Annotated in this window: 40 protein-coding genes and 6 pseudogenes; 26 read left to right on the forward strand and 20 right to left on the reverse strand. The window is 62.6% G+C overall.

What is annotated here, in order from left to right; genetic code table 11:
* Positions 1-102 precede the first annotated feature (102 nt).
* Complete coding sequence (locus tag AC07T0_RS30355) at positions 103-753, reverse strand: LexA family protein (RefSeq protein WP_495004650.1); 651 nt, start codon at positions 751-753, stop codon at positions 103-105.
* A 129-nt stretch (positions 754-882) separates the two neighbouring features.
* Between AC07T0_RS30355 and AC07T0_RS30360 the strand changes: the two genes are divergently transcribed.
* Together AC07T0_RS30360 and AC07T0_RS30365 are read left to right on the forward strand one after the other, a co-directional pair.
* On the forward strand, positions 883-1,245 hold the full coding sequence (locus AC07T0_RS30360; RefSeq protein WP_495004651.1) for a DUF6124 family protein: 363 nt from the start codon (positions 883-885) through the stop codon (positions 1,243-1,245).
* Positions 1,246-1,619: 374 nt separating this feature from the next.
* Positions 1,620-2,771 carry a M14 family metallopeptidase gene (locus tag AC07T0_RS30365; RefSeq protein ID WP_495004652.1) on the forward strand — a complete coding sequence of 384 codons (1,152 nt, stop codon included), beginning with the start codon at positions 1,620-1,622 and terminating at the stop codon, positions 2,769-2,771.
* A gap of 25 nt (positions 2,772-2,796) precedes the next feature.
* Here AC07T0_RS30365 and AC07T0_RS30370 read toward each other — a convergent pair whose 3' ends face one another.
* Positions 2,797-3,714: a LysR family transcriptional regulator gene (locus AC07T0_RS30370; RefSeq protein WP_495004653.1), complete on the reverse strand. Its 918-nt coding sequence runs from the start codon at positions 3,712-3,714 to the stop codon at positions 2,797-2,799.
* A gap of 141 nt (positions 3,715-3,855) precedes the next feature.
* On the opposite strand from AC07T0_RS30370, the gene AC07T0_RS30375 reads away from it, so the two are divergent.
* Both AC07T0_RS30375 and AC07T0_RS30380 read left to right on the forward strand, forming a co-directional pair.
* Entirely contained in the window at positions 3,856-4,302 is a 447-nt protein-coding gene (locus AC07T0_RS30375; protein WP_495004654.1) for a DoxX family protein, read from the forward strand.
* Positions 4,303-4,404: 102 nt separating this feature from the next.
* Positions 4,405-5,556, forward strand: a complete 1,152-nt coding sequence (locus AC07T0_RS30380; RefSeq protein WP_495004655.1) for an MFS transporter — start codon at positions 4,405-4,407, stop codon at positions 5,554-5,556.
* A 117-nt stretch (positions 5,557-5,673) separates the two neighbouring features.
* On the opposite strand, the gene AC07T0_RS30385 is transcribed toward AC07T0_RS30380, so the two are convergent.
* The 3 genes from AC07T0_RS30385 to AC07T0_RS30395 all read right to left on the reverse strand — a co-directional run bounded on the left by AC07T0_RS30385 (position 5,674) and on the right by AC07T0_RS30395 (position 9,821).
* A complete protein-coding gene (locus AC07T0_RS30385; protein ID WP_495004684.1) occupies positions 5,674-8,088 on the reverse strand; it encodes a TonB-dependent siderophore receptor in 2,415 nt (804 codons plus the stop codon).
* Positions 8,089-8,218: 130 nt separating this feature from the next.
* Positions 8,219-9,190, reverse strand: a complete 972-nt coding sequence (locus tag AC07T0_RS30390) for a FecR family protein (RefSeq protein ID WP_495004656.1) — start codon at positions 9,188-9,190, stop codon at positions 8,219-8,221.
* A gap of 130 nt (positions 9,191-9,320) precedes the next feature.
* Positions 9,321-9,821: a sigma-70 family RNA polymerase sigma factor gene (locus AC07T0_RS30395; RefSeq protein ID WP_495004657.1), complete on the reverse strand. Its 501-nt coding sequence runs from the start codon at positions 9,819-9,821 to the stop codon at positions 9,321-9,323.
* Between the two features lie 233 nt (positions 9,822-10,054).
* On the opposite strand from AC07T0_RS30395, the gene AC07T0_RS30400 reads away from it, so the two are divergent.
* The 3 genes from AC07T0_RS30400 (at position 10,055) to AC07T0_RS30410 (ending at position 12,587) form a co-directional block, all read left to right on the forward strand.
* Positions 10,055-10,309 (forward strand): DUF2790 domain-containing protein, encoded by a 255-nt coding sequence (locus AC07T0_RS30400; RefSeq protein WP_495004658.1) that lies wholly within the window; start codon positions 10,055-10,057, stop codon positions 10,307-10,309.
* Between the two features lie 143 nt (positions 10,310-10,452).
* The gene (locus AC07T0_RS30405; protein WP_495004659.1) at positions 10,453-11,124 is read left to right on the forward strand and encodes a heavy metal response regulator transcription factor; all 672 of its coding nucleotides are present in this window, start codon (positions 10,453-10,455) and stop codon (positions 11,122-11,124) included.
* Positions 11,121-12,587: a heavy metal sensor histidine kinase gene (locus tag AC07T0_RS30410; RefSeq protein ID WP_495004660.1), complete on the forward strand. Its 1,467-nt coding sequence runs from the start codon at positions 11,121-11,123 to the stop codon at positions 12,585-12,587. The genes AC07T0_RS30405 and AC07T0_RS30410 overlap by 4 nt, the downstream gene beginning before the upstream one ends.
* A 256-nt stretch (positions 12,588-12,843) precedes the next feature.
* On the opposite strand, the gene AC07T0_RS30415 is transcribed toward AC07T0_RS30410, so the two are convergent.
* A complete protein-coding gene (locus tag AC07T0_RS30415; RefSeq protein ID WP_495004661.1) occupies positions 12,844-13,743 on the reverse strand; it encodes a LysR family transcriptional regulator in 900 nt (299 codons plus the stop codon).
* A gap of 246 nt (positions 13,744-13,989) precedes the next feature.
* Between AC07T0_RS30415 and hglS the strand changes: the two genes are divergently transcribed.
* Complete coding sequence (gene hglS, locus AC07T0_RS30420) at positions 13,990-15,390, forward strand: 2-oxoadipate dioxygenase/decarboxylase HglS (RefSeq protein ID WP_495004662.1); 1,401 nt, start codon at positions 13,990-13,992, stop codon at positions 15,388-15,390.
* 135 nt (positions 15,391-15,525) lie between these two features.
* Here hglS and AC07T0_RS30425 read toward each other — a convergent pair whose 3' ends face one another.
* Entirely contained in the window at positions 15,526-16,398 is an 873-nt protein-coding gene (locus tag AC07T0_RS30425) for a LysR family transcriptional regulator (protein ID WP_495004663.1), read from the reverse strand.
* Between the two features lie 94 nt (positions 16,399-16,492).
* On the opposite strand from AC07T0_RS30425, the gene AC07T0_RS30430 reads away from it, so the two are divergent.
* Positions 16,493-17,479: a threonine ammonia-lyase gene (locus AC07T0_RS30430; RefSeq protein WP_495004664.1), complete on the forward strand. Its 987-nt coding sequence runs from the start codon at positions 16,493-16,495 to the stop codon at positions 17,477-17,479.
* A gap of 57 nt (positions 17,480-17,536) precedes the next feature.
* Here the strand turns inward: AC07T0_RS30430 and AC07T0_RS30435 are convergent, their stop codons facing one another.
* Entirely contained in the window at positions 17,537-18,856 is a 1,320-nt protein-coding gene (locus AC07T0_RS30435; protein ID WP_495004665.1) for a sigma-54 interaction domain-containing protein, read from the reverse strand.
* A 354-nt stretch (positions 18,857-19,210) separates the two neighbouring features.
* On the opposite strand from AC07T0_RS30435, the gene AC07T0_RS30440 reads away from it, so the two are divergent.
* From AC07T0_RS30440 to AC07T0_RS30450, 3 genes are read left to right on the forward strand one after another with little or no spacing between them, the layout of a single operon-like run.
* Positions 19,211-20,095, forward strand: coding sequence for an MBL fold metallo-hydrolase (locus tag AC07T0_RS30440; RefSeq protein ID WP_495004666.1), 885 nt, complete (start codon positions 19,211-19,213; stop codon positions 20,093-20,095).
* A 16-nt stretch (positions 20,096-20,111) separates the two neighbouring features.
* The gene (locus AC07T0_RS30445; protein WP_495004667.1) at positions 20,112-21,371 is read left to right on the forward strand and encodes an NAD(P)/FAD-dependent oxidoreductase; all 1,260 of its coding nucleotides are present in this window, start codon (positions 20,112-20,114) and stop codon (positions 21,369-21,371) included.
* Positions 21,368-22,192 carry a sulfite exporter TauE/SafE family protein gene (locus AC07T0_RS30450; RefSeq protein ID WP_495004668.1) on the forward strand — a complete coding sequence of 275 codons (825 nt, stop codon included), beginning with the start codon at positions 21,368-21,370 and terminating at the stop codon, positions 22,190-22,192. The genes AC07T0_RS30445 and AC07T0_RS30450 overlap by 4 nt, the downstream gene beginning before the upstream one ends.
* A gap of 218 nt (positions 22,193-22,410) precedes the next feature.
* Here AC07T0_RS30450 and AC07T0_RS30455 read toward each other — a convergent pair whose 3' ends face one another.
* Positions 22,411-22,791: a carboxymuconolactone decarboxylase family protein gene (locus AC07T0_RS30455; protein WP_495004685.1), complete on the reverse strand. Its 381-nt coding sequence runs from the start codon at positions 22,789-22,791 to the stop codon at positions 22,411-22,413.
* A 120-nt stretch (positions 22,792-22,911) separates the two neighbouring features.
* On the opposite strand from AC07T0_RS30455, the pseudogene AC07T0_RS30460 reads away from it, so the two are divergent.
* Positions 22,912-23,097: pseudogene (locus tag AC07T0_RS30460) on the forward strand (aminotransferase class I/II-fold pyridoxal phosphate-dependent enzyme); the annotation flags it as partial.
* A 28-nt stretch (positions 23,098-23,125) separates the two neighbouring features.
* Here AC07T0_RS30460 and merR read toward each other — a convergent pair.
* The gene (merR, locus tag AC07T0_RS30465; protein WP_495004669.1) at positions 23,126-23,524 is read right to left on the reverse strand and encodes a mercury resistance transcriptional regulator MerR; all 399 of its coding nucleotides are present in this window, start codon (positions 23,522-23,524) and stop codon (positions 23,126-23,128) included.
* Positions 23,525-23,599: 75 nt separating this feature from the next.
* Here merR and AC07T0_RS30470 point away from each other — a divergent pair, with 75 nt between their 5' ends.
* The 3 genes from AC07T0_RS30470 (at position 23,600) to AC07T0_RS30480 (ending at position 24,245) form a co-directional block, all read left to right on the forward strand.
* Entirely contained in the window at positions 23,600-23,734 is a 135-nt protein-coding gene (locus AC07T0_RS30470) for a mercuric transporter MerT family protein (RefSeq protein ID WP_495004670.1), read from the forward strand.
* 12 nt (positions 23,735-23,746) lie between these two features.
* Positions 23,747-24,022: a mercury resistance system periplasmic binding protein MerP gene (merP, locus tag AC07T0_RS30475; RefSeq protein ID WP_495004671.1), complete on the forward strand. Its 276-nt coding sequence runs from the start codon at positions 23,747-23,749 to the stop codon at positions 24,020-24,022.
* Between the two features lie 73 nt (positions 24,023-24,095).
* Complete coding sequence (locus tag AC07T0_RS30480; protein ID WP_495004686.1) at positions 24,096-24,245, forward strand: GDCCVxC domain-containing (seleno)protein; 150 nt, start codon at positions 24,096-24,098, stop codon at positions 24,243-24,245.
* Between the two features lie 544 nt (positions 24,246-24,789).
* On the opposite strand, the pseudogene AC07T0_RS30485 reads toward AC07T0_RS30480, so the two are convergent.
* The 3 genes and pseudogenes from AC07T0_RS30485 to AC07T0_RS30495 form a co-directional block, all read right to left on the reverse strand.
* Positions 24,790-25,539 (reverse strand): annotated as a pseudogene (locus tag AC07T0_RS30485) (AAA family ATPase); the annotation flags it as partial.
* A 162-nt stretch (positions 25,540-25,701) separates the two neighbouring features.
* Complete coding sequence (locus AC07T0_RS30490; RefSeq protein ID WP_495004672.1) at positions 25,702-27,144, reverse strand: mechanosensitive ion channel domain-containing protein; 1,443 nt, start codon at positions 27,142-27,144, stop codon at positions 25,702-25,704.
* Between the two features lie 123 nt (positions 27,145-27,267).
* A complete protein-coding gene (locus tag AC07T0_RS30495; protein WP_495004673.1) occupies positions 27,268-28,134 on the reverse strand; it encodes a pirin family protein in 867 nt (288 codons plus the stop codon).
* 194 nt (positions 28,135-28,328) lie between these two features.
* Between AC07T0_RS30495 and AC07T0_RS30500 the strand changes: the two genes are divergently transcribed.
* Entirely contained in the window at positions 28,329-28,868 is a 540-nt protein-coding gene (locus AC07T0_RS30500; RefSeq protein WP_495004674.1) for a PaaI family thioesterase, read from the forward strand.
* A 154-nt stretch (positions 28,869-29,022) separates the two neighbouring features.
* Positions 29,023-30,159 carry a thiolase family protein gene (locus AC07T0_RS30505; protein ID WP_495004675.1) on the forward strand — a complete coding sequence of 379 codons (1,137 nt, stop codon included), beginning with the start codon at positions 29,023-29,025 and terminating at the stop codon, positions 30,157-30,159.
* 17 nt (positions 30,160-30,176) lie between these two features.
* On the opposite strand, the gene AC07T0_RS30510 is transcribed toward AC07T0_RS30505, so the two are convergent.
* The 3 genes and pseudogenes from AC07T0_RS30510 to AC07T0_RS30520 all read right to left on the reverse strand — a co-directional run.
* Positions 30,177-30,800, reverse strand: coding sequence for a response regulator (locus AC07T0_RS30510; RefSeq protein WP_495004676.1), 624 nt, complete (start codon positions 30,798-30,800; stop codon positions 30,177-30,179).
* Between the two features lie 312 nt (positions 30,801-31,112).
* Positions 31,113-31,358 (reverse strand): annotated as a pseudogene (locus AC07T0_RS30515) (MgtC/SapB family protein); the annotation flags it as partial.
* Positions 31,359-31,373: 15 nt separating this feature from the next.
* Positions 31,374-31,478, reverse strand: a pseudogene (locus AC07T0_RS30520) (RNA polymerase subunit sigma); the annotation flags it as partial.
* 110 nt (positions 31,479-31,588) lie between these two features.
* Here AC07T0_RS30520 and AC07T0_RS30525 point away from each other — a divergent pair.
* On the forward strand, positions 31,589-31,819 hold the full coding sequence (locus AC07T0_RS30525) for a hypothetical protein (RefSeq protein ID WP_495004677.1): 231 nt from the start codon (positions 31,589-31,591) through the stop codon (positions 31,817-31,819).
* A gap of 216 nt (positions 31,820-32,035) precedes the next feature.
* On the opposite strand, the gene AC07T0_RS30530 is transcribed toward AC07T0_RS30525, so the two are convergent.
* Together AC07T0_RS30530 and AC07T0_RS30535 are read right to left on the reverse strand one after the other, a co-directional pair.
* Positions 32,036-33,361: an ATP-binding protein gene (locus AC07T0_RS30530; RefSeq protein ID WP_495004678.1), complete on the reverse strand. Its 1,326-nt coding sequence runs from the start codon at positions 33,359-33,361 to the stop codon at positions 32,036-32,038.
* A complete protein-coding gene (locus tag AC07T0_RS30535) occupies positions 33,358-34,038 on the reverse strand; it encodes a response regulator (RefSeq protein ID WP_218224949.1) in 681 nt (226 codons plus the stop codon). Before AC07T0_RS30535 ends, AC07T0_RS30530 begins: the two co-directional genes overlap by 4 nt.
* A 316-nt stretch (positions 34,039-34,354) precedes the next feature.
* On the opposite strand from AC07T0_RS30535, the gene dsbD reads away from it, so the two are divergent.
* Genes dsbD through dsbG form a run of 3 tightly spaced genes read left to right on the forward strand, consistent with a single transcriptional unit; the run spans position 34,355 to position 37,727 of the window.
* Positions 34,355-36,103 carry a protein-disulfide reductase DsbD gene (gene dsbD, locus AC07T0_RS30540; RefSeq protein WP_495004679.1) on the forward strand — a complete coding sequence of 583 codons (1,749 nt, stop codon included), beginning with the start codon at positions 34,355-34,357 and terminating at the stop codon, positions 36,101-36,103.
* Positions 36,103-36,972, forward strand: coding sequence for a TlpA family protein disulfide reductase (locus AC07T0_RS30545; protein ID WP_495004680.1), 870 nt, complete (start codon positions 36,103-36,105; stop codon positions 36,970-36,972). Before dsbD ends, AC07T0_RS30545 begins: the two co-directional genes overlap by 1 nt.
* A complete protein-coding gene (dsbG, locus tag AC07T0_RS30550; RefSeq protein ID WP_495004681.1) occupies positions 36,948-37,727 on the forward strand; it encodes a thiol:disulfide interchange protein DsbG in 780 nt (259 codons plus the stop codon). The genes AC07T0_RS30545 and dsbG overlap by 25 nt, the downstream gene beginning before the upstream one ends.
* Positions 37,728-37,871: 144 nt before the next feature.
* Here dsbG and AC07T0_RS30555 read toward each other — a convergent pair whose 3' ends face one another.
* Both AC07T0_RS30555 and AC07T0_RS30560 read right to left on the reverse strand, forming a co-directional pair.
* Positions 37,872-38,681, reverse strand: coding sequence for a substrate-binding periplasmic protein (locus tag AC07T0_RS30555; RefSeq protein ID WP_495004682.1), 810 nt, complete (start codon positions 38,679-38,681; stop codon positions 37,872-37,874).
* Between the two features lie 98 nt (positions 38,682-38,779).
* Positions 38,780-39,403: a TetR/AcrR family transcriptional regulator gene (locus AC07T0_RS30560; RefSeq protein ID WP_495004687.1), complete on the reverse strand. Its 624-nt coding sequence runs from the start codon at positions 39,401-39,403 to the stop codon at positions 38,780-38,782.
* Between the two features lie 116 nt (positions 39,404-39,519).
* Between AC07T0_RS30560 and AC07T0_RS30565 the strand changes: the two are divergent.
* The 4 genes and pseudogenes from AC07T0_RS30565 to AC07T0_RS30580 form a co-directional block, all read left to right on the forward strand.
* Positions 39,520-39,672: pseudogene (locus tag AC07T0_RS30565) on the forward strand (acyl-CoA dehydrogenase); the annotation flags it as partial.
* Positions 39,667-39,786 (forward strand): annotated as a pseudogene (locus AC07T0_RS30570) (biotin/lipoyl-containing protein); the annotation flags it as partial. The pseudogenes AC07T0_RS30565 and AC07T0_RS30570, both read left to right, overlap by 6 nt.
* A 69-nt stretch (positions 39,787-39,855) precedes the next feature.
* The gene (locus AC07T0_RS30575) at positions 39,856-40,398 is read left to right on the forward strand and encodes a 3'-5' exonuclease (RefSeq protein ID WP_495004683.1); all 543 of its coding nucleotides are present in this window, start codon (positions 39,856-39,858) and stop codon (positions 40,396-40,398) included.
* Positions 40,399-40,423: 25 nt separating this feature from the next.
* On the forward strand, positions 40,424-40,534 hold a 111-nt coding region (locus tag AC07T0_RS30580), incomplete at its 3' end, for a glycine zipper domain-containing protein (RefSeq protein WP_495004688.1).

Here is a 40,534-nt window from a genome sequence, read left to right on the forward strand (position 1 = left end):
CCCGCGAAGAACGCACCGCGGTGTATCAGGCACACCGCGTCATCGTTCTTCGCGGGCAAGCTCCGCTCCCACAGGTGAATGCCCCACGAATGTGGGCAGCCTTCAGAATTTCGCGGTCGCCTGCACCACCACGCCGATCACGCAGCACGCCTGGCTAACCGCGATCTTTGGCCAGGTCGGGTTCAAAGGCTTGAGGTAGGGCTGCCCGCCCTCCTCCATCCACTGGCGGAAAATCGCCTCCTCGCCCTCGTGCAGGCGGGCAATCACCAGGCTGCCGACCTCGACCTCGCGGTCCGGGTCGACCAGCACCATCATGCCTTCGGGCACACTGGTACCGGAGGGCGCGGTCATCGCATCGCCCACCACCTGCAACCAGAACGCCGCGGGGGCGTAATGATCGGTCACCTCGTAGCGCCCGGCATGCTCACCCGTGACCAAACCCGCCACGGAGGCGGCCGCGCGCCAGTCACTCACCGGGTAGCGAAACGCCGAGGTGATGTCGTAGACCTGTTCGTCCCGGTCCTCGGGTGCCTGAGCCGCCACCGCGCGGTCGCGAATCACCAGGACCACCTCCAGGTGCCCGAGGCCGAGCGCCTGGAGAACCTTGTTCATCATCACAAGATCAGGCTTGCGCCTTTTGTTGAGCCAATGACCGACTCCGCCCTGGGTGATATCCAGACGTTCGCCAAGTTTTTCCTGTGAAAGGCCGAGCTCTTCGAGCTTGGCTTTCACCAACGCTATCCATTTATCCATGGACGAAACAATACGGGGAGTATTCCGCCGCTCAATACACAAAATGTATTGTTTGTGACAAGCATAGCAGTACCAATAGTACTAATCTTCAGAAGCTGACTTGAACTTCCTCTGAAAGGCAGGCCCTTCATGACTTCCATCACGACAGAAAGCCCTCGAACCGACTCGAAAAGCCCGCTCGCGTCCCTCAAGGATCGCGCCGCCGCCCAACGTGCACTCGACTATTATTTGAAACCAACTGTTTCAGCAGCCGCTTGCGCGGCGAACACCAGCGATGACCCCCTCTACCCGAAGCTCTTTGCCGTGCGCGATGACCTGGATATCGAGGACGCCATGATCCAGGCCTCAGACCTGCTGCGCTGCGCGTCGGCGGCCGCCTACGAAGCCGCGAACAGCGCGAACCGCGACCTGGGTTGTTCGGTGGTGTACATGATCGACATGGCCAAGGCCCTGGTGGACCGCGTCGTGCAAATACAAACCCGCACCGCGTGAACACACCACGCCCAAGCGCTTTGCCGCGCGAAGACCGGCTCTGGGGAGAGAATCGGGGAAATGATATCCGCGAAGAACGGGAAAAAACTTGACTTTCAAATGATAATGATTATTATTGCAGTCAGCTGATCGCGAGATCGGTCGATAACCCGGAGACCTTAGGTCGGACTCCTGGATTATCTCCTCATCAGGCTAATCACGGTTTTTGACCCGGCTTTTTGCCGGGTCTTTTTTTGCACCCGATTAACTGACGGGCTTGGCTTCAGGCTAATTGAAGACAGGTACGCTGCCACAGCCATGACCTCGCGCCTCGGCGCAGAGCTGCATCGAGGTGTACAGTAGCAGCCACAAAAAGCCTCTTCAGGTACTCGACGATGCCCGTGGTTCTACCTTCTCTGAAAATCAGCAGCGACTTCGACAGCGGTAATATCCAGGCACTGGACACCAGCAACCCACGCCACCTGCTCCTGGCCATGGAGCCGGATACCCGCAGCCAGCATTTCCAGTGGTTTCACTTCAAGGTCGAAGGCCTGCGACCGGGCGAAACCTATGCCTTCGAACTGAGCAATGCCAGCCAGTCTTCCTACAACAAAGCCTGGACCGGCTACCGCGCCGTCGCTTCCTACGATCACCAGAACTGGTTCCGTGTCGACACCCGCTTCGACGGTGAAAGCCTGCATATCAGCCTCGTGGCCGAGCAAGCGCAAGTCTGGTTCGCCTACTTCGAACCCTACAGCCGCGAGCGCCATGACTGGCTGATCGAACAGGCCGTGACCCACGCCGGCATCGAGTTGCTGGAGGTCGGCAAAAGTGCCGAAGGCCGGGAAATCCAGCTGTTGCGCAAAGGCAACGGTGCCGAAGGCCGGCGCAAGGTCTGGATCATCGCCCAGCAGCATCCGGGCGAGCACATGGCCGAATGGTTCATGGAGGGCGTGATCGAGCGCCTGCAACAGGAGGACGACGCCGAACTGCGTGACCTGCTGGCCCGCGCCGATCTGTACCTGGTGCCCAATATGAACCCGGACGGCGCCTTCCACGGGCATCTGCGCACCAACGCCATGGGCCAGGACCTCAACCGCGCCTGGCAGAACGCCAGTCAGGAAATCAGTCCGGAAGTCCTGTTTGTCCAGCGGCAGATGGCCAAGCATGGCGTCGATCTGTTCCTGGATATCCATGGCGACGAGGAGATTCCCTACGTGTTCACCGCCGGCTGCGAAGGCAACCCTGGCTACACACCCCGTATCGCCCAGCTGGAAAGTCGCTTTCGCAGCCATCTGAGCGCGCTCACCGTGGATTTCCAGACCACCCACGGCTACACCCGCGACCTGCCCGGCCAGGCCAATATGACCCTGGCCTGCAACAGTGTCGGCCAGCACTTCGACTGCCTGTCGCTGACCCTGGAAATGCCCTTCAAGGACAATGACGACGCCCCGGACCTGGCTACCGGCTGGTCCGGCCAGCGTTCGAAACAATTGGGCAAGGACGTGCTCAGCAGCGTCGCGGATATCGTCACGCAACTGCGCTGAGGCGCCGCCGGGTGCGCCCGGGGTCTCAGACCATCCCGGCTGGTAGCGCTTCGCCCTGCGCCACCAGCCGCGCAATCAGCCATGCCGCCGCCGGCCCCGGCGGTGTGTCGCTGCGGTAGATCGCATCGAAGCCATAAAAGCCGCCGCGCAGATCCGGCAGATCAAGCTGCACCAGCCGCCCACTTACCAGGTCCTCGGCCACCATCGGCGCCGGCATGTTGCCCCAGCCCACCCCTTCGCGCAGCAGCATCAACTTGGAACCCAGGTCCGCCAGGCGCCAGGTGCGGGTGCCGAGTACGCCAAATTCCTGGTTGCGGGTCAGGGTCGAACGATCCGACAGTACCAGTTGCACATGGTCGCGCCCGGCACCGGGCAGGTTTACGCCCTGGGCCAGGGCGTGATCGGCGGCCGCCACGGGAATCAGCTCGACGCTGCCCACCCCGACCCGATCCAGGCCTGCCAGGCCGCGGTTGAAAAAGCCGCTGACGCCGACGCTGGCACGTCCTTCCAGGACCAACTGCGCCACCGCGCCCAGCGCCTCCACATGCAGGTGCAGCAACACCGTGGGGAACTGCGCGCGAAAACCCTTGAGCACATCCACCAGGCGCGCCGCTGGAAACATCACGTCGACCACCAGGTGGACTTCCGCTTCCAACCCCTGCAACAGCCCGCGAACCTTGGCGCGCAAGCCGTCGACGCCGCTGTAGATACTGCGCGCCTCGGCCAGCACGGTACGTCCGGCATCGGTGAGCTGCGGCTTGCGGGTCAGCGTGCGATCGAACAACTGCACGCCAAGCTGCATCTCCAGGTTGGCAATGGTGTAGCTGATCACTGAGGTAGCGCGGCTGAGCTTGCGCGCGGCACCGGCAAAACTGCCGGTTTCCACCACGGTCAGGAGCACCCGCAATTGATCGAGGGTCGGTGTTCCGGGATTGGCGGGCATGGGCTTGGCTCCTGAAGATGTTCGATATTTTCGAACCTGATCCTCGAAATTATTCGGCTATTGCGTACGTTACCGCGATGGCAGACTACTCACCACTACGACGCACCATGGTGGTCGCGTCGCTTCTACAGGTATCTATCCATGTCAAACGCTAGCCCTGCCAACGCCAACTCCGCACTCCACAGCCCATCCGACAGCGCCAGCGCCGCCGGCGCCATTGCCCTCGCCGGACGCATCCTGCTGGCGGCGATCTTCCTGCTCTCGGGTTTCTCGAAGATCGCCAACCCCGCCGGCATGATCGGCTACATCGAATCGGTGGGCCTGCCCCTGCCACAGCTGGTCCTGATCGCGGCGATCGTCGTCGAAGTCGGCGGCAGTCTGTTGTTGATCCTCGGTTACCGTACCCGTGCGGTGGCCCTGGTCATGGCGCTGTTCAGCGTGGTCACCGCCCTGGCGTTCCACAATCACCTGGGCGACCAGAACCAGTTCATCCACTTCTTCAAGAACATTGCCATGGCCGGCGGTCTGTTGCAGGTTGTTGCCTTCGGTGGCGGTCGCCTGAGCCTGGATGCCCGTCGCAAAGCCTGACCGGGTGGTTATAAAACGAGACCTTGGCCTCGCCGCGCCGGACACGATGTGCAAGGATGCCCCCTTGCACAGCGTTGTCTGCCGGCCCGCCAAGGATTTTTCATGACTGCCCTCACCTCCCACGCCCTGGTCAAACCGGGGCGCCTGGAACAGATGTCGACCCGTATCGCCTTCTTTATCGCCGGTTTCGGCGTGGCCGCCTGGGCGCCACTGGTGCCCTACGCCAAGGCCCGTGCCGGGCTCGATGAAGGCACCCTGGGGCTATTGCTGTTGTGCCTTGGGGTCGGCTCGATCATCGCCATGCCGGTGGCTGGCGCCCTCGCCTCGCGTTTCGGTTGCCGGCGAGTGCTGAGCATCGGCACCTTGCTGATCTGCATCGCGCTGCCACTGCTGGCCACGGTCAGCTCGATTCCCTGGCTGGTGACCAGCCTGTTTCTGTTCGGCGCCGGGCTCGGCTCGGTGGACTCTACCGTCAACCTGCAAGCGGTGATCGTCGAGCGCGCCAGCGGCAAGACCATGATGTCGGGCTTTCACGGGCTGTTCAGCCTTGGCGGGATCTCCGGCGCCGCCGGGGTCAGCGCGCTGCTGGGCCTGGGACTGTCCCCCCTGGGGGCCATCGGCGTGGTGATCGTGTTCCTGCTGGCGGCGCTGTTCAAGGCCGCCCCGCATCTGTTGCCCTATGGCAGTGAAAGCACAGGTCCCGCGTTTGCCGTGCCCCATGGCGTGGTGCTGTTTATCGGCCTGTTGTGTTTCGTGGTGTTCCTTGCCGAAGGCGCGATGCTCGACTGGAGCGCGGTGTTTCTCAGCGCCGAACGCCAGGTCACGGACGCCTACGCAGGCCTGGGCTATGCGGCTTTTGCCCTGACCATGACACTCGGACGCCTGACCGGCGATGCCATCGTCCGACGCCTGGGAGCACAGCGAGTGATTGTCTACGGCGGGCTGACTGCCGCGACCGGCCTGGCCCTGGCCACGCTGGTGCCGGCCTGGGAGGCGGCGCTGATCGGTTATGCGCTGGTGGGCGCCGGCTGCTCGAATATCGTGCCGGTGCTGTACACCGCCGTGGGCAAACAGAAGGTCATGGCGGAAAGCATCGCCGTGCCGGCGATTACCACCCTGGGGTATGCGGGGATTCTGGCGGGACCGGCGGCGATCGGCTTTATCGCCCATGCCAGTTCATTGAACCTGGCCTTTATGGTGATCGCGGGGATGCTGGTAGGGGTGGCGGTCAGCGGGCGAATCCTGCGAACCTGAGAAACCTGTAGGAGCCAGCTTGCTGGCGATCCAGGCGACGCGGAGTGACAGGACACCGCGTCGATATCATCGCCAGCAAGCTGGCTCCTACAGGATGGGGTTACCGAAGGTCCGGTATCAGAACCCTACACTGGCCTGCACAAAGAAGGTCCGTGGCTCACCCACGTAGATCCCCGCATTGTTGTCGCTCGACCGGGTGAAGTACTGCTGGTCGAAGACGTTACGCACCCCCGCACCCAGTTTCAGGTTCGACAACTGCGCGCCGAAGTCATAGGCACCGCGCACGTCCCAGGTCATGTAGCCCGGAATGTTGCCGTACTGGCCGTCAGCGGTCGGCTGGGTGATGTAGTTGCCGTTGAAGCTGCCGTCAGCGTTGGTCCCGGTCCCCGGCGCCCGCTGGGAAGACTGGGCGAAACCGTCGAGGTTGTAGGTCCAGCGATTGACCGCATAACGCAGGCCGACATTCAACACTTCCCGCGAGTACAACGGCAGGTCACGGCCCTTGAAGCCCGGAATATCGCCCTGGGACGTCGCCTTGGTATAGGTGAAGCCGGCATTCGCGGTCAGACCGTCGAGCGCCGGGTTGACGGCCGACAGGTCGTAATGCGCGCAGGTTTCAATACCGCGGTGCGCGGTGGCGCCCAGGTTGGTCCAGCCGACATCGTTACTGACGTATTGCAGCTCATCGGAGAAGTCGATGTAGAACAACGTCATTTCACCGCCCCAGGTGCCGTTGTCATACCGCGTGCCCAGTTCGTAGGTCTTGGCCTTTTCCGGTTGCAGGCCATTGGCCGTGCTGTTGCCATTGCCACCCTGGGCAATCTGGAAGTACTGCAGGCTGCCGAAGGAGGTTTCGTAGTTGGCGAAGACTTTCCAGGCATCGGAGAGGTGGTACATCACGCTCAGGGCCGGCAGCGGCTCGTTGCTGTCGACGCTGCGGAACTTCTCCTGGACCGGCATGTAGTTGGTACCCGGCACCGCCCGGTCATGCCAGTTGCTGCTGATACGCTCGAAGCGGATACCCGGGGTGATGGTCCATTTGCCGATATCGATCTTGTCATCGATGTAGAAGGCATTGGCTTCGGTGCCGCCAGTGCGGTCCTGGTAGATGTGCCCGTCGGAGGTCGGTGTCACGGTCGGTATGCCGTTGACCAGGGCCACGCGGCTGGTGGCCTCATGCATGCCTTCCTTGAGGTAGCGGTAGCCGACGCTGACTTCCTGGGTGCTCGGCCCCAGGTCGAAAACGTGGGACGCCCGTGGCTCGATGCCAAAGGTGTAGTAGCTGCGCGGGTAGGCGCTGAGGGTCTTGAGGTCGCGGGCGGCGATAGTGCTGCCACGGAAACTGTCGCTGTAGTAGGTCAGCACTTCGACCTGGGTCTGACTGTCCACCTGCCGCTTGTACTTGAAGGAAATATCCTTGCGCCGCCCGGTGAAGTTGTCGTAGTTACGCACCGACTGATACGGGTTGGCATTGTACTGCTGCTGGGTCAGGCCGCCGGGCATGTCCGCATTGGCATCGTAGTCATGCAGGTTCAGGGCGAAATCGTCCTGGTCGGTCGGCGCCCAGTGGGTCTTGAGCAGGACATCGTTAATGTCGTTGCCGTTGTTGCTTTCGCGATAGCCCTCGCCCTTCACGCCGGAATACAACAGCGCCGCGCCGAAACCGTTATCCGCGGTACCACCGAGGAAGGCCGTGTCGAGATGCTTGACGCCGCCGTAACGCGAGGTTTCCAGGGTGCTGCCGATCTCACCGGAAAACTTCTCCGGGATCGCCCGGGTCACGAAGTTGATCACGCCACCGACGTTTTGCGGCCCATAACGCACGGAACCGGCACCGCGTACCACGTCGATGCTGTCCAGGTTGCCGACCGACACCGGGGCCATCGACAACTGTGGCTGGCCGTAAGGGGCGAACGCCGCCGGCACGCCGTCGATCAATACGGTGGACCGTGGCGACAGACGGGACGTCAGGCCCCGCACACCAACGTTGAGGGAAATATCGCTGCCGCCGGTACCGTTGTTTTCCTGCACCTGCACACCAGGCACGGTACGCAGTGCGTCCTTCACGTTCATCGCGCCCTGCTCGACCATCGCCTGACGGCGGATCACGGTCCGCGCACCCGGATGGTTCTGCACAATCGCCTGGTCGGCATCACCGAGCCAGTCACCCACCACCTTGACGTCCAGTGGCGCCAGTTCCAACGCACCGGCGGCGACCGGGGCGGCGGCGTGCAAGGTCAGCGAACCGTCCTTGAGCTCATAGTCCAGGCCGCTGCCGCGCAGCAGCACGTTCAGGGCTTCTTCCGGCGACAGGTTGCCGTTGACCGCCGGAGCCTGCTTGCCGGCCACCAGTTGCGGGCTGAAAAACACTTGCAGAGAGGTTTGCTGACCCAACTGGCTCAAGGCCGATGCCAGGGGCTGGGCCTGGATATGAATGGCCGAATCGGCCTGAGCCGCTTGGCTCAGGGGGGCAACGACACTGACCGCCAGCGCCAGGGCAAAGGCCTGGGAGCTGGGCAGTGCGTTGCGGATCGCCTGGTAAAGCGCGTTGGGTGTGTTGTTCACGTCTGACCTTGTCCTGTAATTCGCAGATGCATGCGATTGTTAATGCAAACCAGTTGCAGTTGGACAAGAAGACGAAGAACTCGAAAAAAACCTGAATTTATTTTGCAATTATTTCCTGGGCACCGTCGGCACGGGTCCTGATAGCCACCGGCAGGATGCTTGGCAAGGCCCTGAGCAGGGCCTCGGTATCGTTGACCTTGAACACGCTGGTCAGGCGCAGATTGCCCACGGCCGGCGAGGCAACGCCCAGGGGCTTGTCCCGATAACGCGAGACTTCCTGTACCACGTCGCTGAGGCGGGCATTGTTGAAGACCAGCTTGCCGCTGCGCCAGGCGGTGAGTTCGTCGGCATTCACCGATTCGGCCGCGGCGACCCGGCCCTGCTCATCAACCCGGGTGCCCTGGCCCGCCGTGAGATTGACGAAATCCCCGTCCGCCGCATCGCGGCCCTGGACCCTCACCGTGCCCGCCTCGACCACTACGCGGGTCTGCGCCGGATCGCGGCGCACATCGAAGCGCGTGCCGGTGACCGTGACCTTGCCGACCCCGGCCTGGACCACGAACGGCCGGCTGCTGTCGTGCTCGACACTGAACATCGCCTCGCCCTGCTCCAGCTCGACCTCACGGCGGTCACGCTGGTAATGCACGCGAACCCGGCTGCGGCTGTTCAGGTCGATGATCGAACCGTCGGGCAAGGCCACCTGCCGCCGCTCACCGAGCACGCTGGCAAAGGTCGCGTCATAGGGCGCCGGATGATTCAGACCGCTGAAAAGCCCCAAGCCCAAAGCCACCGCCACCACCCCGGCGGCCACCGCATAACGCAACAACGGCCGGCGTTTGGTCCGCGCCGGCGGCCCCTCGCAGAGCGCCTGCAAGCGCGCCTGGGGCAGCAGGTCGGTGGCGCTCCAAAGTCCCTGGAGCACGTCGAACTCATCCTGATGCAACGGATGTTCATGGCGCCAGGCGTCGAACTCGGCCTGTTGCCCGGCGCTCAACGGCGCCTCCTGGACCCGCACGAACCAGGTGGCGGCCTCATCGCGAACCGTGGCGCTATCACGATTCTCCATCATGCAAAATCCTTGTAGGAGCGAGCTTGCTCGCGATAAACGTCAACGATAACGCGGGGCCTCTGACCCACCGCAGCGCTCTGGAGATCATCGCGAGCAAGCTCGCGCCTACAGGTAGAAGAGCACAGAAGAGTCATTGATCGGCCCCATCCAGGCGCTCGCGCAGATGCCGCAGGGTGCGGATCATATACTTCTCCACCATGTTCCTGGACAGTCCCAGGCGCTCGGCGATCTCCGCCTGGGTCAGGCCCTCGATCTTCTGCCAGACAAAGGCCTTGCGACAATTGACGGGCAACTCACCCAAGGCCCGCTCGATGGAATCGGCCAGCTGGATGGCATGCATGAAATGCTCTGGATCGCCGGTGGGCGGCGCGCTGTGGTGAATCGCTTGCAGTTCCAGGGGCCCGCGCCGGTCTTCGCGGCGATAGGTATCCACCGCGATATTGCGCGCGGTCTGGTGCAGGTAGGCCCGTGGTTGCTCGACGCCGCCGGCCTGGCTTTCCAGCACCCGCACAAAGGTATCGTGGGCCAGGTCCTCGGCCTGCTGACGGTTTCTCAGCCGACGGGTCCAGGTGCCGATCAACTCTTCGTAATGCTCGAAAAAACCGGGTCTGCGGGGTGGCTGGAGATTCATGGCGATGGGCTATGAAGGCGGGCGCTAATAGTAATGCTTCTTATTAATAGCCGCAATTCATTCCAACGCCCACCACCTCGGCCACAGGCCGCTGAAGCCCATCAGGCCCAACCTCGGACAAGATTGCATTACAACTTTGTCATTGTCCTGTTCGTTAGCTGTTGGAGTTGCCTTGTTACTGTGAACTCACTGCCAGATAACAGGCAGTCCACCGTAAATAGGGAGATACTGCCATGAAACTGTTCATTCTCGGGTTCGCCACCCTCCTCACCACCGGTTCAGCCTTTGCCTATACCACCGACACCTCCGCGGTGATCCACGACAGTACCGGTTTCCTTGTCCACCTGGACGTTGCGAAAGTCATCTCCATGACCGACCTCTCGGATCAATGTGGCGTCATTCCGGCCCGTCTTGATTACCTGGATCATCAGGGACGGGAACATATGCTGGACTATCCAGTTCAAGGACGTTGCACGAACGAGAACTGATGGAATGCTTTTGCCGATGACTGTCCGTGAGCAGGCAATACCCAAGGCAACCTGATGACAGGGCTATACTTGCGCTACCTGCTCGCGGCTTTCAGGTCCGTTTTTTGTGGATCGAATACCGAAACTGAACCAAGGTCATTCTCATGAACATCCTTGTAGTAGAAGACGAGCCCAAGGCGGGCAATTACTTACTCAATGGTCTGCAGGAGCTGGGATACTCCGTCAGCTTGGCCCGCGATGGCGCCGAGGGTTTATCCCTGGCCCTGGAAACGCCTTTCGACGTCATCGTGCTGGATGTGATGATGCCGAAGATGGACGGCTGGGAAGTACTGCGCCGCCTGCGCAAGGAAGCCGATACGCCGGTGCTGTTCCTGACCGCGCGGGATGACATCGCCGACCGAATCAAAGGCCTGGAGCTGGGGGCCGACGACTACCTGATCAAACCCTTTTCTTTCGCCGAGCTGGTCGCGCGCCTGCGCACCCTGACCCGCCGCGGTCCGACCCGGGAGGAAGAACAACTGCAGATCGCTGACCTGCAGATTGATGTACTCAAACGCCGCGTCACCCGCGCCGGCGTGCGAGTGACGCTGACAAACAAGGAGTTTGCCTTATTGCACCTGCTCGCCACGCATCAGGATCAGGTGCTGTCTCGCTCACTGATAGCCTCCCGGGTCTGGGACATGAACTTTGACAGCGACACCAACGTAGTGGATGTCGCCGTGCGACGCCTGCGCCTGAAAATCGACGACCCTTTCCATCTGAAGCTGATCCACAGTGTGCGGGGCATTGGCTACCGCTTTGATACACAGCCATGAACCGTCGCCATTACTCCCTGACGCTGCGCCTGGCGGTGGTGTTTGCCTTGCTGGCCTTCGCCCTGCTGGCAACCACCGGCGTCGCACTGTACCGCGAGCTTGAACGCGAACTGATACGCCGCGACGAGTCCACCCTGGTCTACCGGGTAGATCAGCTGCGTAACGTTCTCAATGGCAGCAATACACTGGAACTGATCAGGACCAAACCCGTGCTGTTTCAGAACATGCTGGGCAATCGCGAGTCCGTACTCACGATTGGCGTTCCAGGGGAAGCCCCTTTGCTAACGGTCAATCCCAGTGATATCGATCTTCCCGACCTCACTCCCGTGGCAATGGACCATCCCCTGACACTGACAGATGTACAGCATCTACCCGCCGTGAACGGTACTCCCTTCGCGGCCATCTCCGCGAGTATCGACTCAGGCAAGCTGAAAGTGACCATTGGCTGCCTGATGACCGAACGAACCGCGGTGCTCGCCAGCTATCGTCTCAGCGTATACGCCCTCGCCAGTCTCGCGGCCATTGTCCTGGCGCTGGCTGGATATGTAGTGGTTCATCGCGGTTTGTTGCCCCTCAGACGCCTGGCGCAGCAAGCCCACGGTATCGGCATTGGCAATTTGACAGAGCGACTTGACGGCCGAGGCGCCCCGAAGGAGTTGCTCCCGATGATCGACTCTTTCAACACCATGCTTGAGCGGCTCGCCAAGGGTTTTGCGCAACTGAGTCAGGTCTCGACTGACATGGCTCACGAACTACGCACCCCCATCAACAACTTGCTGGGTGAGACCCAGGTCGCCATGCAGCAGAACCGCAGCACGGAACATTACCAGCAGTTGCTCGCCTCCAACGTCGAAGAACTCGAACGCCTGGCACGCATGCTCGACAACATGCTGTTCCTCGCGCGTACTGACCCGGGTAGCGCTCGTGATCAGCGCCAGGAGCTGGGTGCCGCCGACGAACTGGAACGCGTAGCCGATTACTTTGAAGGTCTGGCCGCGGACGTCGATATCACCATCCGCGCGGAGGGCGAAGGCCTTATCTGGGCCGAACCAACGCTGCTACGCCGCGCCTTGGCTAACCTGTGTGCCAATGCGATAAAATATGCCACACCTCATTCCGAACTGTTGATCCAGGCCACACCGTCCGAGGCGGGTATCAATCTGCGCGTGCGCAACTACGGGACAACCATCCCGGCGGAACATCTTCCGAAATTATTCGAGCGTTTCTACCGCGTCGATCAATCACGCGAGCGCTCAGCCCAGTCCAATGGCCTGGGGCTTTCGATCGTAGCGACTATCATGCAGCTGCACAGTGGCCGCTACAGCGTCACCAGCGAAAATGGCGTGACCTGTTTCGAGCTATTTTTTCCCATACGGGATCAGCAAGAGCGCCAGGCCGGCGTTCAAACCGGCCCAGACGCCCCTCGCCTCAGCATCGTCGCGAAGCACCCTTCCCCCGGTTGACCTTCATCGAACTTCCACAGCAAGCTCGGTGAATGGCCAGCAGGCCAACCATACCGGTCGCGCCAATCAGGACAATGCACAAGCTCTACTCCGACGGCCACTCGGACGATACCGAGTCAAAATCGGCAGCGCGACTGACCGGCTTCCAGAGCCGCATTGCCTCGTAGCGCGACTTTTCCTCCACTTCGACCGCGTGAACAGCATCCGATCCCAGCAGCAAACGCGCGGGTAGCGTTCAACGGCGTCGCGTGATCCGTCAGAGCGCGAAGCTGTCGATAATCGCCTGTTTGACCAGCAGCACCGCGCTATCCGTCTGCGCATGGGTGCGCCAGCCCAACTCGATGGGATAGTGCGGCAGGTCGATGGGACAGGCGAGCATTTGAATATCGCATAACTGCGCGATCGCCCGGGCGGCATGGGTGGGCAAGGTCGCGACCGCCGACGAGCCCTTCAACAGGAACGGCAATGCCGCGAAATGCGTGGTGGCGGTCACGACCTTGCGGCTCAGGCCCCGCGCCGCCAGCCCCTCATCGACAATGCCGATAAAGCCTCCCGATGAAATCAGGATGTGCTCGCGAGCGACGTAATCCTCCAGATCGAGGGCCGTCTTGTCACCCAGGCTGCCGCGATCCACCAGGCAGGCATAACCGCCCTCCCCAAGCAGATGCCGACCCAGTAGCCGATTGGGGATGCCGCCCGCGGTAATGGTCAGATCGAACTGACGCTCCATCAAGGCATCGACGGCGATCTGGCTGTGGGTCTGGCGAAAGATCAGCCGCAGGTTTTTCGCCCGCTGCGCCACGGTTTCAATCAACTGGCGGCCCAGGGCAATTTCAAAGTCGTCGGACAGGCCGATGGTCACCGAGCGCCCCTCATAGCTGGCCAGGGTCGGCTGGACCAGGGAAAAGCTCTGGCGACATTTGTTCAAGGCATCGGAAATCACCGGCTTGAGCTGGTTGGCGATCAGGGTCGGCGCCAGGCCCCGGCCGGTACGCACAAAGAGTGGGTCGCCGTACATCGCGCGCAGACGATTCAAGGCGGCACTGACCGCGGACTGGGTCAACCCGAGCTGCAAGGCCGCGCGACTGGCGCTGCCCTCGTCATGCAGGGCCTCGAAGACCTTGAGCAGGTTGAGATCGGTGCTATTGATATTCATCCGAGTTGTACTACTTGCCAATGAAGGCGCCTAGATTAATACATTATCACTGCCGTTTATCCCCAAGGCATCGCTCCCACCTCAGCAGTAAAAATTGCTGGAGCCTTTACCGTCGCAGGGGCACCTTGGGCCGAGGTCAGTCCTTTTTGGAATGATCCCTGGACCTTAATTCGTTTGAACCCGCCCCCCACCACCCGCAGAATTCAGCCCACGTCCAGTCATCCCGATTTTGCGGAGAACCACCCGATGAGCACCGCTGTCTTCGCCCACCCTGACGAAATTCGCGCGAATTTTTCCCGTGCCATGTCGCAGATGTACAAGACCGAAGTGCCGCTCTACGGTGCGCTGATGGAGTTGGTCGCGCAGATCAACGAGCAGGTGCTGAGCGACAATGCCCAGGTCGCCGACAGCCTGCGGCAGACCGGCGAGATCCGCCGCCTGGACATGGAGCGTCACGGTGCCATTCGCGTCGGTACGGCGGCGGAACTGGCCACCCTGGGCCGACTGTTCGCGGTGATGGGCATGCAACCGGTGGGTTATTACGACCTGACCCCGGCGGGCGTGCCGGTGCACTCCACGGCTTTTCGCGCGGTGCACGAAACGGCCTTGCAAGTCAGCCCGTTCCGCGTCTTCACTTCACTGCTGCGCCTGGAACTGATCGAGGAAGACGGACTGCGGGAATTCGCCGAGTGGATCCTGAGCCGACGGAATATCTTCACCCCACGCACCCTCGAGCTGATCGAAAAGGCCGAGATGAATGGCGGCCTCGATAGCGCCGATGCCGCCGAGTTCGTCCAGCAGGCGTTGGAAACCTTCCGTTGGCACAACAGCGCGACAGTGTCGCTGGCCGAATACAAGAAGCTCAATGCCCAACATCGCCTGATCGCCGACGTGGTGGCGTTCAAGGGGCCACATATCAACCACCTGACCCCACGCACCCTCGACATCGATGCGGTGCAGGCGGCCATGCCAGGCAAGGGCATCACCCCCAAAGCGGTGATCGAAGGTCCACCGCGCCGCGAGTGCCCGATCCTGTTGCGCCAGACCAGCTTCAAGGCGCTGGAGGAAGCCATCACCTTTATCGGCCAGGACGCCAGCGAAACCGGCAGCCACTCGGCCCGCTTCGGCGAAATCGAACAGCGCGGCGCGGCGCTGACGCCCAAGGGCCGGGCGCTCTACGATCGCTTGCTGAATGCTGCACGGGATGCGCTTGGGGACTTTCCCAACGAGGCCAATGCCGCGCGTTATGACCAGATCATGGCGAACACCTTCAAGGCCTTCCCCGATAACTACAGCGAGATGCGCAAGCAGGGCCTGGCGTACTTCCGCTATTACCCGACCGAAAAAGGCATCGCCGCGCGCAGCAGCGAACTGCCGCTGCGCGAGCTGGAAGCCTTGATCGAGGCTGGCCAGGTGAGTTTCGAGCCGCTGGTGTATGAGGACTTCCTGCCGGTCAGCGCGGCCGGGATCTTCCAGTCGAACCTGGGGGATGACGCGCAAGCGCATTACGCCGGCAGTTCCAACCGGGAGCAGTTCCACCGGGCGCTGGGGCGTGAAACCATCGATGAATTGCAGCTGTATGCGGCGACGCAGCGGCGTTCGTTGTTGGCGTGTTCGACCCGGTTGAATATCGCGCCGTTGGTCTGACACATTCGGGTGAGCGCCGCGAACCTGTGTAGGAGCCGGCTTGCCGGCGATGGCGGCCGATCAGGCGATGCAAGTCTCACTGGCCTCATCGCCAGCCAGCTGGCTCCTACAGGGACCGCGTTCGGACCGGGCCTGCTATAGCGCCTGCTCGGCCATCAATTCGTTGAGCGCCACCACCAGCGGCGCCCGCACCGACGCGCGCTGCCAGACAATCCCCAGGGTGCGAAACAACCTGGGCCCCGGCACTTCCCAGCGGCGGACACCCTGCGCCTCGTGATTGGCCGCCGGCCGGTCCGGCACCAGCGCCACCCCCAGTCCCTCGGCGACGAACTTGACGATGATGTCGATGCCATCCAGCTCGAACTGGGACTTGGGCTTGAGCCCGTGACCTTGCAGATAGGCCTCCACCAGCTTGCCGCCGACCACCTTGCGGCTGAAGCGGATAAAGGGTTGCGCGACGATGGTCGCCAGCACATCCTCGACCGGCAGCGTCGCCGGGGTGATCAGCACCAGCGGTTCCTCCACCAGCGCCATCCACTCGCAGCTCTTGGGCAAGGCGAACAACGGGTGCACGATCAGCGCCGCGTCCAGGTCGCCACTCACCACCTGCTCCATCAACTCCTGGGAGTTGCCGGGCTCGATATAGATCTCGATCTCGGGATAGCGTCGGCGCCATTCATGCAGCGCCGGCGGCAGTAACTGCATCAGGGCATATTGGGTCGCCCCCAGGCGCAAGGGCCCGACCGGCAGCACACCGCTGGAGGCACTGGCACACAGGTCGCGGGCTTCGCGGACAATCAGCCGGGCCCGTTCGACGATCCGATGGGCCGCCGCGGTCGGCTTCACGGTATGGCCGCTGCGTCTGAGCAAGGCGTTGCCGAGCTGCTTTTCCAGGGCCTTGATCTGCTGGGCCACGGTAGTCGGCGCCAGGTCCAGCTGGCGCGCCGCCGCGGCGATGGAACCGCAGTCGATTACTGCCAGGAAGGTTTCGAGAAATTGAGTATCCATCCACGGATTTTACGTTGTTCAACAGCGTGAACAAGCGCTTTTCAAGGGACGTGGAAAACCGCAAATTAGGCCTTTGCACACCCAGGAGCGCGACATGACCTCACAGCCCATTCAACTGGCCGATATCGAACAGGCGGCCCGGCGTATCCACGGGCACGCCGTGGAAACGCCATTGCTGGAATTCCACAGCCTGAATGAACGCTGCCAGGGCCGGGTACTGGTCAAGCCGGAAGTGCTGCAAAGAACCGGCTCGTTCAAGTTCCGTGGCGCCTACAACACCCTCGCCAGCCTGAGTCCCGAAGAACGCGCGCGTGGCGTGCTGGCCTTCTCGTCCGGCAATCACGCCCAGGGCGTGGCCTGCGCGGCCAAGTTGTTAGGAATACAGGCGACGATCCTGATGCCCAGGGATGCCCCGGCCTTGAAGATCCGCCGCACCCGTGAATATGGCGCCCAGGTGGTGCTGTTCGATCGCGAGACCGAAGACCGCGAGGCCATCGCCGCGACGTTGACCGCCGAAAGCGGCGCTGTGCTGGTCAAGCCCTACGACGACCCACGGGTCATCGCTGGCCAGGGCACCCTGGGGCTGGAAATCGCCCGGCAGGCCCGGGCGCTGAGCCTGCGTCCCGAGGTGGCCCTGGTGCCCTGCGGCGGCGGCGGCCTGATTGCCGGAGTCAGCGTGGCGCTGCACAGTCAGATTGCCGAGATCGCGGTGTATGCGGTGGAGCCGGAGGGTTTCGACGATACCGGGCGCTCCCTGGCCGCAGGCAGCCGGCAAAGTATCGCGCCGGGCGGCCAGTCGATCTGTGACGCGATCCTGACCGCGACCCCGGGCGAACTGACCTTCGAGATCAATCGCCGGCTGCTGCACGGCGCGCTGACGGTGACCGATGCCGAGGTCCGCTACGCCCTGAAATGGGCGTTCGAGCACCTCAAGCTGGTGGTCGAACCGGGTGGCGTGGTCGGCCTCGCCGCGCTGCTGGCCGGGCGCATCGCGCTGGACGGTCGCTGCGCGGTGGTGGTGTTGTCGGGGGGCAATGCCGACCCGACGCTCTTCGCCAATGCACTGCTGACGAACGATTGAGCGGTGCCAGGGGGGAGCGTCGACCAAGCGCTGCCGCGCTGATCGGCTCAACCGCCGTCAGGCCTTCCCTTCCAGCGCCTGCAAGCGCCGATACAGCGTGCGTTCACTCATCCCCAGGGTTTTCGCCAGCTCGCTACGCGGTCCGGCGAACATCTCCAGGGCGTGGGCCAATTGCTCCAACTCGTTGCGCCCACGCCGCCGTTGCACAGTCGCCAGCGCTGTTTCACGGCGCAGTTCGGCGGGCAGGTCGGCCAGCCGAATCACGCCATCGTCGGTAAACAGGCGCGCCCGCTCCAGCACATTGCGCAGTTCGCGGATATTGCCCGGCCAGTCATGCAGCCCCAGGGCCTTCATCGCCGGCGGATCGATACGCGGCACGGCCGCCGGCGCCAGGCGCTGCAACAGGCTATCGATCAGCAGCGGCAAGTCGTCGCTGCGTTCGCGCAAGGCCGGCAGGCGAATCGGAAAGGCGCTGATGCGGTAGAACAGGTCCTGGCGAAAGCTCCCGGCCGCGACCATGTCCTTGAGCGGCTTGTGGGTCGCGCACACCAGGCGGAAGTCCGAGTGCACGGTGCGCAAGCTGCCCACCGGACGAAAGCTGCCGGACTCGATCAGGCGCAGCAATTTGACCTGCATCGCCAGCGGCACCTCGCCGATCTCGTCGAGGAACAGCGTGCCGCCATGGGCCGCTTCGGCCAGGCCGATCTTGCGCTGCACGGCGCCGGTAAAGGCGCCCTTTTCGTAACCGAAGAGTTCGCTTTCCAGCAGGGTTTCGGTCAGGCCGGTGCAGTCGACCACTACCAGCGGCCCGCCAGCCCGCGGACTGCCCTCATGCAGGGCGCGGGCAAAGAGTTCCTTGCCGGTGCCGGACTCGCCTTGCAACAACACTGGAATCGGCGACGGCGCCGCCCGCTGCAAGGCGCTCAAAGCCTCCTTGAACGGCGCCGAGCGACCGACCAGGCCCTGGTGCTGCGGCTGCGCCGAGGCCACGGTGACGGTATTCAAGCGTTCGACATAAGCGACCACCTCGCCCTGCTCGTCCAGCAACGGCCGCAATTCCACATCGACATGCTCGGGACCACGCGGCGTGTGGTGAATATGCAGGACCCGCTCGGGCAGGCGGCTTTCGTGAGCCTTGCGCATGGGGCAATGCTCGCCGGCCTGGTCGCAGGGCACCGCGAACTGGTGCGAGACCCGAAAGCATTTCGCCCCGACATGAGGACGGCCCTCGACCCCGAACTGGCGCTGGTAGGCGGTGTTGGCGGCGACGATGTTGTAGTCGGTGTCGAGGACGATGGTCGGCTGGTGGTCGTGTTCCAGATAAGACACCAGGGCCCGCATATCGGGCCGGGAAAGGTCGGTGGCAAGGATGGTCATGGCAACTCCCGGGTGGACGCAGGAGCTTAATGCATGCAGGTGCTTTCTGCCATTAGCTGCCACGGACTGCCAAAATAACTGCCAATCGACCTGACAAACGCTGGTAAACCATAAAACTTCGGCAAATACGTTGATATAAATCAGCATTCATTAGCAAAAAATCAAAATCATAGTTTGGCATGCTTATTGATCCCCTTGTCAGACAGGGACGGGAGATTGAATGCACCACCTAACCTGTAGGAGTAGAGCTTGCTCGCGAAGCTTTTGGCGTTCTCAGGGCCCCCTTCGCGAGCAGGCTAGGCTCCTACAAGACCGTGTGAGCCCCATACCCGCCGACGACATCCGGAGTACACAATGACCTTTGGCGACAAGCTAGCCGTAGAAGCCTTTTTCGATCCCGACACCTGGACCATCAGCTACCTGGTGCTGGACACCAGCACCCGCCACTGCGCGCTGATCGACAGCGTGCTCGACTACGACCCCAAGTCCGGGCGCACCCGCACCGAGTCGGCTGACCGCCTGATCGCCAGGGTCCACGAACTGGATGCACGGGTGGAGTGGATCCTGGAAACCCATGTACACGCCGACCATCTCTCGGCGGCGGCCTACCTGAAGGAACAGCTGGGCGCCAAGGTCGCCATCGGCAGCCATATCACGGTGGTCCAGCAGGTATTCGGCGAACTGTTCAATGAGGGCCGTGACTTCCACCGCGACGGCAGCCAGTTCGATGTGCTGCTGAGCGACAGCGCCGAGTTCAACATCGGCAGCCTGAAGGCCCGGGCCCTGCATACGCCAGGACATACCCCGGCGTGCATGAGCTACCTGATCGAGTCCGGCAACGATCTCGTCGCCTTTGTCGGCGACACCCTGTTCATGCCCGACTACGGCACCGCCCGTTGCGATTTCCCCGGCGCCGATGCACGTACCCTCTATCGCTCGATCCGCCAATTGCTGGCGCTGCCGCCGCAGACCCGGCTGTTCATGTGCCATGACTACCTGCCGGGCGGCCGCGAACTGCGCTACATGACCACAGTGGCCGAACAGCGCGCGGACAATATCCATATCCACGAGGGCATCGACGAAGACCACTTCGTCAGCATGCGCGAGGCCCGCGACGCCACCCTCGACATGCCGGTGCTGATGCTGCCGGCGGTGCAGGTCAACATGCGCAGCGGCCACCTGCCCGAGCCGCAAGACAACGGCGTGCGCTACCTGAAGATTCCGCTCAATGCCCTCTGAACCAGGACCCGACACCATGTCTTCGACTGCCGTTTCCCATCACCAGATCCTGATCGTCGGCGCCGGCGCAGCCGGTATCGCCGTAGCCTCCAGCCTGCTGGCCCGAGCGCCGGACCTGGATATCGCAATTATCGACCCGGCCGACACCCACTATTACCAACCCGGCTGGACCATGGTCGGCGCCGGGGTATTTCGCCCCGAGTCGACCGCCCGGCCCATGGCCACGCTGATTCCCCGTGGCGTGCGCTGGATCAAGGCAGCGGTCAGCGCCTTCGGCCCCCACGGCCACGAAGTGGTCCTTACCGACCAGAGCCGGGTCGGCTACGAACAGTTGATCGTCTGCCCCGGCCTGAAACTCGACTGGGCGGCCATCGACGGCCTCGAAGCGACCCTCGGGCGCAATGGCGTGACGTCCAACTACCGCTACGACCTCGCGCCCTATACCTGGAAGCTGGTGCAGGCACTCAAGGAAGGCGAGGCCCTGTTCAGCCAGCCGCCGATGCCGATCAAATGTGCCGGTGCGCCACAAAAAGCCCTGTACCTGTCCTGTGATCACTGGCTCAAGGCCGGGCGTCTGGAGCAGATCAATGCGCGCTTCTTCAACGCCGGCGCGGTGCTGTTCGGCGTGGCCGACTATGTGCCGGCGCTGATGGAATATATCCACAAATACGCGGTTGACCTGCAATTCGGCCACAGCCTGGTGGCGGTCAACGGCCCGGCCAAACAGGCGACCTTCGCCCGCACCCTGGCCGATGGCACCCGGGAAACCCTGGTCCGCTCGTTCGACATGCTGCATGTGGTGCCGCCGCAAGTGGCCCCAGACTTTATCCGGGCAAGCCCGCTGGCCGACGCGGCCGGCTGGGTCGATGTCGATCCGGCCACCCTGCAACACCGACAGTTCGCCAATATCCACGGTCTGGGCGACGTGACCAATACCAGCAATGCCAAGACCGCCGCCGCCGCGCGCAAGCAGGCGCCGGTGGTGGCGAACAACGTGCTGGTGGCCCTCGGGCGTTTGTCCCGGCAAGCCAGCTACGACGGTTATGGCTCCTGCCCACTGACCGTGGAGCGCGGCAAAATCGTCCTCGCCGAATTCACCTACGGCGGCAAGCTGGCCCCGACGTTCGCCCCCTGGCTGCTGGACGGACGCAAACCGACGCGCCTGGCCTGGTGGTTGAAGGAACGGATCCTGCCGCCGTTGTACTGGCGCGGCATGCTCAAGGGCCGGGAATGGTTGGCGCGGCCAACATTGACGGCGGCCAGAACGCAACCATGAACGAACATCTGTTGCTGGGGGCGGGACTGGGCACGCTGATTGGTGCGATCCTGGCTCTGACCGGGGCCGGTGGTGGCATCCTCGCGGTGCCGTTGCTGGTGTTCGGGCTAGGCTTGTCGATGGCCGAGGCGGCGCCCATCGGCTTGCTCGCGGTGGGCCTGGCGGCGAGTGTCGGGGCCTTGCTCGGCTTGCGCCAGGGCATTGTCCGCTATCGCGCGGCGGCCTATATCGCCGGGGTTGGCGTGCTGCTCACCCCCCTGGGCCTGTGGCTCGCCCATCACCTGCCCAACGAGCCGCTGGCCCTGGGGTTTGCCGCGGTGATGGTCTATGCCTGCGCTCGGATCTTCCTCAAGGCCCGCAAGGAGTTGCAACACGGGCATCCGGCGTCGCGACCGGGTTTTCAGCCATGCGTGCTGAATCCCCTGCAAGGCCGGTTGCGCTGGACCCTGCCCTGCGCCCGAGCGCTGACCGTCACCGGCATGCTCTCGGGATTGTTATCGGGGTTGCTCGGGGTCGGTGGTGGTTTTGTTATCATCCCGGCGCTGACTCGCTACAGCAACCTGGACAGCAAGAGCATTGTTGCCACGTCCCTGGCGGTGATCGCCCTGGTGTCGCTGGGCAGCGTGCTCACGGCGACACTGTCCGGGGCGATGCACTGGTCAGTGGGTGGGCCGTTTGCGGCGGGGGCGGTGCTGGGGTTGGTACTCGGACTCCAGGTCGCCAGGTATCTGGCCGGACCGCGGTTGCAGCAACTGTTCGCCCTGGTCGGGGTGATCGCGGCGCTGCTGTTAGCATTGGCGGCACTGGGGATTTCGTTCTAAACCATAGGCTTTTGGCGATCTCGAGGACCTCTTCGCGGCGGTCCGGCGTCCCGGTGAATCCTGCTCCCACAATGTTTGGTGTCAAACCGAAAGCTCGCATACGACCGAAGATCCAATGTGGGAGCGGAGCTTGCCCGCGAAGCTTTTGGCGACCTCAAGGGCTCCATCGCCGGCAAGCGGGCGCCTACGGGTCAGCGGGCAGCCTTCAAGCCGATATTTTATTCCACCGGCAGCTTGCGGAACCCCACCGCCAGACGGTTCCAGCTGTTGATGGTATTGATCGCCAGGGTCAGGTCGACCATTTCCTTCGGGCTGAACTCGGCGCTCAGCAACGCGTAGTCCTCATCCGGCGCATGGGTCTGGGAAATCTGCGTCAACGCCTCGGTCCAGGCGATCGCGGCACGTTCGCGCGGGGTGAAGAACGGTGTTTCACGCCAGACCGACAGACAGTGCAGGCGACGTTCGGTCTCACCGAGCTTGCGTGCATCTGTGGTGTGCATATCGACGCAAAAGGCACAGCCATTGATCTGCGAGGAACGCAGCTTGACCAGCGACTGCTCCAACGGCAGTTTGCTCACCGCACTTTCAAGCGCCAGCATGGCTTTGATGGCATCGGGCGAAGCCGTGTAGAAATCGACACGAACACTCCCCTGCCGAGCCCCGATATGGAATTGCACATCAGCCTCAACGGTACTCGCGACCTGGCGAAACAGATCACCGAACAGCTGCGCGAGGCCATTTCCCGGCATATCGGTTTCTCCCGTGGGGTCCGCTGCAGCAGCGATGACCTGCTGGTGACCAATGGCGCACAACAGGCCCTCGACCTGGTTGCCCGGGTGCTGGTGGAGCCGGCTTGCACGGTGGTGGTGGAAGACCCCGGCTACCCGCCGGCGCGCCTGCTGTGGCAGATGACCTAACAGCGGCGTGATGGCATCAGTCACGCGCCAGCACGTTGATGATTGGGCAGGTCGCAGGGTTGTCGCCGGTATTGCATTGCAATACCAAGCCCCTCAGCGCCTGCCGCATGGCCGCGAGGTCTGCCATCTTCTGCTCGATAACAACCAGCTTGCGCTCGGCCAGCACCCGCGTCTCGTTACAAGCATATGCCGCGTCGAGGGTGAGCAACGCAGCCACTTCATCCAGGGTAAACCCCAACGCCTGCGCTCGCTTGATGAAGCGCACGCGCTTGGCCAGTTCCTGCGCGTAACGTCGATGACCGCCCAGCGGCTTGGGCGGCTCGTCCAGCAAGCCACGCCGCTGGTAGTAGCGGATGGTCTCGATGTTCACCCCGGCCGCTTCCGCCAGCTTGCCAATGGTCATTTCAGTTGCCATCACATTTTCCTTGATTCCGTACTCAGGTACGGGATTTAGAGTAGCACTTGGGCAAACGGACTCAAGGAAATCGGCATGCGACAACTCACCGGAAAAGGCTCGCTGATCGCGGGCGTGCTGGCCGCTCTCGGCGCGTCGCTGTGCTGTGTCGGGCCGCTCGTGCTGCTGGGCCTGTTGGCCGTGCCGTGGCTGGCCCCGTTGTTCTACTGAAAGGAAATTCCCATGCGCAAACTGCTGATTGCTCTACTGGCCAGCATGCCCCTCGCGGCGCTGGCCGCCACCCCGGAAACTGTCACGCTGGCAGTGCAGAACATGACGTGCCCTATGTGTCCGTTCACGGTCAGGAAGTCGCTGGAAAAGATTCCCGGCGTCAGCGCGGTCAAGGTCGATTTCGAGAAAAAGACCGCCACCGTCCTCTATGACCCCGACAAGGCCCAGCCAGAGGCGTTGACCCAGGCGACAACGAACGCGGGGTACCCCTCCAACGTACAGAAGTGATGCCCCTATGAACGCCGTCATTCTCGAATCCGTGCTGACCTGCCCGCACTGCGGTCATATCCAGCAGGAAACCATGCCCACCGACGCCTGCCAGTACTACTACGAGTGTCCGAGCTGCAAGGTATTGCTGCGCCCCACCCCTGGCGACTGCTGCGTATTCTGTTCGTTCGCCTCGGTGCCGTGTCCGCCGATCCAGCAACAGCGTGGGTGCTGCGACGGTTAGGTCCGCGGGATGCAGCGCCAGGTCGACGAGCAACCTGAGCCGGCGTCCGCAATGCACACAGCAACCACGCTTCAGACTTGGGTTTCGGCAACATGGGAACACCCAGCAAAGAGTCCCCGTCCTCAAAACCGTTGAGCATGGACTTCCATTTGTCCCGCCATTCACCACGCCCCGAAGACTGCGTTCCATCTGCATCCCGGAACAGCACAGGCACCACCGTATCCTCAGACTCTCGCGCCAGCTCACCGGCTTTGAGCGCGAGACGCCGAGCGTTCTCGTAGTAGTAACCGGTTTCCTTGGCTGTGCGCTTTCCAGGAACCGATAGTCGGCGTCCACTGTGTTTCGGCTCCACAACCAACAACTCTGTTTTATGAACGAAATGCACAGCCTGAAAGTCGAGCAACGAGTACTGCACAACATCCTCGACCAGCTTGTCCAGAATCAGTTGAACCCCTCGTCGGGCAATATTATCTTCCAGATAATTCAGGATCATCGGGCTGTGGGTCGTCACCATAACCTGTCGATCCAGCCCCACCAGATAATCCAGCAAAAACTCGATGAGTTCGGGGTTTATACCGTTTTCCACCTCATCAAAGAGTATGAAGCCATGCGCCGACAAGGTTTCGGCCAAGATCGCCATCAGGCGCAACATGCCATCGTTCATATGCCGGGCTTGAGTGCTGAAACTGCCTGAGCTGTAGCTTTCCTGTATCCCCAAGGACTTCCAGCCGGAATTGAGGGATTTGAGTTCGATTGACTGAAGGTGGGGGTAGTTTTTCTTCAGCATCGCCACCAGCGCGCTGAGTTGACCGGGACTCAGTTGATGCACGAACGCCGATAGCTGCTCACCGGCAAAACCCAATCCGCCCTGACTACCACGCGCCTGTTTGCGCAAATACTGAGGGGACAGCGCATCCAACGAAGTGATACCAGCGATAAATCGTTTGAACGGTAAAAAGCTTTTTGGCAGCCGCGACTCTTTCAACGCGGAGAGAATGGACCCCTGATACTCAAATTCAATGGGCAGCGGAGAGTTGTCTCTACCACTACCGTGAACACTCGTTTCATGAATAGAAAACCGGCCATCTGAAACGCGTATCGCATCTTGATCAACGATCCACGACTCTTCGGTGCAGCGTAATAATGTCCGATTGAAGCTGCCATTCCACGTTGCCAGCTTACCGGCAAACTCACACTTGATCTCAAAGCTGATCCAGCGACTTGAAATTATCGATCCAGAACTCACGAAGACGTATGCCGCCCTCAAGCGGGAGGACATCCTCCGATCGTTCATTGTCGATATCGCGCTCACCCGTCATGACTGTTCCTTGATCTGAATCGCGGCCAAAAGCGGTCAATATAGGTCAGCAGAGCTGACCTCTCAAGCTGATTGACTGCTTCATTCTGTAACACCGGCAGATAGTATCGTCACTCAGTGCTCAATCACGGTGAAGCGCTAGGTCCGACTGCGCAACCACTGCATGAACCCGCGTTTTTCCGCCGGCTTGGGCACTTCGCGGGTGAAGTTCTGCACCGCGCTCAAGCGCCGGTCGAGCAGGTTTTTCATGGCCTCGCCGATGTCGTGCCGGGCTTCCAGACACGGTTTGAGGTACTCGTTTTCAATGCGGTACAACACGCAGTCGGTCTTGGCGGTGAAATCCGCCACCACCGCCTTGTCGGCCAACACCCCGGCCTCGCCGATCACCTCGCCCGGTCCCATGCGCCCGGCCTCCATCGGCACGCCGCCGCGCAACAGCGTCACCGAGACCACCCCCGACTCGATGATGAACAGATGATCGCTGACCTCGCCCCGCGCCATGATCTCGCTGCCAGCACGGAACGTCTGCGCCTGCATGTTCTCGCTGAACGTGTCCTTCTCCTCCGAACGCAAGGTGGAGAAAATCGAAGAGCTTTCCAACAAGCGTCGCGGCCGCGATAAATTCACCGGGAGCGTACTCTCCCCGCTGGACAGCAGGCTCACACCCGACGCGCGCAGGTGTCGGAATGCCAGGTCGTAGAGCTGATTGCGCACTTCACGCTTCTCGCCCATGGACACCACAAAACCGCTGATTTCATATTCAGCACCCTCGGCGCTGGAGCTTTTCAGCGTCACGCAAGGCGCCGGGGTCGGCAGCAAGGCACGACAGCCGAGCATCGCGCGCTCCAGGGCATCGATCACCACCTGGGGCCGGGAATGCGGACTGACCTGCACGCTGATGGACAGGCCATGCATATCGCTGGGGCGGCTGAAGTTGACGATCTTGGCCTTGGCCGCGAGGGAGTTGGGCACCACCGCCATGCTGCCCTGGGAGGTCTGCAAGCGGGTGGCGCGCCAATCGATATCGATAACCCGGCCTTCGGTGCCATCGATGGACACCCAATCGTCGACCTGATAAGGCTTGGTCGCATTCAGGACAATCCCGGAAAACACGTCGCTCAACGTGCTCTGCAAGGCCAGGCCGACAATGATCGCCAGGGCCCCGGACGTCGCCAGCACCCCCTTGACCGGCAGGTCGAGCACATAGGCCGCCGCCGCGACAATGGCGATCAGGAAGATGATCGCCCCGAGCACATCCTGCACCAACCGCCCGGCATGCCCGACCCGCTGCATCATCACCGTGCCGAGCAGGACCGTCAGGCTCCGCGCGCCGAACAACCACCAGCCAATCTGCAAGCCGGTGGCCGCCAGGTGCCGGGGGATGTCATCCGGCCAGGGCGCGGTCTGCAACGGGTTCATGCCTTCGTTGAACAGCAGCAGGCTGAACAGCGAGAACACCGTCAGGCGCACCGCCAGTTTCCAGGTGTCGCTTTTGCTGCCCATCAGGTGCCACAACAACAAATCGACCACGATCAGCAGAAAAGCGCAGGACAAGGGATGTTCAGACAACAGGTCAAGCATCGAGCCACTCCATGAAAAAAACCGTCGGCGCGGCGAAGATCGCACAGAACGGCGTCATGGAGTTATAGCTTTATATTCGTGGCGGCGGAGCGGCCCTCGGGGAACCAGGACCGCTTGACCACGTCAGTCGTGCATCTGCCCGAAACGACCCGCCTGGAAGTCAGCAAAGGCCTGCTGGATCTCGGCTTCGCTGTTCATCACAAAAGGGCCGTGGCCGACAATCGGCTCGTCGATCGGCTCGCCGCTGAGCAGCAATACCATCGCATCGATATCGGCGTGCAACGACACTTCTCGACCGCTCCGCTCGAACACGACCAACTGCCCCGGTTGCGCCAATTGCTCGCCATTGACCCGCACGCTGCCGCGCAGGACCACCAGTACCGTGCTGCGACCTTCATGCAGGTCCAGCGTCAGGGTTTTCCCGCCGGCCAGGCGGATATCCCACACATCCATCGGCGTGAAGGTCCGCGCCGGCCCCTGTTGGCCGTCGAACTCGCCGGCGATCAGGCGCAGGCTACCGGCCTGGTCCTTGAGGGCGATCCGCGGAATATCGCGGTCGAGAATGCCCTGGTAACCGGCCGCCGCCGACTTGTCCCGGGCCGGCAGGTTGACCCACAACTGAACCATTTCCAGCCGCCCGCCGCGCTTGGCGAAGGCTTCGGAATGAAACTCCTCGTGGATGATCCCCGCGGCGGCGGTCATCCATTGCACGTCGCCCGGGCCGATCACGCCGCCGGCCCCGGTGGAGTCGCGGTGCTCCACTTCACCGTCATAGACGATAGTCACGGTTTCAAACCCGCGATGAGGGTGCTGACCGACACCACGGCGCTGCGTGGTCGGGGTGAAATCGGCCGGTCCCGCGTGGTCCAGCATCAGGAACGGGCTGATGTGCTGGCCCAGGTTGTCATAGGAAAACAGCGTGCGCACCGGAAAGCCGTCGCCGACCCAATGACCCCTGGGGCTGGTGTAGAGACCAAGAATCTTTTTCATGGGTACCTCCATCAATATAAGGCACAGCTTAGATTCAACCGATATTTGGCGCTAGACGGCGAAAAACAGCTTCATCGTTCTACTGTCAGGACGACCCTCCACGAATCCGCGGGATGCTGGATTAATTTATATTTCGGACATAATATGGATTTAAATATTACGCCCGTAATTTTTTAACTAATCAGGAGCCGCCCATGCAGACCCCCAACCGCGACGTCACCCTGGCCCAATGGATCGCCGAGGAGCAGGCCATGCGCGAGCGCCTGCAAGGCCCTGGCAGCCTGACCCTGGCCGAGGTCAGCCAACTGACCCCGGCGGAGTTCTTCAACGGCATCGGTAGCGGCGAACTGCCCTCGCCGCCGATCGGCAGCTTGCTGGACTTTATCCCCATCGAATGGTCCGAGGGGCGCTTCGTCTTCCAGGGCACCCCGGACACCCGCCACTACAACCCGCTGGGCAGCGTCCATGGCGGCTATGCCGCGACCTTGCTCGACTCGTGCATGGGCTGCGCCATCCATACGCGCCTGCAAAAAGGCCAGGGCTATACCACCCTGGACCTGCGTATCAGCTATGTCCGGGCCCTGACCGGCAGCAGCGGACCGATCCGCGCCGAGGGCACGATCGTCCACCTCGGGCGCTCCACCGCACTGGCCGAAGGGCGGATCTATGACGCCGATGGCCGGCTTTATGCCACCGGTTCCACCACCTGCATGATCCTTCAACCGCGCGGCTGAGAGATCACCGCCCCTCCCTGTAGGAGCCAGCTTACTGGCGATAGCGCTCTTGAGGACACCATCGCTGCGGCGCGGCGTCCCGACAAGCCAGCTCCAAGGTGAGGTGACGTCCAATTAAATTACAGTCATCATTCAATACAGCAGGAGTTTCGCCATGACCTCCATCGTGATCGCCGGTTACGCCCGGTCCCCCTTCCAGTTCGCGAAAAAAGGCGCGCTGACCGATATCCGCCCCGACGACCTCGCCGCCCAGGTGCTGCGCGGCCTGGTGGATAAACTCGATGTCGATCCCGCCGACCTTGAAGATCTGGTCATGGGTTGCGCCTACCCGGAAGCCGAGCAAGGCATGAATATCGCCCGCATCGCCAGTTTCCGCGCCGGCTTCCCCGACAGCCTCGGCGGCGCGACGATCAACCGCTTCTGCGGCTCGTCCATGAGCGCCGTGCACTACGCCGCCGGGCAGATCCTGCTGGGAGCCGGCGACGCCTTCCTCTGCGCCGGGGTGGAATCCATGACCCGGGTGCCCATGGGCGGTTTCAATATCTCGCCGAACCCGACGCTGATGCGCGACCACCCCGAGGTGTACATGCCCATGGGCTACACCGCCGAAGAAGTTGCGCGCCGTTATGGCATCGGCCGGGCCGAGCAGGAAAGCCTGGCGGTCGAGTCCCATGCCAAGGCTACCCAGGCTCGCGAACTGGGCCACCTGGCCGAGGAAATCATCGCCATCCAGACGCCGAATGGCTGGGTCAACGAAGATGGCTGCATTCGCCCGGGCACCAGCCTCGAAGGCCTCGGCGGATTGAAACCGGCGTTCGACGGCAGCGTCACCGCCGGTACCGCCTCGCCCTTGACCGATGGCAGCGCCGCCGTGCTGGTGTGCAGCGAAACCTTCGCCCGCGAGCGGGGCTTGCCGATCCTGGCACGGATCAAGGCCGTTGCGGTGGCCGGTTGCGCCCCGGAGATCATGGGCATGGGCCCGGTCCACGCGACCCGCAAGGTGCTGCAACGGGCCGGCTTGCAGATCGGCGATATCGACCTGGTGGAAATCAACGAAGCCTTTGCCAGCCAGTCCCTGGCCTGCCTGCGTGAACTCGATCTGGACCGTGGCCGGATCAACCTCGACGGCGGCGCCCTGGCCATCGGTCATCCCCTCGGAGCCACCGGCGCGCGTATTACCGGCAAGGCCGCCGCACTGCTGCGGCGCACCGGCGGGCGCTATGCCATTGCCACGCAATGCATTGCCGGCGGCCAGGGTATAGCGACACTGCTTGAGGCCGTAGAGTCCTGAACTAACGGGGCACCGCCTCAGATCAACTGGTTGCGCTTGGCGAACTCCGCCAGCGCCACCACCGATTTCAGATTGAGCTTGTCGATCAGGCGGGTCTTGTAGGTGCTGACCGTCTTGTCGCTGAGCAACATCAGTTCGCTGATGTCCTTGTTCTTCATCCCCCGGGCGAGGTAGCGCAGGATGCTCAGTTCGCGGTTGCTCAGACTGTCGATCAGCACCGGTTCCGAAACGCTGGCGCCTTGGCCTTGAGCGTGCCCTTCCAGACGCGGAAAGAAGCTCTTGTTGAGCATGACCGCCTGGATCGCCAGGCGCAGTTCGATCAATTCGGCGGTCTTGGAGATATAACCCATGGCGCCGGCGCGCATACAGCGCTCGGAGTAGAACTCCGGCGCCTGTTCGGTGAGCACCACCAGCTTGCTCGGCAGGTGCAGGTCGGTGAGCCGTTTGATCGCCTCCAGGCCATCGAGCCGGGGGATATTGAGGTCCATGACAATCAGCTCCGGCGACAACTCCCGCGCAAATTGCACCGCATCGACGCCATTATCGGCCTCGGCGACGACCTTGAACCCCTCCTTTTCCAGCAAGACCTTGATGGCCATGCGAATGAACGGGTGATCGTCAACTATCAGGGCTGTGCGCATTACAAATCCTCAAGAAGTACGCCAGCCACTGCTTGAGACGGGAACGTGCTTGCATCGAAAAAAATGGAGGGAAATAGCGAAATACAGTATAGGAAAACTCTCAATTTCTGCTGTGGCTGGGCGGTGGGCAGGCGGCCATTTCGGCCTGTGGCTGTCATGTTCAGGGTATGAGGGCTGAACAAGGTCGGCCACTTTAGCGGGAGGTCTCAGGAGCATCTGTAGGGAAAATCCCAAGATACTCGTCGCTTCCAGGAAGCTTGCACTTGTCGCGCAGCGTGGGGCTCCGGCTGGGCGGTGCCCGCGAAGGTGTCTTCAGTCGGTGGTACTTGGACTCCAGAACGCCTGCTGCACCATGCTCGAGGTCGACAGCCGCGCCACCAGCGCATCGAGTTCGTCGCCGTCCACCGAGGTGATCGCCAGGGTCGCTTCGATTTCCACTTCCTCGTCGCCGAAAGGCCGCACCTCGACGTCGCTGGCCGGGTAGTTGCTGCGCTCCAGCTCCTTTTCCAGCAACGACAGTACGGTCTTCTGCTGAGCCCGCCGGACGATCAGGTAGATGTCATCGCGCGCCGCTCAGTTGGCCTCCCACTGACGCATCCGCATGCGAGCGTGTTTCATGGCATTGACGATGTGTTTTTCCACCAGGCTGCGGGAAATGCCCAGACGCTCGGCGCCCTGGCCACCTACAAATTCCCCCGTCTCTGGGTAAGGCCCTCCCGAGGTCCACTCTGGGAATTGAACCGTCGCACCAGTGGCCCTGTGCGCTGTGGGATTTTATCCAGAACTACATGGATACCCGCAACCCGCTACCCGATCTACCGCGCTACGAGGAATACCGCCACCTCGACCCCACCACCGCCGATTACGACCGCCTCTACGCCCGCCCACCACGCCTGTGGATCGACATGGGCGACGAGCTGTTCAAGGCCTACGTCCAGGACATGCTGATTCGCATCGACAACATCACCACCCTGCAACGCCCCAACCGAATGGCCCGTCATGTGGAGTATGTCGATTGAGGCTTGAGCGAGACGTAACGAGTATCAGCACTTGCTCTGGGTCGAGCAGGCGGGAAAATAACAAATTTACCTAAGTCGAATGGGATCAACCTTGATGACCAAAGCCCTGTGCCCGCGCGCGGTGCCTGCGGGCTTTGTGTTCTGGAAACGCACCAGCACCGCCAGGATTTACACCCGGGCGACGCTTTGCATCAGGCGTTTTTCAGCAGAGAGGCTTCAGACCGCCCGCAACGGCATGGTCAGCTCGACCCGCAGCCCGTCGGGACGGCTGTCGAAGTGCAGCACGCAGCCGCAACGCTGGACTATGGCGTTGACAATCGCCAACCCCAGACCGCAACCGCTGCTCGTGCTGTTCCGCCAGAAGCGCTGGGTCAGGTGTTGCAGATCGTCCGGGGCGATGCCCGGGCCATGGTCGCGCACCTGGAAGCGCACGCGGTTACCGATGGTTTCTATATTCAATTCCACCGGGGCATCGCCCGGGGTGTGACGCAGGGCGTTGTCCAGCAGGTTGCGCAAGGCGGCGATGGACAGGGTCGAGGGCATTTCCAGCGGGGCCGCGGAGAAGTTTTCCGCGAGGTGCAAGGCGATCCGGCCACGGTCGCCATTGGCCGAATCCTGGATTGCCAGGCGCGCCACCTGCTCGGCATTGCACTGCACGCCGTCGTCGAACGACAGGCTGCCCTCGACCCGCGCCAGCAGCAGCAACTGCTCGAGGGTCCGATGCAGGCGGTCGGCACCAGCCTCGGCGTGGGCCAGGGACTGGTCACGGGCCGCGCCTTCAGTCATGCGCGCCACTTGCAGGTGGGTCTTGATCGCGGTCAGCGGGCTGCGCAGTTCGTGGGCGGCATCGCCGGTCAGGCGGCGCTCGCGCTCGATGGTCTTGCCGATGCGCTGGAACAGTTGGTTCTGGGTGTCCAGCAGCGGCTGCAATTCACGGGGCAGCGGCTGTACCTGCAAGGGTTCAAGGGAATCGGCGCTGCGCCGCATCAAGGCGTCGCGTATACGGTTGAGCGGCGCCAGGCCCTGGCCGATCCCCAGCCACAGCAGGCACAGGCACCCCACCAGGGCCACGCCGACCGGCACCGAGGCCGCCAGCAGCACCGAAAGGTTCAACGCCTCGCGCTCCACCTGGCGGTCGGCGGTGGTGATGTGCACATCGCCGCGCACCAGGGTGAAGCTGCGCCAGGGCGCGCCGTCGATCATCTGGTCATGGAAACCGGCGGTCTGGTCGTCCAGGGCCTGCTCCGGGTTATTGTGGCTGCGGGCCAGGATCTCGCCGCGCAGGGAGCTGACCTGGCAGGCCATGCCACCAGGAATATTTAGCTGTTCAGCACTGAAATGCGTACCGTCGCCCTTGCTCGAAATCGGCGGCAGTTGTTCCAGCAACCCGGCGACCATCCGCGCCGAGGCCACCAACCGCTGGTCGAGGGAAAACATCATCTGGTGCCGCAGGTCGCTGAGCATCCAGGTCGCGGCCAGGGCCCAGATCAGGATGAATGCCGCGCCGATGGTCAGGCTCAGGCGCAAACGCAGGCTCATCATGACGCGGCGTCCTCGTTACCCGCCGGGCCCAGTCGATAGCCCAGGCCGCGAACGGTCTCGACGATGCCGTTGCCCAACTTGCGGCGCAGGTGGTGGATATGCACGTTCAAGGCATTACTCTCCAGCTCGTCGCTGAAGCCATAGACGCTGTCTTTCAGTTGCTCGCTGGAGAGGACCCGGCCGCGGTTGTGCAGCAGCGCCTGCAGCAGCGCCTGTTCGCGTCGCGAGAGGTCCACCGGCTGACCGCCGAGCAGGGTCACGCGGCTGCTCGGGTCGTAGCTCAGGGCACCGTGCTCGATCAGGTTGACGCTGCGCCCGGCCACGCGCCGCAGCAGGGTTTGCAGGCGGGCGAAGAGTTCGCGCAGGTCGAAGGGCTTGAGCAGATAGTCGTCGGCACCGGCCTGCAGGCCATCGACCCGGTCGGTGACCGAGTCGCGCGCCGTAAGGATCAGCACCGGTATCTCCAGGCCCTTCTGACGCAGTTGCGCCAACAGTTTCAGGCCGTCTTCATCGGGCAGGCCAAGGTCAAGTACCATCACATCGAATTCCGCGGCGCGCAACATGGCCCGCGCGGCCGCGGCGCTGGCGACATGCTCGACGGTCATGCCCTGGGCGGTCAGACCGGCCTTGATGCCGCTGGCGATCAGCTCGTCGTCTTCGCAAACCAGTACGTGCATGGGGATACCTGCGCAAATGTGTCGATTGGAACGCAAATGGATTAAGCGGCGATTATGCCGCCAATACCCGCAGAATAGTTAGTCGCCGGGAGCGGCGGCGAGGAGGCTCGCGCCCACCGTGAAAACGCCACACAATCTGTAGGCGCCGGCTTGCCGGCGATGAGGCCCTGGAGTCCGGCATTGATCTCAGGGGCGCCATCGCCGGCAAGCCGGCGCCTACAAAAGTCCGTGTACAACCCGGATAAAATCGAGTTAATGATCGGTTAATCGCCTGCTTGCAGGCTTGCCCTACTTGCCACGGTTCTAAGGCTTTTTTATGCGTTGGTTGTTGACCTTTGTTTTTGTCCTTTTCGCAGGCCTGGCCCAAGCCGGTAACGATCCGTTCGCGGTAAAAAAGCCGGATTTCCTGCCCGTCGACAAGGCGTTTACCTTCAGCGCCGAAACCCTGCCCTCCGGGCAAACCCGGCTGTATTGGCAGATCGCCGACGGTTACTACCTCTATCAGAAACGCCTGAAGCTCGACGGCCTCGACCCGACCCAGCGACCCGCGCTGCCCGAGGGCGAGCACCACAGCGACGAGTTCTTCGGCGACCAGCAGGTCTATCGCAGCGAGCTCGAACTGCTGATCCCGGCCGGCGCCAGTGGCAAGGTCAGCGTGGGCTGGCAAGGCTGCGCCGACGCCGGCCTGTGCTACCCGCCGCAAAGCCAGGTTGTCGAGCTGGCCGGTAAAGCCACGGCCGCAACAGCTCAGGGCCAAGGCCCGGCGCAAGATCAATCCCTGGCCGCCAACCTGCAGCACAACACCCTGGGCTGGAGCCTGCTGGCTTTCTTCGGCCTCGGCCTGCTACTGGCCTTCACTCCATGCATGCTGCCGATGCTGCCGATCCTCGCCGGCCTGGTGGTGGGCAGTGGCGCCAGGCCACGGCGTGGTTTAGCCCTGGCCGGCAGCTATGTGATCTGCATGGCGCTGGTGTATGCCGCGCTGGGTATGCTTGCGGCCCTGCTCGGCGGCAACTTGCAAGCGTTGCTGCAACAACCCTGGCTGTTGGGCAGTTTCGCCGCGCTGTTCGTGGTGCTGGCCCTGCCGATGTTCGGTTTCTTCGAACTGCAATTGCCGGCGGCCCTGCGTGATCGCCTGCAACATGCCGGCAGCGGCCGGCGCGGCGGCAGCCTGGTGGGGGCCGGGGTGCTCGGCGCGCTCTCCGGCCTGCTGGTGGGTCCGTGCATGACCGCCCCCCTGGCCGGCGCCCTGCTCTATATCGCCAAGAGCGGCAACATCGTCGAAGGCGGCCTGGTGCTGTTCACCATGGGCATCGGCATGGGCTTGCCGCTGCTGCTGTTGGTGACCGTGGGCAACCGGTTCCTGCCCAAGCCGGGGTCCTGGATGGATCGGGTCAAGGCGGTGTTCGGCTTCCTGTTCCTCGGCACCGCCGTGCTGATGATCCGCCCGGTGGTCAGCGAGTCACTGTGGATCGGCCTGTGGGGCGCGTTGCTGCTGATCGTCGCCTGCTCCTGCGTCTGGCAACAGACCCGGCAGCCAGGCCCCACTGCCCTGCTGAGCACCTGTGCCGGGGTCCTGTTCGGCCTCTGGGGTTCGCTGCTGGTGGTCGGGGCGGCGGGTGGCAGCACCGAGCTGTGGCAACCGTTGCACGTCTATACCGGGGCGGTCGCGGTCAACGGTGCGAGCGCAGCCCACGATGCCTTTGCCACCATCAATGACCCGGCCGTCCTGCAGCGTGAACTGGACACGGCCAAGGCCCGGGGCCAATGGGTGCTGGTGGACTACTACGCCGACTGGTGTGTGTCCTGCAAGATCATGGAGAAACAGGTGTTCGCCCAGACCGAGGTGCAGGCAGCCCTGGGCGATGTACGGCTGCTGCGCCTGGATGTGACCAACGACAACGCCGCCAGCCGCGAACTGCTCGGCCGTTATGAAGTGCCAGGGCCACCAACCCTGCTGTGGCTCGCACCGGACGGCCAGGAACGTCGGGGCAGCCGGATGACCGGCGAAGTCGACGCCAAGGCTTTTCTCCAGAACTGGAACAGCACACGGAATGCTCGCTGATGCTCACCCTGACCCTCGGTACCTTCGCCCTGTCGATCAACCACCTGCTGTTGCTGCTCGCCCTCGCCCTGGCGACGCTGGTGGGCTGGTGGGTGGCGAAAAGGGGCGGGGAAAACCCGGAGTCGGTGCTGTTCGGACTGTTCATGCTGGCCATGCTCATGGCGCGGATCAGCTTCGTGATCGCCTACTGGGCGTACTTTCGCGACGACCCGTTGCAGATGCTCGACATCCGCGACGGCGGTTTCCTCGCCTGGCCGGGGTTGCTGACGCTGTTGCTGGGCGCCGTATTTTTCTGCTGGCGGCGTCCGGCCCTGCGCCGGCCACTGGGTTTCGGTCTGGGCAGCGGCTTGGCGCTCTGGCTGCTCGCCAGCCTGTCGATGACCCTCTACGAACAAGGCACGCACCTGCCGGAAATCACCCTGCGCAATGCCCAGGGCCAGGAGGTGCAATTGAGCAGCTACCAGGGTGGCCCGCTGGTGATCAACCTCTGGGCCACCTGGTGCCCGCCATGCCGGCGGGAAATGCCGGTGCTGCAAAAAGCCCAGCATGAACGCCAGGACGTGACCTTCCTGTTCGTCAACCAGGCCGAAAGCATGCAGAGCGTCAGCACCTTCCTGATGACCCAGGGCCTGAACCTGAACAACGTGCTGTTCGACGGCAGCGGCAAGCTGGCCCAGAGCGTCGGCTCCATGGCCCTGCCCACCACCCTTTTGTACAACGCCGAAGGCCGCCTGCTCGACACTCACCTGGGCGAGTTGTCCGAGGCCAGCCTGGCCCGGGCCCTGGAAAACTTCGCTCCGCCCAAATCCACTTCGGCCGTACCGGCCACAGCAAGGAAACCGCTATGCCCTTCAACCGCCACCTGCTGAACCTGAGCCTGAGCACCGCACTGGGCGCGTTGCTGCTGCAAGCGCCTGTGTTGCAGGCCGAAGAACTGCCCGCGCCGCTCAAGAGCATCGAAGCCAAGGGCGCGAAAATCGTCGGTAGCTTCGACGCGCCGGGAGGCCTGCGCGGGTATGCCGCCCAGTACCAGAACCGGGGCATGGCGCTGTACCTGACCGCCGATGGCAAAAACGTGATCGCCGGCAACCTGTATGACGCCGACGGCAACGACCTGAGCCAGGCACCGTTGCACAAGCTGGTGTATGCGCCGATGGCCAAGCAGGTCTGGGGGCAGATGGAGAAGAGCAACTGGATCGAGGACGGCAAGAAGGAGGCACCGCGCACCGTCTATCTGTTCAGTGATCCGAACTGCCCGTACTGCAATATGTTCTGGGAACAGGCGCGGCCGTGGGTCGAGTCCGGCAAGGTGCAATTGCGCCACATCATGGTCGGGATTATCCGCGAGGACAGCGCGGCCAAGGCGGCCGCGCTGTTTACCGCCAAGGACCCGCAACTGGCCTTGCATGACCATGAAAAGGCCGGCAAGGGCAGCAAGCTCAAGCCGCTGGCGACGATTCCGGCGGATATCCAGGCCAAGCTCGATGCCAACATGAAGCTGATGGAAGACCTGGAACTGTCGGCTACACCGGCGATTTTCTATCTCGATGAAAATGGCGACCTGCAGCAGCAACAGGGCGCGCCGTCACCGGACAAGCTGCTGAAGATTCTCGGGCCGAAGTGATTCGCGCACAGGCATCGGCGAGCCGAGCCTGACGCCATTTTTTGCACCGAAACACCGTACCTGTAGGAGCCGGCTTGCCGGCGATAAGCCCCCTGAGTTCGGCATTGATCTCCAGGCGTCATCGCTGGCAAGCCAGCTAGGGGGTTATTGACCCGCCACCGGAGCCGCCACCGGCATCACCGTGATGCGATAGGGCTGGAAAATTTTCAGCAGTTCGCCGTTGTCGTGCAGGCGCTGCAACAGTTTGCCGAAGGCCTCGCTGCTGATGGGCGCCTGCGGACGCAGGATCGCGTAGTGGTGATAGACCTGATCGATACGCTCGGAGATCAACAGTTCCTTGGCCACATCCGGGTTGCGGATCAGGTAATCGGACAGGTAGGAACGGGTTACCAGAGCGATATCGGCCCGCCCGCGCAGCACCATCAGCAGGTTGGCGTCATGGGAGTAGGTCAGGGTGGCGTTGTAGGTGTCGGCGAGGAACTTGGGCTCGGCGTTGAAGTTGGCGAACTCATAGTGATAACCGCTGAACAGGGCCAGGCGCTTGCCCTTGAGATCGGCAAAATAGCTTTCGTCGCGGCCCGGCTCGCGCTCGGCGACAAACACCTCGGCATCCTCCAGGCCCATGTCCACCGCGGTGTGCGGGATCTCCTGCCAACCCCAGGCCGGATTCTCGAAAATCGCCATGTCAGTCCGGCCCTGCTGCAGATCGCCGAAGCGGCGCGGAATCGAGGTCGGCACCAGGCTGAATTGGTAGTCGCTCTGCAGCTTGTTCAAAGCCTCGGCCAGTTGCGGCAACAGACCGGTATCAGCACCCTGCTCGGGTCGGATGGTGTAGGGCGGGAAATGCGCGGCGCCGATTCGAACCAGTTGGGCCGCCGAAACCGGCAGGACCACCAGCGCCGAGAGCGCCAACAACAGGATCAGGGAAACCGTGCGCGCTGGCAGGACGTTCAAAGGCACACACCTCAGGAGAAAAATCGTTACATCAAACTAGGCGGTTTTCCCAACTTAGACAACTTTCCGCCCGTTAATTAATGACTTGCGCAGCAATCTCATGAGTCTTTGAGAATCAACATCAACGCCTCTTCGGCCAGTTGATCCAGCGTCAGGCTGCCCTGGGGGCGAAACCAGGTGGTGGTCCAGGACAAGGCGCCGGTCAGGAAGCGCCGGGTGATAAACACGTCGCCCTTGATATAGCCGGCATCGTGGGCTTCGCCCAGCACCTGGAGCCAGATCTGCTCGTAGAGATCGCGCAACGCCAGGACCTTGGCCTGCCCTTGCTCGGACAATGAGCGCCATTCATAGACCAGCACCGCCATGGCTTCACCAGTGCCCCCCATGATCGACTGCAACTCACAGCGGATCAGCGCCAGCACCCGTTCGCGCAGGCTGCCGGCTTCGGCCAGCGACGCGCGCATCAGGGCGGTGTTATAGACAATAGTCTCCTCCATTACCGCACGCAGGATTTCATCCTTGCTTTTGAAGTGATGGAACAGGCTGCCGGACTGAATGCCGATGGCACTGGCCAGATCGCGCACCGTGGTGCGGTCGAAACCCTTGTTGCGAAACAGATGGGCCGCGGTCTGCAGCAGCTTGCCGCGGGCACTGTCCGGATCGGTCAGTTGCCCGGCGCTGACCAGGTCGCGCATGACGCGCTGGGCTTGTTGCTCGTTCACGGCTTTTTCCTCATGACTCTGCTGCATCCCACCTCCCTGCCCACTGTAGAAGGGTGGTTGCGCGCAATTTAAGCCCACAAGGACAGCCAAGCAAGCGCTTGGGGTAAACCGACCGACGGGACTTACAAACCGCCCAGGTGTTTTTCGACAACGTGCCGGTCCCCCAGCGCAACCGCATCGGCCAGGAAGGCGTGGGCTTCATGATGCAGATGTTGCAGTTCCAGGAGGAGCGGCTGTTCGGCGCGGCAAACATGATCAAGGGGCTGGAGGTGATGAAAATCGAGCATCCACTCAAGGCCGGGGTGGCTGGCGTGGTCCGGCGGCTACGGGTTGTCCACGGCGATCAGGTAAAAAACCGCCAGATCCTGCTGGAAGTCGAATAAGCCGCTAGGCGGATCAAGCGCCTTTGGCTACGCTTGTGTCCGACTAGGATGCTGTATTCGGAGCTTGAGATGCCCCACTGGCTGGTGATTGATCTGGAAGCCACAACGGATGATGGGGGCTGGCCGGTGGCCGAGATGGAAATCATCGAAATCGGCGCCACCCTGGTCAACCGTGAAGGCCGCGAGCTGGACCACTTCCAGCGTTTTGTCAGGCCGCTGCGCCGACCGTTGTTGACCCTGTTCTGCCGCGAACTGACCCATATCAGCCAGGCCCAGATCGACAGTGCCGCGCCACTGGGCGAGGTCTGGCCGCTGTTCGAACGCTGGTTGGGCCGGCATCAGGCCCAGCTGGAAGGCTGGGCCAGTTGGGGCGACTACGACCGCCGGCAGTTGGAGCAGGACTGGCGGCAACTGGGCTTGTCCAGCGCCCTGGGCCAGGTGCCGCATATCAACCTCAAGCAGCGCTTCGCCAAGGCGCGGCGCCTGGAACGGCCGCTGGGCCTGAACGGCGCCTTGCAACTGGCCGGGTTGCAATTCAACGGTCAGCAGCACCGGGCGCTGGAGGATGCACGCAACACCGCGCGCCTGCTGCCGTTGAGCCTGCCGAACTAAACACACCTTCCCGGTGGGAGCACTTGTGGGAGCACTTGTGGGAGCACTTGTGGGAGCACTTGTGGGAGCACTTGTGGGAGCGGAGCTTGCCCGCGAAAGGGCCCTCAAGACCGCCAAGAGCTTCGCGGGCAAGCTC

The sequence above is a fragment of the Pseudomonas sp. GW821-FHT04D07 genome (assembly GCF_059420225.1).

Excerpts from the sequence above, each read along its gene's own strand:
- AC07T0_RS30355 (WP_495004650.1), bottom strand. The coding sequence starts at position 753 with ATGGATAAATGGATAGCGTTGGTGAAAGCCAAGCTCGAAGAGCTCGGC.
- AC07T0_RS30360 (WP_495004651.1), top strand. The coding sequence starts at position 883 with ATGACTTCCATCACGACAGAAAGCCCTCGAACCGACTCGAAAAGCCCG.
- AC07T0_RS30365 (WP_495004652.1), top strand. The coding sequence starts at position 1,620 with ATGCCCGTGGTTCTACCTTCTCTGAAAATCAGCAGCGACTTCGACAGC.
- AC07T0_RS30370 (WP_495004653.1), bottom strand. The coding sequence starts at position 3,714 with ATGCCCGCCAATCCCGGAACACCGACCCTCGATCAATTGCGGGTGCTC.
- AC07T0_RS30375 (WP_495004654.1), top strand. The coding sequence starts at position 3,856 with ATGTCAAACGCTAGCCCTGCCAACGCCAACTCCGCACTCCACAGCCCA.
- AC07T0_RS30380 (WP_495004655.1), top strand. The coding sequence starts at position 4,405 with ATGACTGCCCTCACCTCCCACGCCCTGGTCAAACCGGGGCGCCTGGAA.
- AC07T0_RS30390 (WP_495004656.1), bottom strand. The coding sequence starts at position 9,190 with ATGATGGAGAATCGTGATAGCGCCACGGTTCGCGATGAGGCCGCCACC.
- AC07T0_RS30395 (WP_495004657.1), bottom strand. The coding sequence starts at position 9,821 with ATGAATCTCCAGCCACCCCGCAGACCCGGTTTTTTCGAGCATTACGAA.
- AC07T0_RS30400 (WP_495004658.1), top strand. The coding sequence starts at position 10,055 with ATGAAACTGTTCATTCTCGGGTTCGCCACCCTCCTCACCACCGGTTCA.
- AC07T0_RS30405 (WP_495004659.1), top strand. The coding sequence starts at position 10,453 with ATGAACATCCTTGTAGTAGAAGACGAGCCCAAGGCGGGCAATTACTTA.
- AC07T0_RS30410 (WP_495004660.1), top strand. The coding sequence starts at position 11,121 with ATGAACCGTCGCCATTACTCCCTGACGCTGCGCCTGGCGGTGGTGTTT.
- AC07T0_RS30415 (WP_495004661.1), bottom strand. The coding sequence starts at position 13,743 with ATGAATATCAATAGCACCGATCTCAACCTGCTCAAGGTCTTCGAGGCC.
- hglS (WP_495004662.1), top strand. The coding sequence starts at position 13,990 with ATGAGCACCGCTGTCTTCGCCCACCCTGACGAAATTCGCGCGAATTTT.
- AC07T0_RS30425 (WP_495004663.1), bottom strand. The coding sequence starts at position 16,398 with ATGGATACTCAATTTCTCGAAACCTTCCTGGCAGTAATCGACTGCGGT.
- AC07T0_RS30430 (WP_495004664.1), top strand. The coding sequence starts at position 16,493 with ATGACCTCACAGCCCATTCAACTGGCCGATATCGAACAGGCGGCCCGG.
- AC07T0_RS30435 (WP_495004665.1), bottom strand. The coding sequence starts at position 18,856 with ATGACCATCCTTGCCACCGACCTTTCCCGGCCCGATATGCGGGCCCTG.
- AC07T0_RS30440 (WP_495004666.1), top strand. The coding sequence starts at position 19,211 with ATGACCTTTGGCGACAAGCTAGCCGTAGAAGCCTTTTTCGATCCCGAC.
- AC07T0_RS30445 (WP_495004667.1), top strand. The coding sequence starts at position 20,112 with ATGTCTTCGACTGCCGTTTCCCATCACCAGATCCTGATCGTCGGCGCC.
- AC07T0_RS30450 (WP_495004668.1), top strand. The coding sequence starts at position 21,368 with ATGAACGAACATCTGTTGCTGGGGGCGGGACTGGGCACGCTGATTGGT.
- AC07T0_RS30455 (WP_495004685.1), bottom strand. The coding sequence starts at position 22,791 with ATGCTGGCGCTTGAAAGTGCGGTGAGCAAACTGCCGTTGGAGCAGTCG.
- merR (WP_495004669.1), bottom strand. The coding sequence starts at position 23,524 with ATGGCAACTGAAATGACCATTGGCAAGCTGGCGGAAGCGGCCGGGGTG.
- AC07T0_RS30470 (WP_495004670.1), top strand. The coding sequence starts at position 23,600 with ATGCGACAACTCACCGGAAAAGGCTCGCTGATCGCGGGCGTGCTGGCC.
- merP (WP_495004671.1), top strand. The coding sequence starts at position 23,747 with ATGCGCAAACTGCTGATTGCTCTACTGGCCAGCATGCCCCTCGCGGCG.
- AC07T0_RS30480 (WP_495004686.1), top strand. The coding sequence starts at position 24,096 with ATGCCCACCGACGCCTGCCAGTACTACTACGAGTGTCCGAGCTGCAAG.
- AC07T0_RS30490 (WP_495004672.1), bottom strand. The coding sequence starts at position 27,144 with ATGCTTGACCTGTTGTCTGAACATCCCTTGTCCTGCGCTTTTCTGCTG.
- AC07T0_RS30495 (WP_495004673.1), bottom strand. The coding sequence starts at position 28,134 with ATGAAAAAGATTCTTGGTCTCTACACCAGCCCCAGGGGTCATTGGGTC.
- AC07T0_RS30500 (WP_495004674.1), top strand. The coding sequence starts at position 28,329 with ATGCAGACCCCCAACCGCGACGTCACCCTGGCCCAATGGATCGCCGAG.
- AC07T0_RS30505 (WP_495004675.1), top strand. The coding sequence starts at position 29,023 with ATGACCTCCATCGTGATCGCCGGTTACGCCCGGTCCCCCTTCCAGTTC.
- AC07T0_RS30510 (WP_495004676.1), bottom strand. The coding sequence starts at position 30,800 with ATGCGCACAGCCCTGATAGTTGACGATCACCCGTTCATTCGCATGGCC.
- AC07T0_RS30525 (WP_495004677.1), top strand. The coding sequence starts at position 31,589 with ATGGATACCCGCAACCCGCTACCCGATCTACCGCGCTACGAGGAATAC.
- AC07T0_RS30530 (WP_495004678.1), bottom strand. The coding sequence starts at position 33,361 with ATGATGAGCCTGCGTTTGCGCCTGAGCCTGACCATCGGCGCGGCATTC.
- AC07T0_RS30535 (WP_218224949.1), bottom strand. The coding sequence starts at position 34,038 with ATGCACGTACTGGTTTGCGAAGACGACGAGCTGATCGCCAGCGGCATC.
- dsbD (WP_495004679.1), top strand. The coding sequence starts at position 34,355 with ATGCGTTGGTTGTTGACCTTTGTTTTTGTCCTTTTCGCAGGCCTGGCC.
- AC07T0_RS30545 (WP_495004680.1), top strand. The coding sequence starts at position 36,103 with ATGCTCACCCTGACCCTCGGTACCTTCGCCCTGTCGATCAACCACCTG.
- dsbG (WP_495004681.1), top strand. The coding sequence starts at position 36,948 with ATGCCCTTCAACCGCCACCTGCTGAACCTGAGCCTGAGCACCGCACTG.
- AC07T0_RS30575 (WP_495004683.1), top strand. The coding sequence starts at position 39,856 with ATGCCCCACTGGCTGGTGATTGATCTGGAAGCCACAACGGATGATGGG.